Genomic DNA, 57671 nt, shown 5'->3' with positions numbered 1-57671 from the left:
TATGTTTACATATTGTACTCTGCTTCCTTAGACCGTTTTTACGTGGGACAGACGCAAAACCTCGAGGAGAGGATCCTGCGACACAATTCCGGCCGGAACAAGTCCACCAAAGCAGGTATACCTTGGGAAATGGTACATTTTGAAAAAGTTGCCGATCGTGTAGCAGCAGTAGCCAAAGAAAAACAGGTAAAAAACCTGGGAAGTAAACTGTACCTTCAGACAATCGGTAAAGATATCAACCCTCAGCAGCCAAGTAGCGTATCCGGATTAGAGTCAGGTGTTCAAACAGAGCGAATCCAGATGCCAGTCAGGGCAACCCAACCAGGGTAACGTACATCATACAGATTTCCTTGAATGCTTATCGAGGACAAAGGTCAGGCTTGTCTATACATCAATCATTATTTTACGCTACATTGCTGATGCATTCCGCAACACCAGACCAACCGTATGCGGAACCGCCTAAAGAATAGGAGAAGGGGATGATATCTGACTTTTCATGAAGGCAATGGGAAAGCAGGACCCTGGAGAATTATCCGCCAATTTCAAGGCTGGTTTACTTTTTTTATTGCGAAAATAGTACCTTGCCTTGTGCATAATAAATTCCTGCTTGGAGTTTTTTCAGCGCGCAATTTTTGTAATCAACGAAAAAGGTAATTAGCAAATTGAAAATGGCATTCAAATCAGCTTTATTCGCATTGTTTGCGGGTATCTGCTTTCAATCCCTGGCACAGGTGATAGAAATCAAACCCTACCTACAAGATGTGGAGCCAAATTCGGCAATTGTCATGTGGCAAACATCCGAGGGAGAAGAGAGTATCGTGGAATGGGGTACCAGTCCCAATCTAAGCGAAAAAGTTTCCGGTACTTCTGAAGCAATCAATTTTGACGATGTACGGGTACATACCGTTAAAATTACCGGCTTGGAACGGTTTACCGAATACTATTACCGGGTGCGTACCGGAAATGCCCGGTCAGATATTTTTCAATTTAAAACACCTCCCTTTTCTAGCGACGGTAAAGATTTTAAGTTGGTTGCGATGAGCGATATGCAGTATGACCACAATCAACCTGATAAATTTAGGGAAGTGTTGAACGAGGGGGTGATTGGCTATCTTGAAAAAGAGTTTGGAGGGTCCCTACCCGATAACCTGGCAATGGTGCTGATACCGGGAGATCTGGTAGAAAATGGCGCTAAATTTTTTCAATGGAAAGAGCATTTTTTTAAGCCCGCAGAGAAACTATTCGCCCAAGTACCGGTATATCCCGTACCCGGAAACCATGAGCGCAATTCCGTATACTACTTCAAGTATTTTAGTTTGCCTGAGAACGGCACGCCTGCCTATGCAGAACATTGGTGGTACAAAGATTACGGCAACACCCGGGTAATTGGTTTGGACTCAAACGATGGTTACAGGGATCTGCGGGAACAATTGGATTGGCTAAAAGAACTATTGGCTGACACAGAAAAGGATGATAAAATCGATTTCGTTTTTGCGCAATTGCATCATCCGTTTAAGTCAGAACTTTGGATTCCGGGCGAAGAAGACTTTACCGGGCGAATCGTTGAAGCATTGGAACAATTTTCAACCAGAACCGGGAAGCCCAGTATTCACTTTTTTGGCCATACCCACGGATATTCCCGGGGACAGTCCAGGGACCACAAACACCTCTGGATCAACGTGGCCTCAGCAGGAGGTGCCATCGATAACTGGGGTGAATTTGAAGGTAAAGATTACGACGAGTTTACCGTTACGCAAGATGAGTACGGATTTGTCATGGTGTCTGTAGACGGCGATAGAAGCGATCCAAAATTTACCATCAAACGAATCAGCCGCGGCAATACCATGGAGCACCGGGAGAATGAATTGAGAGATAGCATTACCGTATGGAGAAAAGAACGAAAGCCGAATACCCCAGAAGCCATTTCGCCGACTGGATCAGGGGTTTCCATCAACGGTGCCGTTTTGAAAGCCGGGCCCTTCACCAGCGATTATTCGGGTACGTTTCACGCAGCTTCACATTGGCAGCTGTCAACATCAACGGGTTTTGAAAAATTGGAATTTGAGAGCTGGCATCAATTTCAAAATTGGTATTACAAAGAAAACCGACAAAAGGACGATGACTTAACGGATGAAAAAACGGAGCGACTTGCGCCCAATACCAGGTATTATTGGCGGGTTCGTTACCGTGATCAAAACCTGAATTGGAGTGATTGGTCGGAAGTTAGGACGTTTCAGACCGAAGACAACTGATAATTGACTCCTTGGTTTTAAATAATCCGGAGTATACTGACCCCTAAAAGACTACCCTATTTATTTTGACTGTTTCAGCGATTTTTTGGTCACTTGGACTATATTAAAACCCAATGGGTTCTGAATAATTCATTATGAATTTAGAGGGTTCCTGAGCAGTTGGTAAAAAATTCTTTCAAAAAACCCAAAAACCTATTAGATTGAGATACCGTTGGGTGGTGGCAAATGAGAAGAAAAGGAAACAGCGGTTATGAAACCCAATAAGCACATTTTTCCTTTTTTGGTCTAACTTTCAGTCTGTTATCATGGATAGGTATAAAAACAAATACCGCAATGCATCAGCCCGTGCCCAATGGTGGGATTACGGTTGGAATGGGGCGTATTTTATCACCATATGTACCCGAGGGCGGGAACATTTTTTTGGTGAAATCGATAATGGGATAATGAAATTATCCCCCATGGGTGTGATTGCCGATATTTTGTGGCACGAAATCCCAAACCATGCATCATTTGTTGGACTGGGTGATTTTGTGGTTATGCCCAATCATATTCATGGAATATTGATATTGGATAAACCGGAGGTTGAAAACGATGGACGTGTTGATGGACCGAACGTTGTAGGGACGGGGCATGCCCCGTCCCTACAATCGTCGCAAATACCATGGAAACAAATGAACAACAAAATACCAAATTCCCCTACATTTGGACAAACCCGGTTTCAAAATATCGGAAAAAATTCGGTTTCGTCAATAATTGGATCCTACAAATCTGCCGTTACCAAACACGCCAACCGTTTGGGATTAGAAAATGGATGGCAATCCCGTTTTCACGATCACATTATTAGAAATGACGCAGCATATCAACGGATTTCTGATTATATCATCAACAATCCTGGAAATTGGAAGGGTGACAAATTTAATAGCAAATGAACATTACAATTGAAAAAATCAATTTGGGTAAACTGAATAATGTCAGCAAAATCACTCTTGACAAAGAAGGACAGTTATATACTCCCACCAAAGGTGCAGCTGTATTCCTTAGTGTTTTAACCAAAGATTTCAGCTTAATCGCAGAATACCATTTTCAATCAATGGACGCGCGTCCTCCTTTTCATTTTAGTAAGGATGGAAAATTATGGCTGTTTGAAAATCTTGAGGACGAAATGGGATTTGTCCGGATGGACATTACCTGGTAATTAACCAATGTCGTCACAGGTTCAATTCCCGCTACGAACCCATTTCTCCACCTCTTCCCGGTAGGACTCCCCGATAGAAAATTCCTGATCCCCCAAAAAAAGACTGTTTTTGCGAATAGCGGTAATTTCTGCCAGCGCCACGGAATAAGATTTATGGATGCGGATAAATTTCCCGGGCGGTAAAATCCTTTCAAGCTCCTTGAAACTCATCCGTACCACCAGCGGCTGCTCCTGGCTTTTGAGGTGAAATTTGATGTAATCCCCATAACCTTTCAACCAGCGGATATCATCAAACCTGATTTTGAGTTGACTGTAATCCACGTTGGCAAAAAAATGGTCGGGGGTATTTGCAGTGGAGGGGGACTTGCTGGTTTTCAACTCATGAAGTTCTCTGGCCCGGTTGCAGGCTTTGATAAACCGCTCCAGCGGCACAGGCTTGACCAGGTAGTCGACCACATCCAGGTCATAACTGTCTACGGCATATTGGTTGTAGGCGGTGATGAAGATAACAATGGGTTTCACCTTCAGGCTGGAAATAAACTGAAATCCTGTCAGATCAGGCATTTGGATATCGGCAAATACCAGATCAACAGTATGTAAGCGGAGTGCTTCCATGGCTTCAAAAGCATCGCTGCAGACCGCTACCAACTTTAAAAAGGGTACCTTGCTGATATAGTCTTTTAGCAATTCCAGGGCCAGTGGCTCGTCATCTATGGCGATACAGGTTATCATCTCTTCTCATGGTTTGTTGCGATAGTACAGGAAAACAGCTCCCCGTACCCTTAGGAGGATAGAGTTTGGTAATATTGACTAATTGCATTTGTACTTTCCATACGATTTGTGTCGCAGCTAGCCTAAGGTAAGCATTTTGAATAAGAATTGAATAAGAAAATTATTGCTGTCCTGAATTTGTATCGCCTGAAAAGGCATAAAAAGAAACCGACCTGTAAAGACCGGTTTCTCCGGGGTAATCCATTCCCCTTAATTGGGTTTTCCTGAATTAACCTACTGTGACATGTTGGAAGTAGGTCTTTTTCCCATCTTTTACGGTGATGGTATATTCGTCTTTTATGGCTTTTTCAAAGTTAAAAACTTTATCAAAACTTCCATCTACCTTTTCAGAAGCACTGAATATTTCGTCTTCGCTGCTGTTGGTGATTTTTATGTCCACTTTTTTCAGCTCTTCGTCCGATAACGTTAAAATTACTTTGTCTCCAATTACTTTAAAGACAGAAGTCGCGATTTTTTCCTCTTTTTCGGTGATGGCAATTTTGTCACCTTTGACATCAAGCGTATACGTCACGCTGGCCTGAGGATTATCTATAGAAAAGTAATAGGTGCCTGACGCCAGTTGTTCCAGGTTAAACTTTTTAGCATAATTGTTGTCGTATACGGTTGTATAAAACAAGGTATTGGCAGTTTTATCTGTAATTTTTATGATCGAGGACTTAGCCTGGGAATCCAGGGTAAAAAACAGATTTTTACCCTCATGGCTACTGATCAGGGTATTGCTTGGGACAGGGGTCATGCTGGTTAAGGATACAATTACTAATGCGACTATTGCGGAAATTTTCATTATGTTTTTCATGTTTTTTCGTTTTATGCCTGCCAGCTGGCAGACTGTTGTTGAATGATTTACAGGACAAACATAAGGAGGATAAAGGGCCTGATTCCGGGAAGGAGATCAACCTGAAAAAGTTTGCGATGAACCCGGAAATTCTTGCGGTGAAAATTCTTGCGAATCTACAGCCGATAGGATAAAGTGCTTTTATTCACAAGGGAAAACCTCAACGCATTAACCCCATTTATCCGGATATTAGATGAATCACATGTAACAATCCAGGAAAAATAGAATTTTCTAAAGACAGTTACTGTGTTATTTTAGTCGATGGGATACCTGTCCAAATAAATTTAAGCGGCTAATTAACAAAACGAAGATTTTATTGATATACGAAAAGAGCGTTGGGCCGACAAAAAACCAAGCCTGTCCCGATTTTTTTCGGGAGGGTGCGCGGCTGGACGGCGGGAGGAAGGATTTTTTTGTCTTGAATTTCCTGCCCTCCGGGAGGCGGGTTTGTTTCTTTTTGTTTCAAAGCCTGTCCCGAATAGCGAAGCGAATCGGGAACAAAAAGAAAGAGGAAAAAAGAACCAATTCATATGATTAGGGTTCAATTTATAAAACCAGGATAATCTAATAATTAAAAACAAGTGAAAAATATTTTTTCGAAACCCGATTTGATTTAGGTATTTGATATACTCCTATCGTATTTAAAAGGCAGGAACCGGAAAAACCTTGCGGTGAAAGTTATTTCGAATCTGCAGAGAATATGAATAAATACTCTTTTACCCGGAGCAAATCCCAAAGTTTTAATTTTTACCTGGGCAGGTAGTAAAAATGCCCATCTTCGGCCCCTACCAACAATTCCCAAACGCCGTCTTTATCCCAATCCACAAAAGTAGGACTGGTAGTGTGGCCGGCCAACATTTGTTCCGTCAATGGTTCGTTGTATTCAAAAACTACCTTATCCGGGCTTTGGCTGATATTTTCGAAAAGGGACACATTCAGACTATTCACCAACAGGTCCAGGTCGCCATCATTGTCCCAGTCCACAAAAGTGATTTTTCTTCTGCCACTGCTTCCCGCCTCTGCGGTATTAAGCCGTAGCGGGCCATCCCCTGTATCCTCAACTATATTTTTGTTGTTAAAGGCTGATCCGTTTTTACCATAAAAGATTTTTTTTCCCGGCTTTAGGATGTTGGTTCCTTCTTTGCTGCTACCCTGATACCAGGCCAGATAGCCCTCATGGTCCAGCATGACCAGGTCCATGACCCCATCTTTGTCCCAATCGATGGCATAGGGAGTGGTTCTCCATTGGGTAACCAGTTCATCTGCGGCCGGCTTCCACCAATTCCAGGCCGGATAGGGCGGATCCTGATCTCCCCAGTCTATCCTGACGGGCTGGGGTGCCCGGAGTTCCGTTCCGGTATTTTGGATCCATTCCACTTTGCCCCAGATGGAATTAAAGATAATATCCTGATGACCGTCACCATCCCAGTCCGCCACAGAGAGGGTGGTGTAGCCCCATTTGGCTTCGGCAGGCCCCTGAATGGAGCCATTGTCTCCAGCCTGTATGCGTATGGCCTCCCCTTTTACCTCCAGTAATTCCGGCTCGGCCCATCGGGGTTCAGGCCCACCATTTAGATTTTCGATAAAGGCAATGTGGCCGGCGGAATTTCCGGCTATGATATCTTCATCTCCATCCTGGTCCCAATCCACACTTACGGGAGTTACGAGGGCACCAAATTTCAAATGATCGGCTTGCTGACGGAAATACCTGGGAGAAGTGAATTCCGGGATCCCTTTGTGGATTTCCCCGGTATTTTGCAGCCAGGCCACCCTGCCGTCTTCATCCCCTACAATCAGGTCTACATGGCCATCCTTGTCCCAATCAACGGCCACAGGGATGATCATCTCCAGGTCCATTTTGATGGTACCGTCCTGGTTTTCCAAAAATACGCCTTTGCTATATACGGGTTGCTCCCGGCTGCCCACGTTTTCGAAATAGGTCATGCGGTCCAGAAATTCTCCACAAATCAAATCCAGGTCCCCGTCCCCATCAAAATCCGCCAGGTTGGGAGAAGGAGCGCCGTACACATCGATTTCCTCTCCCCCGGCCTGTAGCCGCCCGCGGTTATGGTATTCACCGTCCCGGTTTTCCAAAAGGTACACATAACCATGCAAGGGGCCATTCACCCAAATGCCGGTACTATCATAAGCGTTGTCCCAGCCATAGTCCGACCAGTCGTCCATACCGACCAGTATATCCAGGTCTCCGTCTCCATCGTAATCGGCCATTTTCCATTGATTGAAGCGGGGGCTCTTCCCTAAATCCTTGGTGAGTTCTTCAATAGGAAACAGCGCCTCAGGCATGGAATCAAGGGCTGTGCGGAAATCCTGAAGTTCGGCACCGGGAATGGTTACCTTTGGTGCCCCCAGTCCGGTATGGGAAATCTGAACCTTGGAAATGGCATCTCCTAACCGTACCGGAGGAGCAAATGCCGGAAAGGCTTCCCCACTGGTATTTTCGAAAAAATAAAGCCCGTTAAAGGGTTTGTCCGGGCAGGAAACCAGCAGGTCCATGTCACCATCCCCGTCATAGTCCATAGGCAGGGGCCAGGCCCAAAGTCCTACGCCCAGGAAAGCGGTGGCATCCGGTCGGTTATAGTTGACTCTTGTAAATTCAGCGCTTTTTTCAATTGTGGTGGATTGTGGATGCTGGCAAGCTGCCCCCAGCAGCAGAATCAAAATAATAAGGAAAGGACGCATATGCAGGAAGGTTAACATGTTTCAATATTTTAGAGCTGGACCAAATAGGGATTATTCCTATTGTTTTACCCATTGGGAAGCAAAACGGGCCATTTTACCCCCTACCCATGTAAGGCATGCCACTGGCCATCACTGTAATCCACGGAATATTGGTATCCAGGGGTAAGCCAGCCATATAGACAACAGCCCGGCCTACCTCAGCCACATCCATGGTAGGCTCGACCTTGTGCGTCCCATCTGCCTGCAGAATGCCTTTTTCAATCTTTTGGGTCATGGCGCTTTTGGCATTGCCAATATCGATTTGCCCGCAGACGATATCGTGAGGCCTTCCATCCAGGTTGGTGGATCGGGTGAGGCCGGTGATGGCATGTTTGCTTGCGGTATAGGCCACTGATAAGGGCCTGGGGGCATGGGCAGAAAGTGATCCGTTATTGATGATGCGCCCCCCTTTTGGCCGCTGTTTTTGCATCAACCTGAAGGCTTCCTGGGTGCAAAGAAAGGCACCTGTAAGGTTGGTGTCGATTACCATTTTCCAATCGGCAAAGGCCAGTTCTTCCAGAGGTACTGAAGGGGCATTTACACCAGCATTGTTAAACAACAGGTCCAGCCGGCCAAAGCTTTGCTCCGTCTTTAAAAAAAGTTGCCTTACATCGGCTGGGTCGGTAATATCTGCAGGGCAGACCAGGTGACCATTTCCAGTGCTAAGCCTGGCTGTTTCTTTAAGCGGCTCTTCTTTTCTACCCGTGAGGATCAGACTCCAGCCTTCCCTGGCCAGCGCTTGTGCCACTGCCCTGCCAATCCCTGAACCGGCACCTGTTATGATAGCGGTTCTAACTTCCTCATTCATAAATTTTGTAGTTGAATATTTTCTTCCCGGATATAGTTCCGGATAATTTCTTCCACATCTCTGTCGGCGGTAAACCCGAGTTGATCCGCTTTTTGGGTATCAAAATGGGGTGGCCAGGTCAGAACGATACTTTGCAAAAAGCGATCTGGTTCGTAAGTAAGGCGTTGGATTACTTCTGGTCCCGCCACTTTTTCCAGGCAATCGATCATGTGTTGCACCGAAACGGTCAGGCCCGGCAGGTTGATGCAGCGGTCCTCACCAATCACTTCGGCTTCCAAGGCGGCGGCATGGATAAAGTTTTTCACCACCTGTTTGGGAGAAAGGATCCAGAATTCCGATGCAGGATCTACCGGATAGCTGGCCTGCTGCCCATTCAGTGGTTCGCGGATGATACCGCTTAAAAATGAGGAAGTGGCGGCATTGGGTTTTCCCGGGCGAACGGTGATGGTGGGCAGCCTCAGGCAGCGGGCGTCCACAAAACCCCTGCGGCTATAGTCATTCATCAGCAGGTCTACGATGGCCTTTTGGGTACCATAAGAGCTTCTGGGCTTGGGGGCAGTATTTTCCGTAATGACCTGCCGGACATCTCCGCCAAAAATACCACATGAACTGGCAAAAACAATTCGGGGCTGATGCCCCAGTGCACGGCATTTTTCCAACAGGTGCAATGAACCTTTGAGGTTGACTTCCATTCCCAGGTCAAAATTTTTCTCTGCTTCACCACTTACTACTGCGGCGAGGTGAAAAATCAAATCGGGTTTTTTTTCCAACAGCATGTCTGTTTGCGTCTGGTCCCCAAAATCCCCCTCCACACAGGTAAAGCCAGGGTCGTTTTTCAGGAATTCAGAGAATTGTCGGTCGAAAAGGCTGATGGAAGCTGAGGGGTTATTTTGCCGGAATTCCATGGCCAGCCGGCTCCCGATAAATCCTCCTGCTCCGATAATCAATACATGCATAGGTAATTGGGTTATTTTTAAGTTAAAGGTACTATCCAGGACAGCAACCAAACCTGCAGCATTCCTGCCAGGGATATAATGGCCAGTAAAAGTGTCCATGTTTTTAATGCTTCCTGCTCAGTAAGGCCACTCATTCTGGCCACCACCCAGAAGGCACTGTCATTCATCCAAGATACAAAAAGGGAACCAAATCCCATAGCCATCAACAGGTAAACCGGATGATAGGGCAGGTCAAAATTGTTTCCCATCAGGGCTGTAATGATGGCTGCGCTGGAAATCATGGCTACGGTACCCGAACCCTGAGCTGTTTTCAGCACAGCTGCAATGAGCCAGGCCAGGGGAACAAGGTGGATGTCCAGGCCGTCTGTGGCATATTTAATGGCATCACCAATCCCGCTTTGGCCGATCATGGCGCCATAAGCCCCACCTGCGCTGGTAATCAGAATGATCAGTCCACCAATTTCCAGGGGTTTGCCGATTTTTGACCAGAGTGCATTGGCTCCCAGATTTTGCGATCTGGCCCATAAATACAAAGCAAGGCCCGTACCAGCTGCCATGGCCGTATTTTTATTCCCCATCAGGGCCAGCCAATCGGGCAATCGACCGGAAATGGCCTCAAACAAGGAAGCAGTGCCAATCAGAATAATGGGTAACACAATCGGCGCAAGGGACAGAGAAAGCGATAATTTTTTGGCAACCACCGGTGAGGCGTTTAAATTGATCCGCACCGGAATATTGAGTTTACGGTTCATCCTTTTGCCCACCAGGATCACCAAAACTGCCGGGAAAATACCTAAAAACAGCCCGGAAAGGATTACAATACCCAGGTCCAGCCCCATGGTTTCGGCCATAATCAAAGGACCCGGCGTGGGGGGGACTATGCTGTGGGTGATGGCTGCTCCGCCTCCTATAGCGGTCACGTACAAGACATAATCTTTCCCTGTTTTCAATGCCAGTGTGATGCCCAGGGGAATCAATAAAAAAAACACCGTATCTAAAAAAACCGGAATAGAAAGGATAAATCCGGCAAGCATCAAGGCCAGGGAAGCCTGCTTTTCACCCATGGTTTTCAGGAGCCGGTTGACGATGTTTTCAGCCGCCCCGCTTTCCATCATGGCTGCGCCGATAATGGCGGCCAGCGCAATGACCCAGGCAATATTGCCCGCCATATCGCCTAAGGCTTCCATAGGGGATTCAAAAGCGGCCATCAGCCCCTCTTCTGCTATCAGTGCAGGGCTTAGCAAGCCAACAAACACTGCGGCCAATACCAATGCAATAAATGGGTGAAACCTCCATTTGGAAATCAACAAGGTTACCAATCCAATACTGCTTAAAAGGATAACAAATGGCCAATAATCGGTATGGAAAATTGAATACATGGTTTAATTAAAGAAAAAAATCTTAGATATTAAGCATTTTTTGGTGGGGAACCCGGATTTTCCTGATTTTGAGACAGGAATATGAAATCGAGCCTGTCTTAAGCAGAGAGGCATGAGGTAATCGGCATGTAGGGGGATGAATCATTGAGGATGTTAAAAATTAGAAAATTAGCCTTTTCAGTCGCTGAACGGACCCCGTCATCGGTACACCTACCGTCATCGCGAGCGCAGCGGGCTTCGGCAGGCTCAGCCTAAAAAGCGATCTGATTCGGAGCGGCGGCATTAATCCATCGGGATATGGGAATAGAATCGAAAGTTAGTCAACATACCCCCTCAGACTGCCGCGGGTGCATGGCTATTTTTGATTCCTTTTTATTCCCGTCTGCACCCTACCGATGACGTGTTTTTTAAACATCTGTAAATCAGCATATTAAAAACAAACATCGTCATCCCGATTTCTGCGTTTTTTAAAATGTTAAGTCTCGCAGTGACGATAGGCCCCGTCTTTGCGAGCGCAGCGGGCTTCGGCAGGCTCAGCCTAAAAAGCGATCTGAACCGGAGCGGTGGCATAAGGAAATCGAAAAAAGGACGGTAAGATCGGTTAAGCGTATCGGTATTCGTTCAGACTACCGCGGGTGCCTGGGATGTTCTCTGTAGGTTGAACTATCCAAAATCGCACCCTCACAGAGAGGGTACCCGTCGTCATCGGTGCGGGACAAGTTATGGCCATTTAATAGCAAATTATAATCAATTGAAATGAATCCTTTGCTTGTTTCCTTTGTTTTTATCGGATATATTGTGTTTATAAATTATTATTAGTTGGATATACTGATGGGTATTTTTTGAAAAAAAGTAAAACATGGAGCAGTTGAAGGAAGAAGATAAAATTAAAAAAGCTTTTAAGGAAAGAGATTGGGCAGAAATAAAAAGCGCAGATTCCTGGGTAGTTTTTAAGGTAATCAGCGAATTCGTAGAAGGATTTGAGAAGTTGGCCAAAATTGGTCCCTGTGTTACGCTTTTCGGGTCGGCCAGAACCAATCCTGACAATCATTTTTATCAGGTAGCTGAGTCCATTGCCGGCAAACTGGTAAGGCATGGCTATGGGGTGATTACCGGTGGAGGACCGGGTATCATGGAGGCCGGAAATAAAGGGGCACATACTGAAAAAGGCAAGTCGGTAGGCCTGAATATTCTATTGCCTTTCGAGCAATTCAATAATGTCTACATCGACCCCGACAAGTTGATTACTTTTGATTATTTCTTTGTACGAAAGGTAATGTTCACCAAATACTCCCAGGGATTTATCGTGTTGCCGGGAGGGTTCGGAACTTTGGATGAATTGTTTGAGGCCCTAACGCTTATTCAAACAAAAAAAATTGGCAGGTTCCCGATCGTTTTGGTGGGTAAGGATTATTGGGCCGGCATGTTGGATTGGATCAAAGAGGTGGTGCTTGCCGAACACGCCAATATCAATAAAGAAGACCTGAACCTTTTTGCCCTGGTAAATACTGCGGATGAAGCGGTGGCCGTTATTGACAATTTTTACAGCAAATATCTTTTATCTCCAAATTATTAGTCACTTGGACAGCAAACACATCACCTATTTATATATCCTGATAGTAGTACAATTTGTCCTGATAGGATATTTATGGCTAAAACCCAGCGGCGGAAAAGTGGACCTTGATACTGCACACAGCCAGTCAGCTGAAGTAAGGAAAAGTCAACCGGCACATGTTCCAAGGGTAAGGATTTTTGATCTTCCTGATGCGCCGGAATTTGCCGGAGAAAAAGTGCCCATGGACGATCCGGAGGTCTATGAACGTTATGAAAGAGAGGTTTATGTCAATGCTTACTGGGAGTCCAATACGCTGTTGATGATGAAAAGGGCGGGAAAATTTTTCCCGTTTATTGAGCAAACCCTGAAAGAAAATGGTATCCCGGAAGATTTTAAATATGTCGCTCTGATAGAATCCGGATTGATGAACGTAACTTCCCCGGCGGGGGCAAAAGGCTTTTGGCAGTTTATGAAAGGCACCGCTGGAGACTTTGGCCTGGAAGTAAGCCGGGATGTGGACGAAAGGTACCACTTTGAAAAATCAACGCTTGCAGCCTGCAAATACCTCAGGGCCTCATTTGGCAAGTTTGGCAATTGGACCAGTGTGGCGGCCAGTTACAACATGGGCATAGCAGGCATTACCCGCAGAAAAAACCAGCAGTTGAGTCCGGATTATTATGATTTGTACCTGAATGAAGAGACCAGCAGGTATTTGTTCAGGGCACTTGCTCTGAAGGAGATTTTTGAAAACCCCGGTAAATATGGCTTTGAATTGCAGCAGGATGACCTGTATGCCCTGCCCTCCCTGAGAGAAGTCGAAATTTCTGAAAGCATCAGTAATTTGGCAGAATGGGCACAAGATCATAACAGCAATTATAAAGAAGTGAAAATTTATAATCCATGGCTGATCAACAGGCAACTCAACGTCAGAAAAGGCAGGAATTATATCATTAAACTACCTGTTTAAGAAAATAATTTTCTCTGGAATTAATTATAATGAGTATCTTAACGGGCAATCCCTACCTATATGAAAAAGTCCATTATTACCATACTCATCATTGCAGGAGTACTCTTTGCCCTGTTTCAGTTGCTTCCCTTGTTGGTCAACAACTACCTGAACAACAATGCGGAAAGGATCGTCAGCAACATGATTACCCGGACAAACGATTTTGCGGGCCACGAGGTACGTTTTGGAGATATACAACTAAATTATGATTACAGGGGCACATTTTTAAAAATGGAATCCGTGGAAATCATGCCAGGGGAAAGCCTGGAGGATGCCGAAAAAATAAAATTTCACCTGAGTTTTGATGAAGCCAGCCTTACCGGATTTCAATGGGTGGATTTTTTGTTTTTCAACAGCATCAAACTGGACTCGGCCTACCTGGAGAATGTGGTTTTGGAAACGGTAACCCCCGATTTGGAGGAGCTGGGCAAGGAGGGGTCGAGTGAGGGCAAAGAAGGCAAGGATTACCAGAATATCGGATTGAATCACCTGCGGGTAAATCAGGTTTCATTTGACAACAAGGATGCTGCTACCGATTCCGTGAGGTTGTCCATCAAGGATTTATTTGTTTTTGCAGATGGACTAAACCTAAGCAAGGAAGACAGAGAAAGTCCTGAGGCACTTTTTTCAGTAGACAATATTGAAGGTTATATGGATGAAGCTCAGGTACATATCAATGAGTACAGGAACACGATCCGGGCCAAAGATTTTTCTTTTAATACGACAGAGCGAAAGATGGTTATCGAACAGGTGGCCTTTAACAATAAATTGGAAAAATACGCCTATGTCAACCAATTTGAAAAAGAAACCAATTGGATGGAGCTTTCCAATGGGCGACTGCAGGTGGATGGGATGGATTTTCAGGAGTATTTCAGACAAGGCAGGATCATAGCTGACAGCCTTCATTTGGGACAAATCCAACTGGAGGTTTTCAGGGATAAAAGGAAACAGGAAGACACTTCGAAGCGCCCCAAAATGATTCATGAGATCTTGAATGAATTGCCAAAACAACTTCACCTGAAAACCATTTTCATAGAAGAGGCCTACATCGCATACGAGGAACGACCCGATACCCAGGCTCCCTCGGCAGGCAAAATATTTTTCGACCAGGTCAATGGGGAAATTTCAGGTTTCACCAATATTGAAGATGAACTTGCGCAAAATGATACTTTAACAATTCTGGCAAAAGGTAGATTAATGGGGAAAGGCCTGATCGACATGAAGGCCGATTACCTGATCAATGATGAAAACGGCAAGTTTTTTATGACAGGGAGCATTGGCGGGATGGTATTGGCCCCGCTCAATGATTTGATCATGCCTGCCACCCGGGTGGCTTTGAAAAGTGGACGGCTTGATCAATTGTTTTTTAACATTGAGGCCAATGACCTGGAAGGAACAGGAGAAGTGATTGTCAAATACAAAGACCTGGAAATCGAAATTCTGGATAAAAACTATGAAAGAGACCAGAATATATTCCGTAAACTTGGGGCATTTTTGGCCAATAAGGTAGTAATCCCTTCTCAAAACCCCAACAAATCCGGAAAACTCAACAAAGGGGAAGTGTATTTTGAAAGAGCACAGCATAAATTTATTTTTCATTATTGGTGGAATTTGGTACTGAGCGGATTAAAATCCACCATTACAGGTGAAACCGAAGAGGAGATGAGAGAAAAATAAAGCCCCTCTCAAAAGTGAACCTTATGTCTTGTTTTGAGTTTATTTGGTTTGGATTAGGGCCTTTCCCTGCCTAATGCTTAATTTTGTTCACAATTCAACCATAGCGCAAACCTTTACCTATGTCTGCAGAAAACCATTCCTCACAGGACCATATAGAAATATTTGGTGCCCGGGAACACAACCTCAAAAATCTGGACCTGAGCATTCCAAGAAATAAACTGGTAGTCATTACCGGATTAAGCGGGAGTGGGAAAAGTTCTCTGGCTTTCGACACCATCTATGCGGAAGGCCAGCGGCGATATATGGAAAGTTTTTCGGCCTACGCCCGTTCTTTTTTGGGGGGAATGGAGCGACCTGATGTAGATAAAATCAACGGACTTTCGCCGGTCATTTCCATAGAACAAAAGACCACATCCAAAAACCCCAGATCTACCGTCGGCACAGTAACGGAAATTTATGATTTCATGCGGTTGCTTTATGCCCGGTCAGCAGAAGCATTTTCATACCACTCGGGGGATAAAATGGTCAGACAAACAGAGGACCAGATCATAGAGCAGATATTTCAGGGATTTTCCGGCAAGAAATTATCCATTCTGGCCCCTGTGGTGAAAGGAAGAAAGGGACATTACCGTGAGCTCTTTGAGCAGGTAAGGAAGATGGGGTATTCCAAAGTGCGGATTGATGGAGAACTTCAGGAAGTGCAACCCAAAATGCAGGTCGACCGGTATAAAATTCATGATATTGAGATCGTAATCGATCGGGTAATCGCCGAGGAGGAAGACCGGTACAGAATTACCCAATCCCTGAAAACCGCCTTGCAACATGGCAAAGGGATCATGATGTTGTTGGATGAAAATGGCAAAATTGACTATTTTTCCAAGTTCCTGATGGATCCCAAGACCGGGCTCAGTTACGACGAGCCTGCACCAAACGCTTTTTCTTTTAACAGCCCTTATGGTGCTTGTCCCACTTGTAATGGCTTGGGTATAATAGAAGAGATTACCAGGGAAAATGTGATTCCTGACCCCTCACTGAGTATCAGCAGGGGAGGAATTGCTCCCCTTGGCGAATACCGGGATATATGGATATTCAAAAAAATAGAAGCCATACTCAAACGCCATAAAGGCAGCCTGGCCACTCCCATAGAAAAACTGGACGATAAAGTCATCCACACTTTATTGTACGGAGACAAAACAGAGGTTGCCGTAGATTCTGTGAAATATCCCGGCACCAAGTGGACCACCACTTTTGAAGGCATATTGAACTTTCTGCAAAAACAGCAAGAGGGGGGCTCGGATAAAATCCAGAAATGGATCGCTGACTTCACCAGTACCCGCACCTGTCCTGATTGTGAAGGATACCGGCTAAAGAAAGAAGCCCTCCATTTTAAAATTGCGGGGAAACACATTGGAGAACTTGCCCAGATGGACATCAGTTCCCTGGGGGATTGGTTTGCTGATCTGGAGGAACGGATGACGGAGAGGCAAAAAATCATAGGTGCGGAAGTACTTAAGGAAATCCGGAAACGCATTGGTTTTTTATTGGATATAGGACTGGACTATCTCTCTCTGGACAGGCCATTACGAACCCTTTCAGGAGGCGAGGCCCAGCGCATCCGCCTGGCCACTCAGATTGGCACTCAGCTGGTGGGTGTACTCTATATTCTGGACGAACCAAGTATTGGCCTGCACCAAAGGGACAATGTGAAATTGACACATGCGCTGAAAGATCTCAGGGATCTGGGCAATTCGGTGATCGTGGTGGAGCATGACCGGGACATGATGCTGGAAGCCGACCATGTGGTGGATATTGGCCCGGGAGCCGGCAGACATGGAGGCCATATTGTAGCCAGTGGTACACCAGATCAACTGCTGCACTCCGGCAGCCTGACGGCCAAATACCTCAATGGGGAACTGAGCATACCAGTGCCTCTCAAGAGAAGGAAGGGGACAGGAAAAAAATTACAGCTTAAGGGAGCCAGCGGGCACAACCTCAAAAAAGTTGACCTGGACATTCCCCTGGGAACCATGGTTTGTGTGACAGGCGTATCCGGATCAGGGAAGAGCTCTTTGATTCATGAAACCCTTTACCCCTTGCTCAACCGGCAGTTTTACAATTCCCGAAAGGAACCCCTGCCCTACAAAGAGATTAAGGGCCTGGAAAATCTGGACAAGGTGATTGAAGTGGATCAGTCGCCCATAGGCAGGACTCCCCGGTCCAATCCGGCAACCTATACGGGAGTGTTTACGGATATCCGGGCGCTTTTCACGGAATTACCGGAAGCCAAGATCAGGGGATATAAACCGGGCAGGTTTTCTTTTAATGTGAAAGGGGGCCGTTGTGAAGATTGTGAAGGCGGAGGAATGAAACTGATAGAAATGGATTTCCTCCCGGATGTACATATACCCTGCGAGACCTGCAAAGGCAAGCGTTACAACAGGGAAACCCTGGAAGTACGGTTCAAGGGCAAATCCATCGCTGATGTCCTGGACATGACCGTTGAGCAGGCGGTTGAATTTTTTGAAAATCAGCCCAAGATATTGAGGAAAATTAAAACCCTTCATGAAGTAGGCCTGGATTACATCACACTGGGCCAACATGCCACTACCCTTTCCGGTGGAGAAGCCCAGCGGGTTAAGCTGGCCACCGAATTATCCAAAAAAGATACTGGTAAGACTTTCTATATTCTGGATGAACCTACCACAGGGCTTCACTTTCAGGATATCGGCCATTTGCTGGAGGTGTTAAATAAATTGGTAGATAAGGGCAATACCGTTTTGATCATTGAACACAACATGGATGTGATCAAAGTGGCTGATCATATAGTAGATCTGGGACCCGAAGGTGGGGCGAAAGGTGGAGAGATATTGTTTAGCGGTAAGCCGGAAAACATGGTGGGCCATGGCAGCAGTTATACCGCCAGGTTTTTGAAAGCCGAGTTAACAGGAAAAGTGGATGTAGAGGCCTGAAGCCGGTTTTTTAAAATTTATGTTAACATAATATTAATTTTCCAAAGATAATTTTAAAATTTGATAATTCGTTTCTTTCTGTAGGCAGGGATTTTTAAGTCAATTTTGCGACAACATTTAGTCTGACTTATTAATCTACTACTTATCATGAAAAAAATTCTCAAAGGTTTGACCGGTCTCGCACTGTCAGTAGGCTTGCTTACGGCTTGTGGAGAAGAGGAGCAACCTAACAACTTTGTAACCATTTCAGGAATTCCACCCACTGCTGTGGTTGAAGCAGGCCAAAGAGTAGGTCCCGTAACTGCCAATATTAACGCAAACGATGGTCTGGCAAGTTTGGTGATCATAAAAAATGGTGCTACAGTAGAAACCATTAATTTTAATGGGGAAACTTCTGCCAGCCATGAATTTTCCTACACTTCCACCGAGGAAGATGCCAATAGCAATGTGGTTTTCGAATTTGTTGTCACAGACAGCAATGGGGATTCTCAGACGGTCACCCACGTACTTACCGTAGGTGAAGAAGCTACTACCTTAAGGATAACAGAAAACATTGAGGAAGATGTTACCTGGGAAACCGGAAAAGTGTATGTCCTTACAGACCGGATTACCGTAACTGGAGGAGCTACCCTGACCATACAACCTGGTGTGATCGTAAAAGGAGAAGCCGGTTCAGGTCCCAATGCTACAGCACTTGTTATTGCCAGGGGGTCTAAAATCAATGCGGTAGGAAACGCAGATCAACCCATTATTTTTACTTCTGTAGCAGATGAAATCGAACCCGGCATGATCGCCAGTCCAAACCTGGATCCGAATATTACAGGCCTTTGGGGAGGTTTACTGATCCTGGGCAATGCCCCAAGTTCACTGGCAGGTGATGTAAGCGAGGTGCAAATAGAAGGCATACCGCCATCCGATACCAACGGCCTGTATGGCGGAGACGATCCTGATGATGATTCAGGTATGTTAAAATTCATCTCCATCCGTCATGGAGGTGCCAATATCGGCGAAGGAAATGAAATCAACGGCCTGACACTGGGTGGGGTGGGTTCAACTACAGTAATCGAAAACATTGAAGTTGTGGCCAATGAAGATGATGGCATCGAATGGTTTGGTGGCACTGTAAGTGTAAAGAATGCTATTGTATGGAGTTCTGCTGACGATGCCATAGATACGGATCAATCCTGGGCAGGAGAGTTAGACAATTTTATCATCGTAGCCGGTAGCGAAACAGACCATGCATTTGAAATAGACGGACCAGAAGGTTCCTTTAATGCCGCACATACTATAAAAAACGGAACGGTAATCGGTCATGAAGCTGCCGAATTGGGAGATTTCAGAGACGGGGCCAGGGCAAGCCTGCAAAATATTTACTTCTTTGGATTTGGTGATCCGGCCGCCACTGAAGGCAGAGGTGACTTTTCCCTGGATGGAGACGGGTCAGTTTCTAATTTCGAAAGTGGAGTCCTTAACTTTAATAATCTCCAGGTTACCCTTCCCGAAGGAGTTGCCTTAACAGATGTATTCCGTCATGGAACGCATGTACATGCAACAGCAGTTGCTGAAGGAGAAAATACCGTGGGAGCAGATAAATCTGCTTTTGCCAATTGGTCCTGGACGGCTGTCGCTGGCAATCTGGATGACTTGTAATTACCACTAGTAACATCATTTTTTGAAAGGGATGCCCAGTGTATCCCTTTCTTTACTTTTTTTATTACATCGCTGTATTTATTAAAAAACAAAAAAAATGAAAAATTTGATCATTGGCTGGCTTTGCATGGGGCTGATTTGCCTGTCTGCAAATGTATCGGCCCAGAATGGCACCATCAGGGGCACCATATTTGACGGAGGAACAGGAGAACCATTATTTGGTGTAGCTGTTTCAGTTGTTGGCAGCCAGACTGGAGCGGTAACCGACTTTGACGGGGATTTTGAAATCCCCATTGCACCCGGAACGTATGAATTAAAAGCCTCTTTTATTTCCTTCAATGCCCTTAACCTGAAGGATGTATTGGTCAAAGCCGGTGAGGTTACCGTTTTGGACAATCTGAAAATGGAGGAATTTACCTCTGACCTGGAAACGGTGACCATATCAGCAGAAGCGATCAGGACTACAGAGGCCGCTTTAATGACCGTAAAGCGGAATGCGGCTCAACTGATGGATGGCATATCTGCTTCCTCTTTCCGACAGATGGGTGATGGGAACGCAGCCTCTGCCATCAAGCGGGTTACTGGTGTTTCCATTGAGGGGGGCAAATACGTCTACATCCGCGGATTGGGAGACAGGTATACCAAGACCGTTCTTAATGGTGTGGACATTCCCGGCCTGGATCCGGATCGAAACACCATACAGATGGATATCTTTCCTACCAATATCATTGACAATATCATTGTGTCCAAATCGTTTACCAGCAACCTTTCGGCAGACTTCACCGGAGGGGTGGTAGATATTGAAACCAAGGATTTTCCAGAGGAGAAAACCATGAGGTTTTCGCTAGGCGGAGGATACAATCCCTCCATGCATTTTAACAGGAATTTCCTGACAACCCAGGGCAGCAATACGGACTTCCTGGGTTTTGACAATGGTTTTCGGGAAATCCCAACCAAAGGAATAACTGATATACCCCAATTTGCTGAAGTTATTGGCAATCCTTCCGGAGAAAGAGGCCAACTGTACCAAAGCATTCTGAGAGATTTTAATCCCGAATTTGGAGGGGTGAAAAACCAAAACCTGGCAAATATTAGTCTGGGATTTTCCCTGGGAAACCAGGTGTCACTGGGTAAAAACAAGCTGGGTTATAACCTGGCCCTTACCTACAAAAATACCTCTGAATACTATAAAGATGCAGCATACAACCTATTTGCCAAACCCAGGGAAACCGGGGAGACTGCCCTTGAGCCTCTGGAACAATCTCTGGGAAATTTTGGGGTAAGCAATGTGTTGGTAGGTGGTCTTGCAGGACTGGCTTACAAAACGGATTTTTCAAAGTACAAATTGAATTTGATCCGACTTCAAAATGGTGAATCCAAAGTAGGCGTTTTTGATTTTATCAACACCAATTTGGGGGCTGTTTTTGAAGCAGACCAGTACAATATTGAATACAGCCAGCGGTCTTTGACCAACCTGATGCTCAGTGGAGCACATTTTCTCCGTGAAGGAAATTGGGAAGTGAATTGGAAGCTGTCCCCCACCCTATCTACCATTGACGATCCGGATGTCCGGGTGCTTAGGTTTCGTAAGCCAAACAATACCATTTCCTCAGAAGTAGGCCTGCCACAACGTATCTGGCGTTCCCTGGAAGAACAAAACCTTGTGGGAAAACTGGATCTGACTAAAAACCATAGCTTATTCGGGAAAACCGCCAAATTCAAGTTTGGATCTTCCTATACTTATAAACAAAGGGATTTTCTTATTCAGAATTTTCAATTCTCCACAGGGAATACCAATTTTTCCGGCGATCCCAATGAAGTGATGAACCAGGAGAATCTTTTCTCTGAAAACAACATTAACGGTGTTCGTTACAATCCGTTGTTTATCCCAAACAACCCGAATAGCTTTGGCGCAAATCTAAATAACATAGGGGTATATGCCCATAGCGAATTTTCGCCCCTCGACAACCTGAAAGCCATAGTTGGCCTGAGGGCTGAGAAATATGAGCAATACTATACCGGTTCCAATCAGACCCAAACCATTGTTTTTGACAATGAGAAAGTTTTGGATGACCTGGACTTGTTCCCGACCATCAACCTCATCACTAGCCTGAAAGAAAACCAAAATTTAAGATTCTCCTTTTCCAGGACCATAGCCAGGCCATCCTTTAAGGAAATGTCTTTTGCGGAAATTCTGGACCCCATTACGGGGAGAACATTTATTGGAGGCCTGTTTCAGGAAACGACCAATGGAGGTTCCGAGGTGCTTTGGGACGGTCAGTTGGAAGCTACCCGGATCAATAATTTTGATTTAAGATGGGAGCAATTCCTTCCTGCAGGTCAATTGCTATCGCTAAGTGCATTTTACAAGACCTTTGACAAGCCCATAGAAATGGTGCAGTTTTTATCAGACCCTGGTGCATTTCAGCCCAGAAACGTGGGCAATGGAACCGTTGCAGGGCTGGAATTGGAAACGAGAAAGTCCCTCTCCTTTTTGGACCCCAAACTGGAAAACTTCTTTTTCACCTTTAATGGCACGATTACCTCATCCAGCATAGAAATGTCCGCTTCTGAATTGCGGTCCCGTAGATTGACGGCCCGGGAAGGCGAGGTTATTTCTTCCAGGAGGGATATGGCAGGCCAGGCTCCTTATATCATCAATTCAGGGTTAGCCTACAATAATTTCGTAACAGGACTGGAGGCAGGTGTCTATTACAATGTACAGGGAGCTACCCTCAATTATATCGGCTTTGGAAACCGGACAGATACCTATACCGTTCCATTTCATGCCTTGAATATCAGTATAAATAAGACTTTTGGTGCAGATGAAAGGGTGCAGGCCGGTATTAACATTCAAAACCTGCTCAACCAGTCCAGGCAGGAAGTCTTCAGGTCCTACAATGCAGAAGACCAGATTTTTTCCAGTCTTAACCCCGGTACATTGATCAATTTAAATTTCTCCTATGCCTTTTAAGTAAATTTTAAGCATTTGATACAATATCCCTTCTACCAGGAGGGATATTTTTTTTGTTTCTATGTTAATAAATTGTTAAATTTAATTAACGATGAATTAATATAGACTCCATGCGTGGTTTTGGTATTCTGTTGCTCCTGCTTTTTATTCCGGTGCTCTGCTTTCCGGCCCTGCCAGAAAACCCTTCAGGCACCCCAAACGCCGGGAAGGTGTGGCTTGAATCGTGGAAGGCAGAAAGTGAGCGGTTTTCAGATCTGTATGAGCTTTTGGAGAAAGATTTCAGAAAATTCGGGAACAGTGAAAAAATGGTTAAAAATATTTTTTACAGAGCGCACCAAAAATTGTTTCACCGATACCAACAATATACCCTGGAGCGGGATGCTTTGGACCAGGGACTATACGATTGTGTCAGCGGTTCACTGATTTTGGCCGCCCTTTTGGATCATTTTGGTTTTGCCTACGAGGTTAAGGAAACTTCCTATCATGTGTTTTTACAAGTAAGGTTGGAAGACAGGCTGGTGCTATTGGAAGTGACAGATCCCCGGGAAGGCTTTATTGCTGATCCAGATCAAAAGGAACGATACCTCCGAGATTTTACCCTGAACCCGGATAATATCCGGACAGGAGAGAAAAAATTGACCTCCTTTATGGCTCCGGATATTTTCCGGACCATAGACCTGGAAAACCTGCTGGGCCTTCAGTATTTTAACCAGGCCATCCGCTACTTCAATGAAGGCAATCCCCTGGCAGCCTATCAGTTTTCCATCACTGCCCTGAAGTACCATGATACCGAAAGAATCCGGGACTTCAGCCATTTTTTAAAGCAGGAATTGATGCTGGCCACCAATTAATCCTGCAGCACGTCACAGCGATCATACTGCGGGTCGATATCTATAAACACCTCTTCCTTGGCCAATACAAACCAATTGGATAAAATCTCTTCTTCCTTTTTCCGGCGGGCTGCTGCCTTTAATTTCTCATAATCATCAGAGAGATTGGCACGGTGTGCCGGAAAACGCTCTTTATAGTACAATATGCGTACTCCTGATTCTGATCTCCCGGTTCTGGGATCCTCATCCTCAAATCTTACTGGTTGGGAGATTTCTCCAACTTCCATGCTGTCTAGCGTGAAATAAAGTACAGGGTCTTCCAGGGTTCTTAAGGTCAGCCGGTTGGATCCGGATCCGGGATCGGTAAAAAACCCGCCGTTATCAGAGGTTTCCCTGTGATCGGAATTTTCCTTGGCCGCCTTGGCAAAGCTTATTTTTTCATCTACGATTTGTTGACGAAGGCTGTCCAGATACCTTTCTGCTTTTTTGATATCATCTTCTGACGGGGAAGGTATAATGAGTATATGCCTGGTATTAAAGGTGTTGCCACGGGTTTCCAATAGCTGGATCATGTGAAATCCAAACATGGTTTCCACCGGATCACTGATCTCCCCTTGTTTCAAGCTATAGGCGGTAGCTTCATATTCCGGAGCCAGTTCGCCCCTCCTGAAGAAACCCAAGTCTCCTCCTTGAACTTTAGAGCCGGGGTCCATGGAATATTGCCGCGCCATGGTAGCAAAATCCGATTCACCGGACAGGATCCTTTCCTTGATAGACAGCAGTTGTTCTATCACTTTGTCTTTTTGCTCCTGACTCACTTCCGGTTTTTTGACTATCTGCCCAACAGATACTTCCGCAGAGAAAAAAGGAAGCGAATCATTGGGTATGGAGCCGAAAAATTTTCTCACATCATTGGGAGAAACCTCCAGTCCTTCGGTAATTACTCCCTGCATTTTTTGCACGACCATTTGTTCTTTGACGGCATCCTGAATTTCACTTTTTAACTGATCCCCTGTTTTGCCATAGGCCTCGATCAGGGTCTCTTCATCCCCTCCGAATTGCTGCAACACCATATTGAACCGCTGGTCTGTTTGAATGATCACTTCTGCTTCCGAAACAACTACCGAATCTATTTCAGATTTGGCCATCATCAATTTATTGATCAACAGGGATTCGAAAATCTGGCAGCGATTGGGTGTTTCCATCCCCTGCTGGGTCTGGGAAACAGCCTCCAAATAGGCTTTTTGCAGGTCCGATTCCAAAATGATATAATTGTCCACTTTGGCGATGATTTTATCCAGTACCTGCCCGCTGGGTTTTTCTTCAGGTGTTTCCGGTTCCGCAGTGGTTGCCGGGCTGTCCGAATCCTGGGCTATGGCGAAGTGCTGACACAAAAGGCCAAAAATCAAAAAGAGGCTAATCTTTCTTCCCCATTCAATCATATATGGTAAATTCATTGTTTTCAAGTGCATCGTTGTAAATATCTCTTTTTAATTTTTCTGCAATTTCCACTCTCCTTTTGTTAACGATAATCTTGGAGATTTCGTCTCTGACAAACTCCAGAGGTGGTACCTGATCCCGTAAACGGTATTCCAATATTTTGAAATAGTAGGAATACGTTTCATCATCCACGCTGATCAATTTTTCATTCCTGAGCAACTGAACCTGGTTGTTGTTTTGGGTAAGTGGGGTATTGATGATAATGTCATCAAATTTTATCCAAGTAGAATCCTCGATAAAGTAGTTGTTCGCATAACGAATAGCAAAGTCTTTTAGTTCTTCCTTTTGCCCTTCCTGATTGCTGTTCAGCAGGCGCTCCAATTGTCTTTTCTGTGGGAGTGATTTTTCGAGTTTGATGAAATTGGTTCGCACAATGATTTCTTTCAAGGCGAAATTTTCTTTGTTGGCCTCGTAATACCCTTGTATTTCGGGCTGGGTTACTTCCCTGTCCAGGGTTTTTTCCACAAAATTTTTCTCGTATTCATAGGCAATCAGCGCATATCGGTAATCCAATAGTTTCCGGTTGATTTCTGCTTCATTCAGCGTCAGATTTTGAGATGCCTCCTTGATCATCAATTGTTTTTTGACCCAACTTTGGATGTACCTGCCTACCAATTCAGCAGAATCAAGCGTGGTAGTCATATCTTTGCTGATATGGTCTATGTCAGCAAGGTATAGATTGGCTGTCCCCACGGATGCGACAATGGGGTTGTCCGGATCCTCTTCCTCAGTTTTGATGCTGAACAAATCACAAGAAGCCATAAAAATCAAACTGCAAAGGGCTATTAAGGCTTTATTTTTCAAGGGACCGGTATATTTTATCTTTTTCATCCTCATTGATTTGGATGGTATATTTTTCTTTTAAGCGTGTAAGTAGCTCGTTTTCCAGGTATTGCTGGTAATCCTGAATCAATTTACCCCTGGTTTCTTCAAATTTCTTGGGAGCAGAAGGAATGGTCTCCCCCAATAGAATCAGGATACTTTCTCCGTTCCGCTTGATCTGGTGAAAAGATTGTTTCACATCCAGTGAAGCCAACAGTTCGTTTTTTTGGATTTCAAATTCCTTTTGCTCAAAGGTAAACAACAATGGGTCATCCTGAAGGAATTTTTCTTTCAATGTTGTTTCCAATCCGGGATCATAGCTCCTGGCCGAAAGCCAATGACTGACCTCCGAAAGGTTTTTGTCCGCCTTAGCTTTGAGTATCAAGGCGGGAATACGTTCTTCCCACAGATAGTTATGCTTGTTTTCCCGGAAATATTCCTGTTGACCAGTGGTATCCTCCACTGCTTCTTGCCAAACCTCCCGGTTCATCAATTCAAAAAGCAACATGCCATTTTTGTACTCGTTGATCAATTGCCGGTATTCGGGATTGTGGGCATAGAGGTACTCCTCTTCCCAGCCTGCCAACAAATCCTGTAAATAATTGGTGTAAATTTCCTCAAAAGTCGATTTCAAAGGAACAGTGGTATCTGAGAAGTTTGATTGCAGATAAGAGATAAAATGCTGGAGTCCGGCCGTTTTCCAGCCAGAACGGATCAAAAAATCGCTGCTCCATTCCGGCTCGGATAGTTTGTTGAAAAGATCATTTACAGGGTCTTTCTGAAAGGCAACAAACACCTGCTCAAGTTCAGTCAGAAGGGTTTCATTTTCCGCAACATGCAAAAGGTCTTTTTGCAGGTCAAGGACCCTGGTCCGGATCATCTCTGATTTACTGTCCCGTAGAATCCTTGACCGGATCATAGGCTTTACTTCCTCAAACGGGGGAACGGGTCGGTTGCCTTCCAGACGGATGAGGTGGTACCCGTATTCTGTTTTAACGGGACGGCTGAAATCTCCTTCCTTTTCCAAAGAAAAGGCTGCTTTTTCAAACTCAGGAACAATAGCACCCACGCCAAACCAGGGGATCAGCCCTTGTTCAGACTTACTGCCCTGATCTTCTGAATAGGTTGCCACCAGATCGGGCCATTGTTCCGGATCAGCCTGTAAGGTGTGGTACAATTCGGTAATTTTTTTCTCTGCCAGGTTTTCACTTTCCGCTTGATCAGCTTCCGTACGGATCAACAGGTGGGAAACCCTGATTTGCCCTGGATTTCTATTCCGCTCTTCCAGCCGGATCACGTGATAGCCGAAATCGGACAAAACAGGATCTGAAATTTCACCGACAGAAAGGTTAAAGGCCGCTTCCTCAAATGGCAAAACCATCTGCAGGGCAGTAAAATAACCCAAATTGCCTTTGTTGCTCTGTGCTGAAGGGTCCTCTGAATATTCCATGGCCAATTGGCTGAAATCTGCGCCATTCTCCGCATCGGCTTTTAGTTTTTGAGCCATCCTGAAAACAGCAAGAGAATCCTCCTTACTGGCATTGGGCGGGAATTGCAGCAAGATGTGACTGGCTTTCACCACTTCCTGCATGCGCTCATATACCTTTCGCATTTCACCCTCCTCCAGCCTGTTTTCCTGGAGGTAGGGCTTGATGATATCGTCCTTGAAAGAGGTAAATTCATCACGGAATTCCGGTGATTTGTCCAGCCCCAGATCCATGGCATATTTGACTTTGAGCTTATAATTGACAAACAGCTCAAAATTTTCATCAAAATCCGCTCTGGAAAGTGGTGCTTCAGACCTTTGGCGGTTTTTATTCAATATGTATAAAAACTCTTCCTCATCCGAGCTTGCATCACCTATTTTAAGGAGGTAGTCGCTCTGGGATGGATTTTCCATGCCTTGATCAGCAACCTGAACTGCGCTTGCAGATAAAATTCCTATAAAAAGGAAATATATATGCTTCAAATTCATAGGACAATTAATAGAAATTAGGCTGCAATGTTACGAATTTTACCCCACAATACAGGAAGAAGCTGTGGATAAGTAAAGGGATTTAACATTTATTTGGATTTCAGCCTTTTGATCAGGCGACAGGTATTGAAGGAAGGATCTGTTTCAAATTCGATTTTATCCATGATTTTTCTGACCAGAAGCAAGCCCAGACCACCTTTCCGCTTTTCCTTGATCACCGCATTGATTTCAGGTGACTTGTACTCAATAATGTTGAAGGCTTTTCCCGAATCCCTGATTTCAAAAATGATCGTATCCTGATTGATATGCACTTCCAGTTCTATATGATTGAGAGGATTACAATCATGAGAATGAATGATCAGGTTAGCACAGACTTCTTCCACTGCCAATATCAATTGATTCTGGGTGATTTCATTCAAACCACTGGCTGATAATATTCCGGATAAAAAGACCCTCAGTTCCGCCAATCGGCTTTTCTCACAGTATAGCTTCAATTCATGCTTCATAAAGCGCTTGTTCGGCTTCCTCTCTGGTATTTTTGATACTAATCAATTGGTCAAGTCCAAGTATATGGAACACATTCAATATTTTTTCATTCAGTCCGAAAATTACAAACGTCACCTGTTTTTCATTGAAATCTTCCAGATAGGACATGAAAACCCCCAGGCCGGCGGAAGAAATATACTCCAGCTCACTGCCATCCAACAGAATTTTGTGTGCATTATCTGCAATTGCCTCTTGAATCACCTCGTCCAATTCCACAGAATTACTCGCATCCACCTCTCCATTCAATGCAATTACCAGATGATCTCGCTCAGACGCTTTATTAATCGACAACATACCCAGTTATACGCTTTATTTTTTTTTAAGTTCATGCTTTAAATTTGATCACCAACAATGAATAGTCATCATCTGGAAGGGTTTCCTTACCCACAAAGGAATAAACCTCTTCGATAATTTTTATACGGATCTCATGTGCCGGCAATTCATAAATGGAGCTCAGGAGTATCCGTAGATTTTCATAACCAAACTCTTCACCATTTTTATTTTTGGCTTCCACAATCCCATCTGTGTACATGACCATTACATCTCCGGGATGGTAGACCAAAGTCCCCTCTTCCAGGTATTGATCAAAGGTATCGTTTCTGACGATACCCAATCCCATTCCCTTGATATCCAAAAACCTACAGGTATTTTTCTCTTTGTCAAAATACAGTGTGGGACAATGTCCGGCCCGGGCAAAGTGGATTGTTTTTTCTTTGGTATTGACCGTGTAATACGTGGTAGTGATAAAATTGTTTTTTTCAAGACAACGGCTCAGGGCACTGTTGGCTTTGGATAAAAAAACCTTGGGACTGAAGTTCAACTGCACCAGGCTATGGAATACCCCCTTCATCTGCGACATGTTGAATGCCGCTGAGGTGCCTTTGCCTGAAACATCCCCAATGATCAAGGCAAAATTATCCTGGTCAAACCTGAAAGTTTCGTAATAGTCCCCACCTACTTCATCCGCCGCCGCAGAGAAACCGTCGATTTCAAAGCATCTATTATGGTGCAAGGCGGAAGGCAACAAACTTCTTTGTACGCGCTGGGCGATTTCAAGCTCCTCACGATACCTTTCGTTTTTGATGGCCTCATTGAGCAGGCGGTAATTCTCAATGGATATGGAGGTCTGGCCAACAAATGTGGAAATGATATTGATCATTTCCTTATTGAACCCATCCTTTACCTCTTTGAGCAAAAACATATCACCCAAAATCTTTTTATTGGCCCTGACAGGCATGATCAGAACGGATTGGTAAATTTCATGGGATATTTTCCCATATAAATACTCGATTCTGGCATCTGTCTGACTTTTTAGATATGCGGAAAAAGGCTCTGTTTTTTTCAGCAGGTCCATGATTTCCTGTCTTTCTCCATTGCTGATAAATTTCTGGTAAAGTACCGTCCCAGTCCTGCGGTCTTCCTCATCTGCATGTAATTCCAGCCAGGCCGCATCCACATAGGCAGCACTCATGCAGCTGTCCATTAATATGTCCAAAACCTGATCCTCATTTTCACCAGGCTGTATGGACTGACTCAATTTTTGGAAACTAATAGCCTCAGTCAACTTTTGTTCGAAAACCGAGGAGGTGGGTAGGTTAAATAAAGTGACCAAAAAGCTGAATACCGCATAAATCAGCACAAAAGCAAAAAGTCCAAGTAAAAATAGGTTTTCGCTCAGGTTGACAAAATGGACGTTCTTCTGGGTATAGGAAACCAACTGAACCAAAAGGTAAACCGTAGAGAATACAATAATGGCAAGAAACAAAATAGACTTCCATTTCTCCCTGAAGGTCAGGTAGGGTATCCATTTAAGGTTTACCGATAAAATGACGCCGTAAATAATGAGAAAAATCAAACCAAACATAAAGCCATAGTTGAAGCTTTCCTGATTGATCAGCACGAAAAACATACTGATCAACAAAATCACTTCATAGGCCTGCCATTGCTGTACGACCGCTTTGTTTTTTTGGTAAAGAATCAGGTGTTTCCAAAGTAATGCCGTAGAAATAAGAAAGATCGCTGTCAGGGCAAAATTTACATGATAGAAGAAATTCCTTAATAGGGGGTCATCCGAAAGCCGTGTATCCTGAAGAATGTAGTAAAAGTAAATGATGAGAAATGAGGTACCTGTAGCAATCAAACCGGTAGAGGCTGCCCTCCATATCAGGTTGAGAAAATTGCTGTTTTCCTTTTTATTGATGGAATTATTGAAGAAGAGATAAAGTAAAATAAAAAAAATAATCTCCAGAATCCAGGTGATTTCCCTTTTGATCACTCCCTCCATCTGGTTGATTTCACCAAAAATCCTTACCAGGTCCACAAATAACAAAGCAAACCATGACATGATGGTCAGCAGGATATAAATTTTGCTCCGTGCTATGTTGGGTGGTTTTACCATAGAAAATCCTACAATAATAAAAATAGAATGGCAGAATTCATTGAACCATTCAAAAAAGAATGGAATACATAAGATTTTAATCACAAAAAACCCATGCCCGAAAGGGATATTTAGTCGATTTTAATCCTTTTAAACAAATAACGGATCAAATTTTTTAATTTCGGTTTTTGAAATTTTATATCACTACTATGAAGACAGTATTAAGGGGTTTTTTGATTTTCATTTGGGGGATAAGCCTGGTGGTCGAAGGATATGGGCAGGCGGATGTTTACCTTAGGGTCAATCAGTTGGGCTATTTGGCCAATGATGAAAAAGAAGCCCTGATTTTCAGCCATTCACCTGTTCGGGAGCCAGTGCAGCTCATTCGATCAGCTGATGATGAGGTCATCATGGCATTTAAACCAGAAAGAAGAAAAACAGCTAACTGGGGTAATTTTGATTTTTATTATACCCTCAATTTTACATCTTTCACCAGTCCGGGGGAATATTACCTGCAAACCAAAAAATCCCTCCGACAATCTGCTTCATTTAAAATTGGTCCTGAGGCTTATGCTCATCATCAGGAAACCTTACTGACTTTTATGCGGCAGCAACGCTGCGGATACAATCCCGTACTGGACATGGTCTGTCATGAAAAAGATGGGCGCAGTTTTTACGGTCCCATGCCTGACAGTACCTATGTGGACCTCAGTGGTGGCTGGCATGATGCCGGAGATCAACTCAAATACCTGATTACCGGGAGTTATGCTACTGCCCATATGTTAATGGCATTTGACTTGTACCCCGAAAAGTTTGCCGATGCCTACAATGCATTGGGGCAGGCCGGCAGCAATGGTATTCCGGATGTGCTGGATGAAGCAAAGTGGGGCCTGGATTGGATCCATAAAATGCATGCTGGTCCTGATCTGCTTTTTCACCAGGTAGCAGACGACCGGGACCACAGGGGATTTAAAATACCCAATCAGGATAATTCAGATTATGGCTGGGGAGAAAACAGCTACCGGGCAACTTACCTGGCCACAGGAAAACCACAGGGACTGGGCAAATACAAGAGTCAGGCAACAGGTCTGGCCAACCTGGCAGGAAGGAGTGCTGCGGCCATGGCCCTTGCCGCCAGGATATGGGAGAAGCACCTGAATGATCCCTTATATGCTGCAAAATGCAGGAAAGCAGCCATTTCACTTTACAGGCTGGGTAGGGAGCACGAAGGATACCAGCAAGGAAATTCCTATGGAGCTCCCTACCGGTACAATGAAGAGACCTGGGCAGACGACATGGAATGGGGCGCAGCGGAGCTTTTCGCCTTAACCGGTGAAAACGCCTACCTGGAACAAGCCAAAGCGTATGCTTTAATGAGCAGCAACGAAGATGCATGGACCGTGAGAGATACGGCAGCCCATTATCAACTTTATCCGTTTATCAATATGGGTCATTTTGCCCTTCACCGCCATGTAGAGGCAGATTTTAAACAAATCCTTGAAGGATACTACCAGGCAGGAATCGATTATACGCTGAAAAGGGCCACCCAAAACCCCTTCCATATCGGAGTGCCCTTTATCTGGTGCTCCAATAACCTGCTCACCAGTCTGATCACGCAGGCAATCCTTTATGAAAAAATGAGTGGTGACAGCCAATACCATCATTTTTTGACTACCCAGCGGGACTGGTTGTTTGGCAGAAACCCATGGGGGACTTCCATGTTTACCGGAATGCCTGATAAGGGAGAGACTCCCGATGATGTACATACCAGCGTTTATGTGATGCTGGGGCTCGAAGTACCGGGAGGGCTGGTAGATGGCCCCATTTACAGAAGCATCCACGACAGCCTGCTTGGCCTCACTTTAAATGATCCGGATGAATTTGCCCATTTGCAAAATAATCATGTCGTGTACCAGGATGATGTAGGGGATTACAGCACCAATGAACCCACCATGGACGGTACAGCCGGTGCCATCTTGATGATGGCCCATTTCGGAAGGGAAGCCAGTCAGAAAGCGACAGCAATAAAGCAGGATTGAAAGGGCTTTTTAACGCCATACCCTTTTTTCATTGGTTCCGGTTGATTGACTCCCTGATAAAAGAAAGCTGATGGTGGATATCCCTCCAGGAAAAGGGAAGTATGGCCTGAGAATGGGCAAGCGCATCCCTAAGCTTCCCGATATTCCTTACGGTGTCGTCATATTGTTGCCTGTTTGCCGCAGGAAGAAACCTTTTGTAGCGCTGCTTCTTGGAGAAAATGCTGCCCAGATCTGCCAATTGAAGACATTGGATAAGGTCTATTTCTTCATTTCGGGAAGTTTTAAGTTCAAAAAGTTCTCTCGCAGCCTGAATCCGCTTTTGAGACAGGCTTTGTTCCCAATCGGGCACTTCCAGCTTTACCAAATCCCTGAGGTAGGTCTCCCAAACACTGATAAAACCAATCATGGCCAATCGCATTGGGATTTTATCCAGGTCACTTTGGGTAACAATATGGCTGATCTGCTTGCCCTCTCTCAGAAAAAACCTTCTTTGAAAAGCCAATTTGTCAAAAGCTGTTAGTAATGGGGTTTCTGCAGGCATGATATCAGCCTCATCCATAGGCGAAGGTTCATCGGATCCTTTGTCATATTTGAGCAATCCAAAAGGTGTACCAATGGCCGCAGTTTGAAAATTCCTTTTTTTCATTTCATCCTGATAATCATTCCTGGAAAAAACCATTAATTTTTCTCCAATGCTGGCAACAGGAATGAAGGTATCAAACAGCCGGAATAGAATTTCGTGCTTGTTTTGAGTCATATCGATCCTTGGGGGAAAGTAATAAATGATTTTCTAATAAACCGGATGTGGTTCCTTAATGTAATAGGAATCGGTGAAAATAAAAATCAGGAACCCTATCAAACTTGATGGACCGATGCTTTGAAAAGTTGTGCCAAAGCTCAAAACAGGATTTTATGGTTTCCGGCCTGTAACAATTATATTTGTCGCTCAAATGTAAACTTTTAAAAATGCTTCAGGAAAATCAGCCGAAAGTCAACTCAAATGTCCTTGATTTGGCCAAAATTTTATGGGATTACCACCAACTCAACCATACCCTTCAGCCCTCAGATGCCATTTTTGTTTTGGGAAGTCATGATACCAGAGTGGCCGAAAGGGGGGCAGTATTGTGGCTGGAAGGCATGGCGAAGTACCTTATTTTATCCGGAGGTTTGGGCAACTTTACTCAGGGCATTTGGGATGAACCTGAGGCCGATAAGTTTGCCAGAATAGCCATGGAAATGGGTGTCCCCGAAAAGGCAATATTGGTAGAAAACCAATCCACCAACACGGGTGAGAATATCCGGTTTACCCAGCATCTCCTTGAAAAGAAAGGATTGGATTTCCGGGAGTTTATAGTAGTACAAAAACCCTATATGGAAAGGCGATCCTATGCTACTTTCAAAAAGCATTGGCCGGAAAAGACCCTTTGGGTCACCAGTCCCCGCATTTCATTTGAAGCCTACCCCAACGAGGAGATATCCATGCCCATTGTGATCCAGTCCATGGTGGGTGATTTGCAAAGGATAAAAGAATACCCCAAAAAAGGCTTTCAGATCCATCAGGATATTCCGGATGAGGTATGGGCTGCTTTTGAACATTTGGTTGCCTTGGGCTTTGACCAGCACCTGATTGGATAAAGCTATTTTCCCAAGGCCTTCTTATACACCGATAAAGCCCTTTCTCTGGCCATTTTATGATCTACCATGGGTTTTGGATAATCATCAGTGCCATATTCAGGCACCCATTTTTTGACATATTTTTGTTCTTTGTCAAATTTTTCCAACTGAGATTCGGGATTGAAAATACGGAAATAGGGCTGAGCATCCGTACCGGTACCGGCCGCCCATTGCCAACCACCATTGTTGGAAGACAATTCAAAATCCAGTAGCTTTCTGGCAAAATAAGCTTCTCCCCAGCGCCAGTCTATCAAAAGATGCTTGGTCAAAAAACTGGCGGTAACCATCCTCACCCTGTTGTGCATATAGCCCGAATGGTTGAGTTCCCTCATCCCTGCATCCACCATGGGATAACCGGTTTTGCCCCGGCACCATAGGTCAAATTCCTTTTCATTATTCCGCCAGGGTATCTGGTCGTATTGGGATTTGAACGCCTTGTCCACCACCTGCGGATTATGGTACAGGATCATCATGTAGAATTCCCTCCAAATCAGTTCATTCAAGTAAACTTCATTTAGCCTTGCGGCTTCCACAACCAGCTTTCGGATACTGATGGTGCCAAATCGCAAATGGATACCCAGGCGGCTGGTTCCATCCAGAGAGGGGAAATTTCTGGTTTTATCGTATTTTTTAATCAGGGGTTTGTTGATATCCAGAGGCGGAATTTTAATATCGCTTTTTTCAAAACCAATATCTTCGAGAGCAGGAAGAGGCAGCGGTTTTGTCTGGTAAAAACTGTTCTTCCGCCCATCCAGGCTTACAGGTTCTATTTTTGCGGCCTTGAATTTTTTCAGCCAAACCCTGCTGTAAGGCGTGAACACCTTATAAAAATCTCCCTTTTCTGTGGTAATTTCCTCCTTTTCATGGATGACCTGATCTTTGAAATCGTAAAAAGGGATATTTTTCTCCTTCAGAAATGATTCCACCTCCCGGTCCCTTTTCCGGGCGTAAGGCTCATAGTCCCTGTTGGTATACACGTTTTTGATCTCGTATTCCCCGATAAGGGATTGGAAAACCTCCAGGGGACTGCCCTTCCTGACCAGCAGCGAACTGCTGTAGCTTTTGAGTGCCTCATGCAGTTTTTGGACCTGATCGTGAATAAACTGCACCCGGGCATCAGTCTTTTCCTCGAGTTTATCAAGAATTTCACTGTCAAAAATAAAAAGGGGCAAAACATTTTCCTCGTTTTCATAGGCATAGTACAGGCCCATGTTGTCCTCCAGTCTGAGGTCTCTTCTAAACCAAAAAAGGGTTATTTTTTCCATAGGGTATTAAGTGGCCTGGACTGGTTATTGTTTATTTTTCGACTGGTTTTTCCTGTTCCAATATCCGGATTCCAGATGGCTCTTCGATAGGGTCAGGCTTAAATAGCTCCGGGGCTACTTCGTCCAGGTTGATGTTAAAATCTCTGCGTAAATATTCGTCCGAATCATTCATTGGAAGTGATCGTTTCCGGCTGAAATTTTGAAAAAGTTCCTTCAAAGAGCTGAAAAGCAAGTTTTGGGATACCGAAACGCCGTAGGTATTAGGGACCCGGTTATTGATACCGAAGGCGGTCAGGGTATTGAAATTGTTGCGGTTATACACCCGGACCCGGTACCTGCCGTCCTCGGTAAGCAGGTATTCGGCCTGCCAGTCTCCTGCAATGGTATTTAAGTCTGCATTTCCCTGCAAGTCCGTAAAACCTCCATCTCTGGTTACCCTAAGCCTGCCGTCAAAAAAAGTGTAAGCAATGCTGAGCTGAAAGGTTTCCAGGGCAGTTTCATCCAGTCCCAGCAAATCGAAATCTATTTCCAGGTTTTCATCTACCTGTGCAATCAGGTTGTTGAGTTGGGAAGAAATCAACTGGCTGAGATTGGAAAAGCCAATACCGGCCCCGCTAAACTGCCCCTCGGGCGAAAACCTCCGCAGCATGATCAGGGAGAATACCTGCCTGTTTTTTTCCTGTTCATCGTTGGCTATCCTATTGCTGAAAGCTGAAATGGTGGTTTGTATTTCACTGTCTTCGGGAAATTCTGAAAAATCAAAATCAAAAGAAATATCGGGAGATAACAGAGGCCCATCCAGGTCCATGATTACTTTGACAGGAAAGCGGCGCTTCAATTGGTTGTTTTCAAACTGTCCATTGGTGGAATTGGCTTGCAGAGAAGCCAGGGAAACATTTTCCTGGTATACGGCAGAAATGTCCATTACCCCTTCATAGGGATCGCCATACCAATTGATAATTCCTCCGGGTTCGATCAGGAATTTTTTGTTAATTACATTGTACAGCGAAAAATTGTACAGGGCATCCACTATTTCAAAGTTGCCAACCATGTTGAAATTGCCCTGCGTGTCAATATTAAGGTTCAACACCCCCCTTCCCCTACCCTGAATGTTTTCTCCAGTTTTTGGATCAATCTGTATCTCCACATAGGCATCAGGTGTTATGTCCAGGTTTAGGTTCATCCTCAGGTTATTGATGGACAGCTTCTCCACCCCTTCTTCAAATTCTATGGTTTGGACCGTGTCCCGTACATTGATGATGTTGATGAAATCTTCCTGGGCCTGACCGTTGCTGTCTCCTATGGGGATGTAAACCCTGGTATTGGGCTGGGAAGTGGCATTTGCCGTAAGGTCCAGGTTGTTGGCCGCACCAAAAACGTTGATATCCCCGGTGGCAAAGGCCGTTCCGAAAAACAAATCGTTATCGGCTGCGCTGGTGTTCATCACCTGAAAATTATTGATATTGGCGGATAGGTCTAAAACCAGGTTGTCGAAATTGTCATGGGTGATTCCCCCCCTCAACCTTGCGGTATTGTTATTGATATCCTTGAGTTCAAGCCCCCGGAAACTGATGTTATCGGGTTCGAAGATTACATTTCCATCTACCTTATAGGTGGTATTCAGGTAGTTAAAGCGGAAGGTAGCGTTTTCCAGTTTTCCCAAACCCTCCACAATGGGACGGGTGATACTTCCCCTAATGCCCAGATTGCCGTTTAGGTTACCATCAATATTGCTTAAGTAGTTGGAAATAAAGGGTTCCAACACAGAGAGGTTGGCATTTTCAAAATTGGCATTGAGGGCCATGTCTTTATTTTCGGAGGCCAGATTTCCACTGATTTCGATTACTTTTTTCCCTTCCCGGAAATTTTCCAGGGAGAGATTGATGGCCTGGTCTGCAAAAAAAGCACTGGCGGTAATATCTCCGACCAGAAAATTGTTGATGCGGATGCCATCCACATTCAGCTTGCCATCCATGCCCTCTTTGTTCCAGCCTTCAGTCAGCCCAATCCTCCCATTGGCTATTCCTTCAAATTCCCTGTTGCCAAAAGAGTTCAAAAAATCCAGGTTCAATTCATGGATATTGATTTCCATCTGATCCCCGGGATCCAGATTGATTTTCCCATCTGCTGAAATATACTGGTTTTCATGAAAAATTTTCAAATTGTCAAACACCGTTTCACCTGCAGACACACTGATGCTGTTACCGGCCTCAAATTGCCAGTAATCCTCCAGCAATTTGATTTCCGAAGGGGAGAATTCAATGGTGGTAGTGGCTTTGGAGAGATTGATGCCCGCTCCAATATCCAGGTAGCTTTCTGTAAGCAATTGATCCAGATAGAAAGAGACGTTCAGGCGGGACTGATCCCAAATCGTCTCCATGGATAAATTGTCGAAATTTAACCCGGAGGCCAGTTGAATTTCCCTGGACAGCACATAAAAAGAGGCCAGTACTTCAGCGCTGTTTTTGTATTTGGCGGTATTGAGGTCAATGTTATTGTCGATGAAATAATTGCCATTGTAAAAAATGGTATCTATACCTGTAAAGAAGTTAAATACGGTATTTTGATCCGTTTGGTAAAAAGCGCCTTCTACGGATGTATTGCTTGAAATAAACAACCGGGGGTCTATAAGGTTCAGTATGGGGTTGGGATCCCTGAGGTCCAGGCTGATGTCAATCTCGTAGGGATCGCCATCCCCGGGGGAATTGGCTATTGGTCCGCTGTAGTCATTGGTAAGAATGGCATAATATTCCTCCCAAAGCTTCTCCAAATCCTGCCCGAGTTGCTGAACCTTAAAATTACCACTGATCCCGGCCACCAGTAGATCAGAATTGAGGGAAATCACCCTGGAATCCTCCGTAAATAAGGATTGAAAGAGAAAGTAGTCCAGAAAAAGGTCCCTTCCATCATAGCTGATCAGGATGTCCCTGAAGCGGGAGACGCCCTCTATATTGTCCCAATGTATGCCCTTGGTGTCCAATTCGAAATTTCCACTGAGGAAAATGTCTTTTTCCGTAAGATTGATATTGTTCAGAAAAGCCGTATCCAGCTTCATGACAAGATTGGCGGAATCCTTGTTGTTTCTCAGGTCCAGAGTACCATCCACTTCCATCACCAGGTTGGGGTCTTTTATGGTAAGCTGCCCCTGAAACAAGTCTTTGCCATAGGTGGCTTTGGTGTCTATATTTGTATATTCGTACTGGTTAATACCTATTTTGCTGATATGGGCATCCAGAGCAATAAGTGCCTCATCCACCGTAAGCCCCGTACCTTTGATATCTCCCTTAAAACTTGCTTTTTGGAAGTTTTCAGATTCCTCAGTCAAAACTCCCAGGTCAAAGTTTTTGGCCTCAATTTGTCCCTCATAGGTAGGTACGTCATCTTTTTTAAGATAATTCAGGTTTCCATTTAGGGACCCAATGGCTGTTCTGAACTCCCCCTTTGCCCTAAAGTCACTCAGATAACCGTCAAAATCTGAGTCAAAGCGGATGATCCCGAATTTGTCTATTTCCCTTCTCGCTTCTGCGGAAATATAAGGGTAAAGGTCCTCAGGCTGAAGGGTGGAGTTCATCAGCGAAAGGTTGAAATATGTTTCTGCCACCTGAGGCAGGCCTTCAATATTGAATTTCCCGAACAAAGCACTTCTTTCCCCAAACCTGAGTAGCAGCTCTTCGGAAAAAATGGAGTTTACTTTTCCAATGATCTGTCCGCTGAGGTACAATCTGTCGTCTATGGGAGGGATGTTCTCCGAAAAATAACCCAGGTCCCGTATATCCAAAATCGCCTCATCCAGCTGGGCAAGCAAGTCCACCTTCCGGTTAAAATCCCTGAGATCGGCTACATTTTCATAATCAAACCGCAGGTAATCTTTTATCTCTGTTTCATTGGACTTGAGGAAAAGGTATTTGAATTCCATTCCTGTACTGGAGTAGGTAAATTCTGTCTGAAGTTGTTGAAAGACCATCTCCGAATTGCTCTCCACTCCTCTCATATATTCCAGGTCAAAAGCCACCGTATCCCTTCGGACGTAAAAATCAGTAGCATTGGCCACCATGTCCCTGAATTGTAAATTTGCATAGTCAAATTTCAGGTCGATATCCGGTAAGTTATAATCGATTATGTCCAGGGAAGTCTGCTCGAAAGAGATATTTGAAATGTTAAAGGTTGATGGTCGAAGGGATTTTTCTTTGGGTTTAGGAAAAAAACCAGCCCTGAGCCTTTCCAAAAAGATGGAGATGTTCAATCCCTGCCCGTCTGTATGGGTCAGCAACCTCACGTTTCCATTTCTCAGGTTGATCACGTCCAATCCGGGTTGATCCTTATCCAGCAAGCCCTGTATCGAAAAGTCTATATAAACCTCATCCAGATCTATCATCAGGCTATCCTGAAGATCGTAAACGGTCACATCCCGGAGACTGATGGCATCCCACCACCTAAGGTTAACGCGACCTATATCCGTTACATAACCGGTATTGCTTGAAATTCTATTGGTGATAAAGCCCGCCAGGTAAGTCTGAACTCCCGGGATCTGCAGTAAGAGGGTAAGGGCCAGCAGAAACATCAGCAGGTAACGCAGGATCACAAACAGCCTTTTCAAGGCATTCAGTAAAATTTCCTTAACTTTCGGTTTATTTTCCAACAGGCACCAGATGAGTTGTAATATATTAGCTATAGAATCCTCTTGTGATGAAACGTCAGCAGCAGTGATTTCTGATGGCAAAATACTTAATAATATTGTCGCCACGCAATCCGTACATGAGAAATATGGCGGGGTGGTACCTGAATTGGCCTCCAGAGCCCACCAGCAGCACCTGATCCCGGTGGTCGCAGAGGCATTGAAATCATCGGGATTGGACAAAAGCTCCCTTTCTGCGGTGGCTTTCACCCGTGGACCGGGTTTGATGGGAGCCCTTTTGGTGGGAGGCTCCTTTGCCAAAGCCTTCGCCTATGCTTTGGACCTGCCTTTGATAGAGGTAAACCACATGGAGGCCCATGTCCTGGCCCACTTTATTGATACGCCCAGTCCGGCTTTTCCCTTTATCTGCCTAACGGTAAGTGGAGGACATACGCAGTTGGTTCTGGTAAAGAGTCACCTGGACATGGAATTGTTGGGAGAAACTTCGGATGATGCCGTGGGAGAGGCATTCGATAAAATAGCCAAGATCCTTGGGCTTCCCTATCCGGGAGGGCCTCATCTGGACAAATTGGCTGCCAATGGAAATCCGGAGGCCTTTACATTCCCGATTTCGGATATGAAGGGGCTGGCTTTTTCCTTTTCGGGAATTAAAACCGCCGTACTGTATTTTCTAAAGGATAATATCAAAGATGATCCTGAATTTATTGCCCATCACCTGGAAGACATCTGTGCATCGGTACAATATGCCCTGATCAGGATGTTGATGCAAAAATTGGTCAGGGCTAGCCGGGAACTCGGGATCAGGGAAGTAGCCATTGCTGGAGGGGTTTCGGCCAACTCCGGCTTGAGAACTGCGTTAAAAGAGGCAGCAAAAAATCAAAGCTGGAACGTTTACCTGCCCAGGTTGGAATATTGCACGGACAATGCAGCCATGGTGGCCATGGCTGCACATTACAAATACCAGGCAGGTCAATTTTGTGGATTGGATATCAGCCCTTTGGCAAAAATGAAAATTGGAAATCATGGCAAAAAATAATAAGTTCGACAAGATCATCAATATCAGGAACAAAAAGGCAAGTTTTGAATTTGAGTTTCTGGACAAATTCAAATCCGGGATAGTACTTCGGGGTACGGAGATAAAATCCATACGTGAAGGTAAGGTTTCCCTTACGGAGGCCTATTGTTATTTTAAGGGAGATGAGTTGTTTATCAAACAAATGCATATCGCACCCTATACCCTTGCTGCCCATTATAACCATGACCCCGTGCGGGAGCGAAAGCTGCTGCTGCAAAAGCATGAATTGAAAAAACTTCAAAATAAGTTTTCCGAAAAAGGCCTTTCCATTGTTCCTGTGCGTATATTTATCAATGACCGGGGGCTGGCTAAAATGGAAGTAGCCCTTGCTAAAGGCAAAAAAGTACATGATAAAAGGCAATCAATAAAGGAAAAAGATGCAAAACGGGACCTCCAACGAATGGCTTTCTGATCGGGCCTTTGGTATTTGCAGGCTATCCTTACTGAGCATTTACCGGGAACCTGTAGTTGGCTCAGGATTAACTTCCCAATTGCTTTTCGGGGAGCTGTATCAGGTGCTTCGCAAAACAAAAGACGGGCAATGGCTTTTTGTAGAAGGAGAGGCTCAGGCAGGTTCTGGCTGGATACTGGCTTCTCAGCACCATGACTTGACTGCCGGGTCCTATTCTTTTTTTATGCAGTCTCCCCTGCACATAACAACTGCTACCCTCAGTAGGGTTATCTGGGAAAAATCCATCGTCTATTTACTTCCCGGAAGCCAGCTTCACGCTGGAAACCAGGAGATATTTGACTGGGAAGCCTCCTTTTCTTTCGAAGGCAGCAGCAGGCCTTTTTCCAAAAAAGCTTGCAGAGAGGAGTTGGTAGAGACAGCCAAAGGTTTTTTGAATGCCCCCTATCTTTCCGGAGGAAGGAGTATTTTTGGCCTGTACGAAGGGAGTTGGCTGCATTTGATTTTTAAAATTTGTGGTTATATCGTTCCCAATTACCTTTCCCAGTTATTGACTGCCGGACGGGAGGTGGGGTTATCAGGGATACAGGCAGGGGATGTAGTAATATTCAGCAATGAACAAGGAATTCCATCCCGAGCCGGTTTATACACAGGCAGTGGGCAGTTGCTGGAAATCCATGGTAAAGTCAGATTCAGTCCTTTTGAACCTGAAAAATGGATAACAGGCAAAAACAAATCCAAACAGGTTCAGGTTCTTCATGTTAAAAATCTAATGGGATCATGAAGGAGTGGATGGAAAAAAAAGTGCTTGTGCTGAATTTGGATCATTCCCCTGTCGGCATCGTCAATGTGCAGAAGGCATTGGTACTTACCCTGCTGGAGAAAGCAGCTCCATTGGCCAATTTTGATTACCTGACGATACGGACGGTAGATAGAAATTTCGCTTATCCGGCAGTGATCCGCCTGCATGAGTACAAAAACATTCCTTATAAAGGAGTCATGTTAAACAGAAACAACCTGTACAAAAGGGACCAGCATGCCTGCCAGTATTGTGGTGCCGAGAAGAGCCTGACCCTGGATCATGTGGTACCCCGGTCCAAGGGAGGAAAGACAAGCTGGAAAAATCTGGTTACCGCCTGTCACCGCTGCAATACCCTGAAGGGGGACAAAACTCCGGAGCAGGCAGGCATGAAACTAAAAATACTGCCCTTCAGGCCGACGCTTGCTTACTTTTTAGCCGAATATGCAGAAAGACATGCCGAAGAATGGCTGCCATTTTTAGCAGCCAAAACAGTGGGATGAGCGGTCTGCTAATCCGGTAAAGAACTTGATTTTTTGTGGGTTAGGCATTTCTATTCCTAAAATATTTCGTAAATTTGCAGTCCGTTCGGGTGAACGGTTCTTCCTTAGGGAAGGTATTCTTCATAAAAACCTCAGCCAGACGACCCTAAGGCTGTTGAAAATCAGGGTTGTATCATTTAATATGTCAAATCAAAAAGATTTTAACTGGGAAAAATTTGAAACCAAGGGTTTTGGAGAAGGCTATACCAAGGCTGAAAGAGCCGAAATGGAAAAGCTGTATGACAAAACGCTTACGGAGATCACCGAAAAGGAGGTCATTACCGGTACGGTAGTGGGTATCAACGACAAGGACGTGATCATCAACATTGGTTTCAAATCCGATGGATTGGTTCCCTTGAACGAGTTCCGTGATGTTGAGGACCTGAAAATTGGCGACGAGGTGGAGCTTTTCATAGAAGAGCAGGAAAACTCATTGGGCCAATTGGTGCTTTCCCGTAAAAAGGCCAAAATGGTCAAAGCCTGGCAGACCATTGAGGAGGCCCTGGAGCAAGACAATGTCATTGAAGGATTGGTGAAGAGAAGGACCAAAGGTGGTCTGATTGTGGATATTTACGGGGTAGAAGCTTTCCTTCCGGGTTCGCAGATCGATGTGAAACCTATCCGGGATTTCGATATCTATGTAGGTAAGAAAATGGAAGTGAAAGTGGTGAAAATCAACCACGCCAACGATAACGTGGTCGTTTCTCACAAAGTATTGATCGAAAAAGATCTGGAAAAACAAAAAGCCGAAATCCTGAACAACCTGGAAAAAGGACAGGTATTGGAAGGTGTAATCAAGAACATGACCAATTTCGGTGTATTTATCGATTTGGGTGGTGTAGACGGACTTTTGCACATTACCGATATTTCCTGGGGCAGGATCAACCATCCCGAAGAAGTGCTTAACCTGGACGATAAGGTGCAGATTGTGGTATTGGATTTCGATGATGACAAGAAACGGATTTCTCTGGGCATGAAGCAGCTGACTGCTCATCCATGGGATTCACTTTCTGCCAGCCTTGAAGTGGGATCCAAAGTCAAAGGAAAAATTGTCAATGTGGCCGATTATGGCGCATTCCTTGAATTGGCTCCAGGTGTAGAGGGACTGATTCACGTATCAGAGATGTCCTGGTCTCAGCACCTGAGAAATCCCGCCGACTTTGTGAAAGTGGGCGACGAAATCGATGCAGTGGTATTGACCCTGGACAAAGACGAAAGGAAAATGTCTTTGGGCATCAAGCAACTGACCGAAGATCCATGGACCAAGTCCGAAATGGGTACCAAGTATGCCATAGGCACCAAGCACAAGGGAATCGTCAGAAACCTGACCAACTTTGGCTTGTTCCTGGAACTGGAAGAAGGTATCGATGGTCTGGTACACGTATCCGACCTGTCCTGGACCAAAAAGATCAAGCATCCTTCCGAGTTTGTAAAAGTAGGCGACGAACTGGATGTTATCGTCCTGGAACTGGATCTGGATAGCAGGAGACTGGCATTGGGCCACAAGCAATTGGAGGAAAACCCCTGGGATACCTTCGAAAGTGTGTTTCCGATCGGATCTACGCACAAATGTTCTATCATTTCCAAAAATGACAAAGGAGCAGTATTGGAGCTTCCCTATGGTCTGGAGGGATTTGTTACCGCCAAAAACCTGGAGAAGGAAGACGGAACACAGGCTGAGGCAGGAGAAAGCCTTGATTTCAGGGTAATCGAATTTTCCAAAGAGGACAAGCGCATTGTGCTTTCGCACACAGCTACCTTCAAAGAGGAAGCCATGCCTAAAGCTGCTGCCAAGAAAACCGCAGCTCCTGGTACCAAGAAGAAAGCTTCCGGATCGGATAGCAGTGCCGGAGGAGAGAAGTCTACCTTGGGTGATTTAGATGCCTTGACGGCTCTGAAGGAAAAAATGGACCAGTCCAAAAAATAAAAGAAAATAGATTTTATAATGAAAAGCGCTTTCCGGTTTCGGTTAGCGCTTTTTTTTTACCATCTAAGGAATAAAAAAAATGTTAGGATGGGTTTTTTGCTGGAGTCAGCTACTTATTAAATGGTTTGCATAAAGCAGGTGGATCAGGGTTAAATAGGCTACCGTGCAAAAGGATAAGGTCAACCAGGTTTTGGTTTTGTTTGGTTATGAACTCGGTCCGGTGCCAATAAACCGCAATAAACTGATCCATGAGAAAGGCTAAAGTATTTATGCACAACGATTGGGCAGGTATCCTGCAAGAAGATGAGGAAGGATATCATTTTCAATACAGGGATGTTTATCTGAAAAAAGAAACTAACACGCAGGGATTTTGAAGCAGCTATGGGGAGGTTTGAAATCGATCAGAAAGCATTCGATAACATTTTCCAACGTTTAAAAAAAGCGATTCCTAAATGGCATGAGTTTGTGGAAATAAGCTTTCTTCCGGATGAAATGAAGGAAGCCTATCAAGTAATGATTGATAAAAAAGCCAAACAAATAGGAGTATTTCAGCCCATGCCTAAATCTGATTCGGAATACGGTATTTTTTGACGGAAACCAGGTTGTGACATCAGCTTCAAAAAATACTGAAAATCAGGACAATCCTGTTTTAATCTATTCCAACCTAGAATTCAATACTAAAACCAATACCCAATGAAAACCAACTATTTGATCGTATACCGCGCCTGTTTTTGCTTTCTTTTGATCATAACTATGAGTTGTAATTCAAACAAATCCGGCAAGGATGGACAACAGGTGGTTTTCCCTACCGATTTAACGGTAATTGAGCCAAGCGATTCCGTTCAATTTGATACCAGTTGGTTTGACAGTAAATACAAGGTGGCAGTATATATGAATAAAGTTGGCCGTTCCATAACAACCCTGGACTGGCAACCTTCGATATCAAACAACAAGGAGGTGGCCTTCCTTTTCTATATCTCAGAAAAAGACCCTTCCAAATTGATCCGGCAATTGAAAGAGAACAATTTTTCGCACCCTGTAATTCACGACCCGAATAAGGAATTTTATAAAGCGAACGGTATCGGGGAGGTATCCTTTATTTCGTTTTTGCTAAAAGATGATCGCAAAGTAGAAATGGGAAATCCCTCGTTCCCCAACTTTCAAGAGAGACTTGAGGCTTTGACCAAAGAATAATGGGGTAAACCAAACGGTTAATCCATTAGCAAACCGGACTCGTTTTGTTGGTAAACCGACTGTCGGAGAAATAAATGGTGTGAAAGAGAAATTTTTTGCTCGAATAGTTTACAGAAATTTATATATTTCAAATAAACATTTCATAGCTACACAGGCTCCAGGCCCGTTTGTGACAAGCCAATTGAATCATTTTAATTTACTGGAATTTAGTATTGGAACCAGTTAATCCTTCTTTTGAATTATACCAATATGGGTCCAATTCGTAGATAACTCATTTTCCTCATAACAGCAATGCAGTTGCCACAAATGCGGATTTGTTGGACTGTGAACGGGAAATTCTTGGTAATTTTTCACCTCACTTTGAATAAAGTGGGGTGAAAATCTGTTTTAGCAGCAACTACAATCGTCCTATTTGCTCAATAGAGCACATCTTGTGAAACTTGAGTAAAAAGTCCCACCCATTAATTTTGTGACTAAAACCAGGGGCGTAGCCCTGTAATCTTAGTAGAAGCAACCTGTGCCGACGAAAATGAGGGGCGTTAGCCCTGAAATCTATTCCGTCCTTCCGTCAAGACAACAATTTGGAGTCAAAGCCCTCACAGAATTGTTCAGGCAGTAACCCACATTTATCATTGAACGGTTGTCATTTCCTAGTTAGCATAAATCTATATCCAGCCGAAATCCAGGGACGTATCCCTGAGACCTAAGTCAGTCGTACCATTCAAAAAGATATTTGGGATCATATTCAACACCGAATTTGTCAAGCAACTTCAAATACTCATCCCTAAACGATTGCTTCTTATGGTGTTCGGGTTGGTTCAAGACATATTTTACGACCCTATCAATGTGGGACCTGGAATAGGAAAACGCCCCAAATCCGTCCTGCCATGCGAATTTACCAGGAACAAGCTTTTTTTGGTTCAGCCATGTTGTTGAACCTGACTTGACCTGTTCCATTAGTTTGGAGGGGGAAATAGTAGGGTGTATACTCGCAAAAAGGTGTGTATGATCTGGGTTACAATAGATAGCATACGTTTTACATTTATGGTTGGAAACGATTCCACACATGACCTTCTCCAATTCGTCACGGTAAGACTCCCTGATAAAGTTTCCCCTGCCCTGGACAGAGAAAACGAATTGGACGTATAGTTGTGTGTATGTATTTGCCATTGTATGATAACAGGGCTGAGCCACTTTGGATCCTTAAAGCTAATTTAGTTCTACAAAGATTAAGTACCAAAGCTTTTGCAACTTGTTTTACATTTCCGCAGTAAAAAGATTTCAGGGCCATGCCCCTCTGATTCCCGACTTTAATTCTTTACTACTAAGATATCAGGGCTACGCCCCTGTGGGTCGTGATACTAACTACGATCTACAACTGTTTGAGACAAAAGCTATTTGGTTTTTGGTTGGGATCCCGCAGGACAAAGAATTCAGGGCTTCGCCCCTTTGTTTGCCAATTCTGATCTACTAAGAGGGTAGGCTACTGCCTCTAGGATTCAAAAAATCTAGTCACCATCTATGATAAATTTAATCTACGAAACGAGGTACCAACGATTTGAACTGATCAAGCAAGTGGAAAGGGTTCCTAAGAAGTTCTTGGAGCATCTTGATGGAACTGATGGGCTGTACGAGGTAAGGGTGGAATTCCAATCGAATATTTACAGGATTTTCTGCTGTTTTGATGAGGGAAGGTTGGTCGTTCTTTTCAATGGTTTCTAGAAGAAAACTCAAAAGACGCCAAAAAAAGAATTAGAAAAAGCCAAAAGAATAATGAAAGCATATTTTGAATCAAAAAAACCAAAACCATGAAAGATTATAGGGATGTAAAAACATTTGATGAACTGATTGAATTTGAGCATGGAAAAATCGGGAGTGCAAGCCGTATTAAATATGAAGAAAGTGCCCAAATGTTTATTGTAAGCGAAATGTTGAAGGCAGCAAGGAAGGCCGCCAATCTGACACAGGAACAGTTGGCAGAAAAGGCAGGGACGAAGAAAAGCTATATTTCTAAACTTGAAAATGGAAAAGGGAATATACAATTATCGACCTTGATACGAATTTTTGAACAGGGGCTAAATAAGAAGATTGGATTAACTTTCTTGTAAATGGATGAAAAGGAATAGTACCTTGCCTTTCGCTAGTACTCCAATCCTGGAAATAGCGACTTTGCTTCGCCCTTTTTTAAGTCAACAAGCCATTCCTTACCCTTATAAAGCACCTTGCTTTTCCCCCCGCTCAGCGCCAGAATAGCTGCCTTTTGAAGGTTGCCATCTTCCCATTCCATACTTACCTCAAAATTCCCTCGTGCTTTCAGGCCGGATACCTGACCCCTGTCCCATGCCTCGGGCAGTGCCGGTAATAGGCGGATGATTCCTTCCTCATGCGACTGCAGGAGCATTTCTGCAATACCTGCTGTGGCCCCAAAATTGCCCTCAATCTGGAAAATCTTTCCGAGCAAATCAAACATATTGGGAGCCAGTTGGGTGGCCATCATTTGGTGGATATGATCCAGGGCCTCGTCTCCCTGCTGTAAACGCGCATAAAAATTGATAATCCATGCCCTGCTCCAGCCGGTTTGTCCGCCGCCACCGAAGGCCAGTCGCCTTTCGATGGTTTTTTCCGCAGCCTGGAACAAATCGGGTGTTGCTGCGGTGATTTGATTGGACGGGTACAAGGCGTAAAGGTGAGACATGTGCCTATGGCCCGGCTCCGCTTCCTCATAGTCCTCGTACCATTCCTGAAGGGTGCCGTCCTTTCCAATTTTAATCGGAGGTAATTTAGCGCTTGCTTTTTCTATTTCCGCTGTCAATTGCTGCGCTCCCAGGATTTCCTCTGCTTCCAGGCAGGCGTTAAAGATGTCATTAATAATTTGGATGTCCATGCTGGCTGCCGTGGTATTTCTCGTTGGCTTTCCGGTGGTTGGATCGATATAAGCGTTCTCCGGTGAGTAAGAAGGAGACGTGACCAGTTCCCCATTTTCATTTTCTTTCAGAAAGTCCAGAATAAACCGGGCTGCACCGGCAATGACAGGGTAGGCCGTTTCTTTTAAATAATCCTGATCCTGGGTAAATTCATAGTGCCGCCATAGGGATAGCGACATCCAGGCACCTGCCAGGGGGTTGGAATAACCGTTGGTAACCTGAGATTCCTTAGTTGACCCGGAGGGGGTGGTTCGTCCAAACGGATTGCTCACATGATGGGCCATCCAGCCAGAGGAGCCGATGAAGTTTTCTGCAGTAGTACCTCCGTTTTCCGCTAATTTTACAATAAAATTACACAGGGGAACAAAGGCCTCGGATAAATTGGTCAGGTCGGCAGGCCAGTAATTCATTTGTAAATTGATGTTCAGGTGAAAATCCGATTCCCAGGGAGCCCACATTTCCTTGTTCCAGATGCCCTGTAAGTTGGCAGGAAGAACCGCCCTGTTGACCGAACTTCCCATCAGGAGGTACCTTCCGTATTGAAAAAACAATTCCGTGATGTGGTTGTCATTCGTGCCTTCCCGCACCTTTTCCAGCCGCTTATCGGTGGGAAGGCTGTCCCGATGCGGGCTGCCTAAGGAAAGCCTAACCCGGTTAAACATGTCACTGTGCTCAGAAATATGCGCCTGTTTAGCTGTTTCGTAAGTTGCTTCAGCAGCCTCTCTCATTAATTTCAACGCGGTGTCTTTAGCGTCAATGTTTCGGTCAAAGTTCAATTCAGCTAAATTATAATCCGTTGCTGCACTTAGGATCAGGGTAAAGCCGGTGCTGTTTTCGATGCTAAGGGTTTTTTCATTTCCGCGTATTGTTCCATTATCCAAAACGGCTGTGATTTGGGAAGAAAACTTCATGTGATCCCCGGGTTTTCCGGAACCGCCCACATTGTCATCGTACCCGTCGGCATCATCAAATACCTGTCCGTCCACGAATAGAATATCTTCTTCTCCAACGCGTTGGAAGATGTCCTTCTCCCGTTCAAAACGAATCGTGCTGCTTACCGGTGCTCCATCCAGGCTTTCAAAGCGGTAAAAAATGACATTGTATTCATTGGAGGAAAAAGCCTCTCTGCGGTACCTTTTCCCTGCTATGGAATAAGTAGCCGTGACCAGGCCCGTCTCCATGTCAAGGGACCTTCGGTAGTGATCCACCGATTTTTGATGGTCGAATGATATATGCAATTCACCTAACGGCTCATAGGAACGTATGGAGGTGGGGGAGACGGACAGGTATTCCATGGCGTAGTCCAGGGCCTCTTGATAGTTTCCTTCCAGATTTAACCGCTGAAATTCAGCGTAATGCTGGCGCACGTTTTCGGGGTAGGGGTCTTCAGGCATCCCTGCCCATAAGCTTTCCTCATTGAGCTGAATATGTTCTTCCTGCAGCCCTCCATAAATCATGGCTCCCAATCGCCCATTGCCAATGGGAAGTGCTTCCAGCCAGTCGCCGGCAGGGGAAGTATACCAAAGTTCCATCCCTGGTGAGGGATTTATTTCATTACCTGCTATTTGGCAGGTACTGGCAAGGGGAGTGATGCTGATGAATAGCAGCAGGAGCAGCTGTCGCATATTGGGTTGGTTTTGATAATATCGCATAATACCAAAATATTCTGAATAATTTCAAGAAATCACCGAACAGGATCCTTGCATAGGAAACCGTCCGACCCCGCCTGGGATCGGATAAGGGATATTTTTAAACGGAGACAAGTACTGACAATTTGACACGAAAATGAATTTGGAACAAGACTTGAAATAGGCAGAAAGAATATTAGACTTAGTTAACACAAAAATAAATAATACCATGCAGGAGAAAGGTACCATTTCGATTCATACCGAAAATATTTTCCCTATTATCAAGAAGTTTCTCTATTCGGATAATGAAATTTTTCTCAGGGAATTGGTGTCCAATGCGGTGGATGCCACCCAGAAAATCAAAAGATTGGCCGCTTTGGGTGAGTACAAAGGAGAACTGGGTGATCTGACTATCGATGTCAGCTTTGACAAGGAGAAAAAGACCATTACCGTCTCCGATAAGGGTATCGGCATGACCGCCGAAGAAATCAAAAAATACATCAACCAGATTGCCTTTTCCGGGGCATCCGAATTCGTGGAGAAGTTCAAAGATGCCAAGGATGCCAATGAGATCATTGGCAAGTTCGGTTTGGGTTTTTACTCGGCCTTTATGGTGGCCGACACGGTGGAAATCCATTCCCTATCCCGAGAGGAAGGCGCTGAGCCGGCCAAATGGGTCTGTGATGGCAGTACGGAATTTGAAATTAGCCCCGGGGACAAAACCGAACGCGGAACGGATGTGATCCTACACATCAACAGCGAGTCCGAGGAGTTTCTGGACAAATGGAAGCTGCAGGAAATCCTGGACAAGTACGCCAAGTTCCTTCCTGTACCTATCAGGTTTGAAACCAAAACCGAAAGTGTAGAAGACGGGGTAGATGACAAGGGAGAGAAGAAATGGAAATCGGTAGAAGTTGACAATATAGTCAATACCACCGATCCCATCTGGACACAGGCACCAAGTGAGTTAAAAGACGAGGACTACCTGAAATTTTACAAGGAACTGTATCCCATGAGTGAGGATCCGCTTTTCTGGATTCACCTGAACGTGGACTATCCATTCAACCTTACCGGAGTTCTGTACTTTCCCAAAGTAAAGAAAGACTTTGAACTGCAGCGCAATAAGATCAAACTGTTCAGCCGCCAGGTTTTCATTACCGATGAGGTAAAAGATATCGTACCGGAATTTCTGATGCTATTGCACGGGGTAATCGATTCTCCGGACATTCCGCTAAACGTTTCCCGAAGCTTTCTGCAGGCCGACAGCAACGTCAAGAAAATCAACAACTACATCACCAAGAAAGTAGCGGACAAGCTGGGTGAATTGTTCAAGAAAGACCGAAAAGTTTATGAAAGCAAGTGGGGAGACATTGGTCTTTTTGTGAAATACGGGATGATTTCCGAAGACAAGTTTTACGAGAAAGGAAAGGATTTTGCCCTGTTTACCAATACGAAAGGAGAATATTACACCCTGGAAGAATACAAGGAAAAGGTAAAGCCCTTCCAAACCGGTAAAGACGATAAGTTGGTATACTTGTATGCAACCGATCCGGATAAGCAGGACAGCTTTATCCAGTCGGCCAATAAAAAGGATTACGATGTGTTGTTGATGGATTCGCCCATTGACAGTCATTTTATCCAGCATTTGGAAGGTAAACTGGAAAATGCCAGCCTGAAGCGCGTAGATGCCGATGTAGTGGACAAATTGATCGAGAAGGAAGGCGGATATGAAAACCTTCTTACTGAGGAGCAATCCAACAAGGTGAAGGAGATTTTTGAAAAAGCCATCGACAACAAAACCTATTCGGTGGAAGTGCAAGGTTCCAGTCCGGAGGAATTGCCCGTCACGGTGACCATGGACGAATTCATGAGAAGGATGAAGGACATGGCGCAAAATGGCGGCATGGGATTTTATGGAGCCATGCCGGACAACTACAAAGTTGGCGTAAACGGAAACCATCCTGTGGTTGATCGGATTTTAAAATCAGAAGATGCTGCAGAACAGGAAAGATTGGCCAAGCAGGCCTTCGATTTGGCCCTGCTTTCTCAGGGATTGCTGAAAGGAAAAGAGCTCACCGCCTTTGTGAAAAGAAGCGTGGAGTTGATTTGAGCGTAAAATGTATTCGTAGAAAGGGAAAGCGGGTTCAGTGCCTCGCTTTCCCTTTTTTGTTTACACGTCGATCGTAGAAAGATTGGAGTTGCTGAATGGCAGCTTAAAGCTGAATTGGTGCCATTTCAACGGGCTGAGAAAGTCTCACGGTAATACCGTGTCCGTAAATTCCGACGTACCCAAAATCCCTCCGCCGCGGCGGAGGGAATTAGTTCAAGTTGGGCTTCTAGGTTCATGTATATCAATGACGATTTGTTTCAGGAATTTAGGGTTAGCCAGGGGAATTATCGTGCCTGGAAATTTGAGCGATATCCAATCCCTATATCCACCGGGATGAAATTATAAAACTGGGATTTGCCGCAAAAGATAACCTGTGTATATTTACCAGCGGTCTCTTTTTATGAAAATAAGCGGCCCAATGCACCCCCTATTTCCAAACGACTCCACACAGTGAAACGAATAATACTATTCACCTGCCTTGTTATCTTTTTTCTCCTGAAAACCGATTCCTGGGCACAATCCGATACAAAGGCGCTGAAGGTCATGGCCTGGAACATTTTGCATGGAGGAAATGACCTTCCCGATGGACCTGATCGGGTAATAGACATCATCCGGGAAATTGACCCAGATGTGGTGCTCATGGTGGAAACCTACGGCTCCGGACCCCGTATAGCGGAGACCTTAGGCTATCATTTTCACCTGATAGCACCTGAAGGTACCGATCCAGATGACGAAAGCATCAACCTTTCCATTTATTCCAAATACCCCTTTGGTGAGCGAATCGATACCGGGTATCCGTTTTACCTGGGTGGACGGGAAGTGCTGATCGATGAGCAGAAAATAAACGTTTTTTCCAACTGGTTTTACTATTTACCCTGGGATGATGCACCGGAGCAGATGGGGAAATCAGTCGATGAACTACTGGTTTGGGAAGCCGCCGGCAAGCGAACCGAAATGATTCAAAACGTGCTGCCCTACCTTAAAAAATATGCTGCTGCCACAGATTCCATTCCCATGATTTTAGGCGGTGACATGAATTCCCCTTCCCACCTGGACTGGAACGAAGAAAGTCAGGCTCGCCACAACGGACTGATCGTGCCCTGGTATGCTACCAAAGTGTTGGCCGACTTGGGATTAAAGGATTCGTTTCGGGAAGTACATCCAAACCCAAACTGGCATCCGGGCATTACCTGGGATGTAAAGGGAAAGGAGGATTCCCACCGCATTGATTATATTTTTTACCAAGGGCGGTTAAATCCGTTGGAATCCACTTCTTATATGGCCTATTTTGGCGAAAACCTACGTATCAACGGCAAGGACATACCCTACCCTTCGGACCATGGGTTTGTCGTAACCACATTTGCGCTGGAATAGCTCTTTTTTAAAACCCGAAAACCAAACCGTAACTACCTGATCCTGTGTAAAGAAAACTAACTGGTTTACCTGCATTGGAATTTACCAATCATCCGGTTTTATCCCATACCTGAAAAATTTGAATTTATAAGATCTCCTCTTTTTTCATAAATCGGCCAATTCACTGCTCATTTTTAATGAAAGTGATTATCTTTAATCAATACAACCATTTTTGCACGACGCATGCTTTCAAAAAAAACCAAATATGCTTTTCATGCCCTTACTTATCTGGGAAAAAACAAAGATAAAGGAGCCATATTGATTTCCGAAATTTCTGAAAAACACAATATTTCCCATAAATTTTTAGAAAATATCCTTCTGGAATTGAAGAAAGCTGGTTTTTTAGGGAGTAAAAAAGGCAAAGGAGGTGGCTATTACCTCATCAAGGAGCCCAAAGAAATCCCCCTTTCCCGCATTATCCGGTTGCTGGACGGCCCGATAGCCCTGCTTCCCTGCGTGAGTCTCAATTATTACGAGCCTTGTGAAGAATGCGAAAATCAGGCGCAATGTGGCTTGAACAAGGTGATGATAGAAGTGCGGGATGAAACACTCAAAATACTGGAAATGAAGACCCTGCAGGATATTTTGTCCAACGAATAAATTTTTTTCCATTTACTCTATATAATTTGTAGGTTTTATGTACTTTTGTATTTGCAGCCCTGTATACTTATTAAAGGGTTGGTCATAGCTTAGGGGATACGGTCCTCTGTAAATCAAAAAACCGAAAAATTTGATGGAAGCAAATAAAATTAAGGAGTTGACCCATAAAATGGAAAGCCTGTCCATAAAGGAGGGCATGGGTTTGCTGACTGATCTTTTTCCCGGAAAGGTGGGTTTCTCCACTTCACTGGGACAGGAGGATCAGGTAATCACGGAAATCATTGCCAGAAATAACCTGCCAGTTGAAATCTTCACCTTGGATACCGGTCGTTTATTCTACGAGACCTATGATCTGCTGGCCAGGACCATTGTCAAATATGGCGTGGACATCAAACCTTATTATCCGGAGACACAGGCTGTTCAGGACCTGGTCACAAAAAATGGCATCAATGGGTTTTACCATTCCATAGAAAACAGGAAGTCATGCTGCTACGTAAGAAAAGTGGAGCCACTCAAGCGTGCCTTGAAGGGGAATAGTGTCTGGATTACCGGATTGCGGGCGGAACAAAGCCCAAACCGGGAAAACATGCAGCTGCTTGAATGGGATGAAGGTAACCAAATCCTGAAATACAATCCCTTGCTGCACTGGACCATGGATGAAATGCGCTCCTATATAAATAATAATAAAATCCCCTATAATCCGCTGCACGACAAGGGATTCGTCAGCATTGGTTGTGCTCCCTGTACCCGGGCGATTGAACCCGGTGAAGATCCCCGGGCCGGAAGATGGTGGTGGGAAACTTCCCAGAAAGAATGTGGCCTTCATGAACAAGAACCACAGGTAGCCAACAAATCCTAATCAACAGAAAACAGGTTAAAAAAACCGAAAAATCAGTACCATGCAAAGTTTCAGATCAGAGATAGAAAACCCGGTTGTAGAAAAAGATATCGTCGAATTGGCGAACAAAATTGACCTTTTTCGAAACGGTAAAATAGATGAAGAAAAATTCAGGAGCCTGCGTCTGGCCAGAGGGGTCTACGGACAGCGGCAGGAAGGCGTTCAGATGATCCGGATCAAACTACCTTTTGGCCGGGTGACATCCTCCCAGTTAAGTCGGATTTGTGATGTTTCTGAAAAGTATTCTACCGGAAGGTTACACATTACGACCAGACAGGACATTCAGATCCACTATGTAAGTCTGGACAGGACGCCCGAACTTTGGTCCGAACTGGAAAAAGATGAGGTCACCATCCGCGAGGCTTGCGGGAACACCGTAAGGAATGTAACCGCCTCAGAGACTGCGGGAATTGATCCCCATGAGCCATTTGACGTTACACCTTATGCAGATGCTACTTTCCGATACATGCTCAGAAATCCCATTTCCCAGGAAATGGGTAGAAAGTTTAAGATCAGCTTTTCTTCCAGTGAGGAAGATACAGCACTTTCCTACCTGCATGACCTGGGTTTTATTGCCAAGGTAAAAGGAGAAGGAGCTGCAGCAGAAAGGGGCTTTAAAGTACTTTTGGGTGGTGGCCTGGGTTCTCAACCCCGACATGGAGATGTGGTGCATGAATTTCTACCCACCGATCAGTTGATTCCTTTTATTGAAGGGGTAGTTCGTGTATTTGACCGCCATGGTGAAAGGGCCAAGCGAATGAAAGCCCGGATGAAGTTTCTTATCACCAAATTGGGAGTGGAAGAATTCTTGCAATTGGTTAAAGAAGAACAAGCTGCCCTGCAGCACCAATCCTACCCGATAGATGTAACGGATTTTGAAGCATCAAAATCATTGCCTGATCCGGCGCTGCCTGATTTCTCTGTTCCCACGGATGAAAATTACAGGCGATGGAAACTGACTAATGTGTTGCCCCAAAAGCAGCCTGGTTATTTTGCTGTAGGGGTAAAAATTCATCTGGGTGATTTCTATACCAAAGAAGCACGGCAACTGGCAAAATTGATCAAAGATTTTGCGAATGATGAATTGCGGTTTACGCTCAGGCAAAACTTTTTGATTCGCGACGTAAAAGAAGAATTGATCCCCTACTTCTATCAGGAACTTAAAAAACTCGGCCTGGCCGATTACGGATACAATTCCATAGGGGATATCACAGCTTGCCCTGGAACTGATACCTGTAACCTGGGTATTGCCAGCAGTACCGGAGCAGCAGACGTGATGGGCAAGCTTATCATCGATGAGTACCCGGAATTTTTACTGGATAAGGACCTTACCATTAAGATCTCGGGATGTATGAATGCCTGCGGGCAGCACAACATGGCCTCTATAGGATTTCAGGGCATGTCCATGAAGGTGGGCAAGGCAGTATTGCCAGCACTACAGGTACTGCTCGGCGGAGCTACTATGGGTGATGGGCAGGGCAGGTTTGCCGATAAAGTCATCAAAGTCCCAAGCAAAAGAGGACCTCAGGCCCTGAGGTTGTTATTGGATGATTATAAATCCCAGGCAGAAAAAGGGGAGAATTATGCCTTCTATTACGAAAGGAAAGGGCAGATGTATTTTTACGAAATGCTCAAGCCACTGGCCGGAACCGATAACATTACGGATTCGGATTTCATAGATTGGGGCAATGATGAACCTTA

Annotated in this window: 44 protein-coding genes (2 of these 44 running past the window's edge); 27 read left to right on the top strand and 17 right to left on the bottom strand. The window is 44.6% G+C overall.

Features of this window, described 5'->3' with window-relative positions; all coding sequences use genetic code 11:
• From G9Q97_RS00965 to G9Q97_RS00950, 4 genes are all read left to right on the top strand, one after another.
• Positions 1-330, top strand: the 3' portion of a protein-coding gene (locus tag G9Q97_RS00965; protein ID WP_166142244.1) for a GIY-YIG nuclease family protein. It extends 9 nt beyond the left edge of the window; only the last 330 of its 339 coding nucleotides appear in the window; its start codon lies beyond the left edge, outside the window; the stop codon is at positions 328-330.
• Between the two features lie 338 nt (positions 331-668).
• Positions 669-2252, top strand: coding sequence for a fibronectin type III domain-containing protein (locus G9Q97_RS00960; RefSeq protein ID WP_166142242.1), 1584 nt, complete (start codon positions 669-671; stop codon positions 2250-2252).
• Between the two features lie 305 nt (positions 2253-2557).
• The gene (locus tag G9Q97_RS00955) at positions 2558-3181 is read left to right on the top strand and encodes a transposase (protein WP_166142240.1); all 624 of its coding nucleotides are present in this window, start codon (positions 2558-2560) and stop codon (positions 3179-3181) included.
• Complete coding sequence (locus G9Q97_RS00950) at positions 3178-3447, top strand: hypothetical protein (protein ID WP_166142238.1); 270 nt, start codon at positions 3178-3180, stop codon at positions 3445-3447. Before G9Q97_RS00955 ends, G9Q97_RS00950 begins: the two co-directional genes overlap by 4 nt.
• 21 nt (positions 3448-3468) lie before the next feature.
• Here G9Q97_RS00950 and G9Q97_RS00945 read toward each other — a convergent pair whose 3' ends face one another.
• From G9Q97_RS00945 to G9Q97_RS00920, 6 genes are all read right to left on the bottom strand, one after another.
• Complete coding sequence (locus G9Q97_RS00945; RefSeq protein WP_166142236.1) at positions 3469-4179, bottom strand: LytR/AlgR family response regulator transcription factor; 711 nt, start codon at positions 4177-4179, stop codon at positions 3469-3471.
• 268 nt (positions 4180-4447) lie between these two features.
• Positions 4448-5035: a hypothetical protein gene (locus G9Q97_RS00940; RefSeq protein ID WP_166142234.1), complete on the bottom strand. Its 588-nt coding sequence runs from the start codon at positions 5033-5035 to the stop codon at positions 4448-4450.
• Between the two features lie 786 nt (positions 5036-5821).
• Complete coding sequence (locus G9Q97_RS00935; protein WP_222851888.1) at positions 5822-7792, bottom strand: FG-GAP repeat domain-containing protein; 1971 nt, start codon at positions 7790-7792, stop codon at positions 5822-5824.
• Positions 7793-7868: 76 nt separating this feature from the next.
• Positions 7869-8621, bottom strand: coding sequence for an SDR family oxidoreductase (locus tag G9Q97_RS00930; protein ID WP_166142230.1), 753 nt, complete (start codon positions 8619-8621; stop codon positions 7869-7871).
• Positions 8618-9577, bottom strand: coding sequence for a D-erythronate dehydrogenase (gene denD / locus G9Q97_RS00925; RefSeq protein WP_166142228.1), 960 nt, complete (start codon positions 9575-9577; stop codon positions 8618-8620). The genes G9Q97_RS00930 and denD overlap by 4 nt, the downstream gene beginning before the upstream one ends.
• 17 nt (positions 9578-9594) lie before the next feature.
• Entirely contained in the window at positions 9595-10956 is a 1362-nt protein-coding gene (locus G9Q97_RS00920; RefSeq protein WP_166142226.1) for a GntP family permease, read from the bottom strand.
• A gap of 859 nt (positions 10957-11815) precedes the next feature.
• Between G9Q97_RS00920 and G9Q97_RS00915 the strand changes: the two genes are divergently transcribed.
• From G9Q97_RS00915 to G9Q97_RS00885, 7 genes are all read left to right on the top strand, one after another.
• Positions 11816-12532, top strand: a complete 717-nt coding sequence (locus G9Q97_RS00915) for an LOG family protein (RefSeq protein WP_166142224.1) — start codon at positions 11816-11818, stop codon at positions 12530-12532.
• A gap of 4 nt (positions 12533-12536) precedes the next feature.
• On the top strand, positions 12537-13478 hold the full coding sequence (locus tag G9Q97_RS00910) for a lytic transglycosylase domain-containing protein (protein ID WP_246255310.1): 942 nt from the start codon (positions 12537-12539) through the stop codon (positions 13476-13478).
• A 60-nt stretch (positions 13479-13538) separates the two neighbouring features.
• Positions 13539-15194, top strand: a complete 1656-nt coding sequence (locus tag G9Q97_RS00905; protein WP_166142220.1) for a DUF748 domain-containing protein — start codon at positions 13539-13541, stop codon at positions 15192-15194.
• A 119-nt stretch (positions 15195-15313) separates the two neighbouring features.
• Positions 15314-18163 (top strand): excinuclease ABC subunit UvrA, encoded by a 2850-nt coding sequence (uvrA, locus tag G9Q97_RS00900; RefSeq protein WP_166142218.1) that lies wholly within the window; start codon positions 15314-15316, stop codon positions 18161-18163.
• Positions 18164-18310: 147 nt separating this feature from the next.
• A complete protein-coding gene (locus G9Q97_RS00895; RefSeq protein WP_166142216.1) occupies positions 18311-19813 on the top strand; it encodes a hypothetical protein in 1503 nt (500 codons plus the stop codon).
• A gap of 97 nt (positions 19814-19910) precedes the next feature.
• Complete coding sequence (locus G9Q97_RS00890) at positions 19911-22787, top strand: TonB-dependent receptor (protein WP_166142214.1); 2877 nt, start codon at positions 19911-19913, stop codon at positions 22785-22787.
• Between the two features lie 110 nt (positions 22788-22897).
• On the top strand, positions 22898-23638 hold the full coding sequence (locus G9Q97_RS00885; protein ID WP_166142212.1) for a hypothetical protein: 741 nt from the start codon (positions 22898-22900) through the stop codon (positions 23636-23638).
• On the opposite strand, the gene G9Q97_RS00880 is transcribed toward G9Q97_RS00885, so the two are convergent.
• The 6 genes from G9Q97_RS00880 to G9Q97_RS00855 all read right to left on the bottom strand — a co-directional run bounded on the left by G9Q97_RS00880 (position 23635) and on the right by G9Q97_RS00855 (position 30858).
• On the bottom strand, positions 23635-25074 hold the full coding sequence (locus G9Q97_RS00880; RefSeq protein WP_166142210.1) for a peptidylprolyl isomerase: 1440 nt from the start codon (positions 25072-25074) through the stop codon (positions 23635-23637). The genes G9Q97_RS00885 and G9Q97_RS00880 overlap by 4 nt on opposite strands.
• On the bottom strand, positions 25052-25948 hold the full coding sequence (locus tag G9Q97_RS00875; RefSeq protein ID WP_166142208.1) for a peptidyl-prolyl cis-trans isomerase: 897 nt from the start codon (positions 25946-25948) through the stop codon (positions 25052-25054). Before G9Q97_RS00875 ends, G9Q97_RS00880 begins: the two co-directional genes overlap by 23 nt.
• Complete coding sequence (locus tag G9Q97_RS00870) at positions 25911-27914, bottom strand: peptidylprolyl isomerase (protein ID WP_166142206.1); 2004 nt, start codon at positions 27912-27914, stop codon at positions 25911-25913. The genes G9Q97_RS00875 and G9Q97_RS00870 overlap by 38 nt, the downstream gene beginning before the upstream one ends.
• A gap of 89 nt (positions 27915-28003) precedes the next feature.
• Complete coding sequence (locus G9Q97_RS00865; protein WP_166142204.1) at positions 28004-28420, bottom strand: ATP-binding protein; 417 nt, start codon at positions 28418-28420, stop codon at positions 28004-28006.
• The gene (locus G9Q97_RS00860) at positions 28410-28754 is read right to left on the bottom strand and encodes an STAS domain-containing protein (protein ID WP_166142202.1); all 345 of its coding nucleotides are present in this window, start codon (positions 28752-28754) and stop codon (positions 28410-28412) included. Before G9Q97_RS00860 ends, G9Q97_RS00865 begins: the two co-directional genes overlap by 11 nt.
• A gap of 31 nt (positions 28755-28785) precedes the next feature.
• Positions 28786-30858, bottom strand: coding sequence for a GAF domain-containing SpoIIE family protein phosphatase (locus G9Q97_RS00855; protein ID WP_166142200.1), 2073 nt, complete (start codon positions 30856-30858; stop codon positions 28786-28788).
• A 188-nt stretch (positions 30859-31046) separates the two neighbouring features.
• On the opposite strand from G9Q97_RS00855, the gene G9Q97_RS00850 reads away from it, so the two are divergent.
• Entirely contained in the window at positions 31047-32876 is a 1830-nt protein-coding gene (locus G9Q97_RS00850; RefSeq protein ID WP_166142198.1) for a glycoside hydrolase family 9 protein, read from the top strand.
• Between the two features lie 28 nt (positions 32877-32904).
• On the opposite strand, the gene G9Q97_RS00845 is transcribed toward G9Q97_RS00850, so the two are convergent.
• Complete coding sequence (locus tag G9Q97_RS00845; protein WP_166142196.1) at positions 32905-33633, bottom strand: hypothetical protein; 729 nt, start codon at positions 33631-33633, stop codon at positions 32905-32907.
• A 209-nt stretch (positions 33634-33842) separates the two neighbouring features.
• On the opposite strand from G9Q97_RS00845, the gene G9Q97_RS00840 reads away from it, so the two are divergent.
• Entirely contained in the window at positions 33843-34511 is a 669-nt protein-coding gene (locus tag G9Q97_RS00840; RefSeq protein ID WP_166142194.1) for a YdcF family protein, read from the top strand.
• A 2-nt stretch (positions 34512-34513) separates the two neighbouring features.
• Here G9Q97_RS00840 and G9Q97_RS00835 read toward each other — a convergent pair whose 3' ends face one another.
• Together G9Q97_RS00835 and G9Q97_RS00830 are read right to left on the bottom strand one after the other, a co-directional pair.
• Positions 34514-35815: a cryptochrome/photolyase family protein gene (locus tag G9Q97_RS00835; RefSeq protein ID WP_166142192.1), complete on the bottom strand. Its 1302-nt coding sequence runs from the start codon at positions 35813-35815 to the stop codon at positions 34514-34516.
• 31 nt (positions 35816-35846) lie between these two features.
• Positions 35847-40454: a translocation/assembly module TamB domain-containing protein gene (locus G9Q97_RS00830; RefSeq protein WP_166142190.1), complete on the bottom strand. Its 4608-nt coding sequence runs from the start codon at positions 40452-40454 to the stop codon at positions 35847-35849.
• Positions 40455-40464: 10 nt separating this feature from the next.
• On the opposite strand from G9Q97_RS00830, the gene tsaD reads away from it, so the two are divergent.
• The 7 genes from tsaD to G9Q97_RS00795 all read left to right on the top strand — a co-directional run bounded on the left by tsaD (position 40465) and on the right by G9Q97_RS00795 (position 46397).
• The gene (gene tsaD / locus G9Q97_RS00825) at positions 40465-41487 is read left to right on the top strand and encodes a tRNA (adenosine(37)-N6)-threonylcarbamoyltransferase complex transferase subunit TsaD (RefSeq protein WP_166142188.1); all 1023 of its coding nucleotides are present in this window, start codon (positions 40465-40467) and stop codon (positions 41485-41487) included.
• Positions 41474-41938 (top strand): SsrA-binding protein, encoded by a 465-nt coding sequence (smpB, locus tag G9Q97_RS00820; RefSeq protein ID WP_166142186.1) that lies wholly within the window; start codon positions 41474-41476, stop codon positions 41936-41938. Before tsaD ends, smpB begins: the two co-directional genes overlap by 14 nt.
• The gene (locus G9Q97_RS00815; protein ID WP_166142184.1) at positions 41904-42719 is read left to right on the top strand and encodes a C40 family peptidase; all 816 of its coding nucleotides are present in this window, start codon (positions 41904-41906) and stop codon (positions 42717-42719) included. Before smpB ends, G9Q97_RS00815 begins: the two co-directional genes overlap by 35 nt.
• Positions 42720-42727: 8 nt before the next feature.
• Positions 42728-43237 (top strand): HNH endonuclease, encoded by a 510-nt coding sequence (locus tag G9Q97_RS00810; RefSeq protein WP_166143422.1) that lies wholly within the window; start codon positions 42728-42730, stop codon positions 43235-43237.
• 181 nt (positions 43238-43418) lie between these two features.
• Positions 43419-45203: a 30S ribosomal protein S1 gene (gene rpsA, locus G9Q97_RS00805; protein ID WP_166142182.1), complete on the top strand. Its 1785-nt coding sequence runs from the start codon at positions 43419-43421 to the stop codon at positions 45201-45203.
• A gap of 248 nt (positions 45204-45451) precedes the next feature.
• Positions 45452-45577, top strand: coding sequence for a hypothetical protein (locus G9Q97_RS25140; protein ID WP_262889446.1), 126 nt, complete (start codon positions 45452-45454; stop codon positions 45575-45577).
• Between the two features lie 379 nt (positions 45578-45956).
• Positions 45957-46397, top strand: a complete 441-nt coding sequence (locus tag G9Q97_RS00795; protein ID WP_222851887.1) for a hypothetical protein — start codon at positions 45957-45959, stop codon at positions 46395-46397.
• Positions 46398-47105: 708 nt separating this feature from the next.
• Here the strand turns inward: G9Q97_RS00795 and tnpA are convergent.
• A complete protein-coding gene (gene tnpA, locus G9Q97_RS00790) occupies positions 47106-47567 on the bottom strand; it encodes an IS200/IS605 family transposase (RefSeq protein ID WP_162416523.1) in 462 nt (153 codons plus the stop codon).
• 351 nt (positions 47568-47918) lie between these two features.
• Between tnpA and G9Q97_RS25340 the strand changes: the two genes are divergently transcribed.
• Positions 47919-48119: a type II toxin-antitoxin system RelE/ParE family toxin gene (locus G9Q97_RS25340; protein ID WP_246255308.1), complete on the top strand. Its 201-nt coding sequence runs from the start codon at positions 47919-47921 to the stop codon at positions 48117-48119.
• A gap of 86 nt (positions 48120-48205) precedes the next feature.
• Entirely contained in the window at positions 48206-48505 is a 300-nt protein-coding gene (locus G9Q97_RS00780; protein WP_166142178.1) for a helix-turn-helix domain-containing protein, read from the top strand.
• A gap of 32 nt (positions 48506-48537) precedes the next feature.
• Here the strand turns inward: G9Q97_RS00780 and G9Q97_RS00775 are convergent, their stop codons facing one another.
• Positions 48538-50946: a glycoside hydrolase family 95 protein gene (locus tag G9Q97_RS00775; RefSeq protein WP_246255307.1), complete on the bottom strand. Its 2409-nt coding sequence runs from the start codon at positions 50944-50946 to the stop codon at positions 48538-48540.
• A 232-nt stretch (positions 50947-51178) separates the two neighbouring features.
• On the opposite strand from G9Q97_RS00775, the gene htpG reads away from it, so the two are divergent.
• The 5 genes from htpG to G9Q97_RS00750 form a co-directional block, all read left to right on the top strand.
• A complete protein-coding gene (htpG, locus tag G9Q97_RS00770) occupies positions 51179-53059 on the top strand; it encodes a molecular chaperone HtpG (protein ID WP_166142174.1) in 1881 nt (626 codons plus the stop codon).
• Positions 53060-53509: 450 nt separating this feature from the next.
• The gene (locus G9Q97_RS00765; RefSeq protein ID WP_166142172.1) at positions 53510-54433 is read left to right on the top strand and encodes an endonuclease/exonuclease/phosphatase family protein; all 924 of its coding nucleotides are present in this window, start codon (positions 53510-53512) and stop codon (positions 54431-54433) included.
• 222 nt (positions 54434-54655) lie between these two features.
• On the top strand, positions 54656-55072 hold the full coding sequence (locus G9Q97_RS00760) for an RrF2 family transcriptional regulator (RefSeq protein ID WP_166142170.1): 417 nt from the start codon (positions 54656-54658) through the stop codon (positions 55070-55072).
• 133 nt (positions 55073-55205) lie between these two features.
• Positions 55206-55931, top strand: a complete 726-nt coding sequence (locus tag G9Q97_RS00755) for a phosphoadenylyl-sulfate reductase (RefSeq protein WP_166142168.1) — start codon at positions 55206-55208, stop codon at positions 55929-55931.
• Positions 55932-55971: 40 nt separating this feature from the next.
• A protein-coding gene (locus G9Q97_RS00750; RefSeq protein WP_166142166.1) for a HEPN domain-containing protein crosses the window boundary here: on the top strand, positions 55972-57671 show its 5' portion. 403 nt of this gene lie beyond the right edge of the window; the window shows 1700 of its 2103 coding nt (coding positions 1-1700); its start codon is at positions 55972-55974; its stop codon lies off the right edge, out of view.

The organism is Cyclobacterium plantarum (genome assembly GCF_011290685.1).
GTDB classification, from domain to species: Bacteria; Bacteroidota; Bacteroidia; order Cytophagales; family Cyclobacteriaceae; genus Cyclobacterium; species Cyclobacterium plantarum.
Note: the sequence above shows the minus strand (reverse complement) of the source record. Positions and strands in the feature narration are given on the sequence as shown.

What these genes read in the sequence shown, in the direction of transcription:
- G9Q97_RS00840 (WP_166142194.1), top strand. Translation starts at nt 33,843, where the DNA reads ATGCTTCAGGAAAATCAGCCGAAAGTCAACTCAAATGTCCTTGATTTG.
- G9Q97_RS00940 (WP_166142234.1), bottom strand. Translation starts at nt 5,035, where the DNA reads ATGAAAAACATAATGAAAATTTCCGCAATAGTCGCATTAGTAATTGTA.
- G9Q97_RS00810 (WP_166143422.1), top strand. Translation starts at nt 42,728, where the DNA reads ATGGAAAAAAAAGTGCTTGTGCTGAATTTGGATCATTCCCCTGTCGGC.
- G9Q97_RS25340 (WP_246255308.1), top strand. Translation starts at nt 47,919, where the DNA reads ATGATAAATTTAATCTACGAAACGAGGTACCAACGATTTGAACTGATC.
- G9Q97_RS00870 (WP_166142206.1), bottom strand. Translation starts at nt 27,914, where the DNA reads ATGAATTTGAAGCATATATATTTCCTTTTTATAGGAATTTTATCTGCA.
- G9Q97_RS00845 (WP_166142196.1), bottom strand. Translation starts at nt 33,633, where the DNA reads ATGACTCAAAACAAGCACGAAATTCTATTCCGGCTGTTTGATACCTTC.
- G9Q97_RS00880 (WP_166142210.1), bottom strand. Translation starts at nt 25,074, where the DNA reads ATGAATTTACCATATATGATTGAATGGGGAAGAAAGATTAGCCTCTTT.
- G9Q97_RS00835 (WP_166142192.1), bottom strand. Translation starts at nt 35,815, where the DNA reads ATGGAAAAAATAACCCTTTTTTGGTTTAGAAGAGACCTCAGACTGGAG.
- G9Q97_RS00775 (WP_246255307.1), bottom strand. Translation starts at nt 50,946, where the DNA reads ATGCGACAGCTGCTCCTGCTGCTATTCATCAGCATCACTCCCCTTGCC.
- G9Q97_RS00895 (WP_166142216.1), top strand. Translation starts at nt 18,311, where the DNA reads ATGAAAAAAATTCTCAAAGGTTTGACCGGTCTCGCACTGTCAGTAGGC.
- G9Q97_RS00890 (WP_166142214.1), top strand. Translation starts at nt 19,911, where the DNA reads ATGAAAAATTTGATCATTGGCTGGCTTTGCATGGGGCTGATTTGCCTG.
- tnpA (WP_162416523.1), bottom strand. Translation starts at nt 47,567, where the DNA reads ATGGCAAATACATACACACAACTATACGTCCAATTCGTTTTCTCTGTC.
- G9Q97_RS00935 (WP_222851888.1), bottom strand. Translation starts at nt 7,792, where the DNA reads ATGTTAACCTTCCTGCATATGCGTCCTTTCCTTATTATTTTGATTCTG.
- uvrA (WP_166142218.1), top strand. Translation starts at nt 15,314, where the DNA reads ATGTCTGCAGAAAACCATTCCTCACAGGACCATATAGAAATATTTGGT.
- G9Q97_RS00945 (WP_166142236.1), bottom strand. Translation starts at nt 4,179, where the DNA reads ATGATAACCTGTATCGCCATAGATGACGAGCCACTGGCCCTGGAATTG.
- G9Q97_RS00865 (WP_166142204.1), bottom strand. Translation starts at nt 28,420, where the DNA reads ATGAAGCATGAATTGAAGCTATACTGTGAGAAAAGCCGATTGGCGGAA.
- G9Q97_RS00955 (WP_166142240.1), top strand. Translation starts at nt 2,558, where the DNA reads ATGGATAGGTATAAAAACAAATACCGCAATGCATCAGCCCGTGCCCAA.
- G9Q97_RS00885 (WP_166142212.1), top strand. Translation starts at nt 22,898, where the DNA reads ATGCGTGGTTTTGGTATTCTGTTGCTCCTGCTTTTTATTCCGGTGCTC.
- G9Q97_RS25140 (WP_262889446.1), top strand. Translation starts at nt 45,452, where the DNA reads ATGAGAAAGGCTAAAGTATTTATGCACAACGATTGGGCAGGTATCCTG.
- G9Q97_RS00755 (WP_166142168.1), top strand. Translation starts at nt 55,206, where the DNA reads ATGGAAGCAAATAAAATTAAGGAGTTGACCCATAAAATGGAAAGCCTG.
- G9Q97_RS00915 (WP_166142224.1), top strand. Translation starts at nt 11,816, where the DNA reads ATGGAGCAGTTGAAGGAAGAAGATAAAATTAAAAAAGCTTTTAAGGAA.
- G9Q97_RS00780 (WP_166142178.1), top strand. Translation starts at nt 48,206, where the DNA reads ATGAAAGATTATAGGGATGTAAAAACATTTGATGAACTGATTGAATTT.
- G9Q97_RS00875 (WP_166142208.1), bottom strand. Translation starts at nt 25,948, where the DNA reads ATGAAAAAGATAAAATATACCGGTCCCTTGAAAAATAAAGCCTTAATA.
- G9Q97_RS00950 (WP_166142238.1), top strand. Translation starts at nt 3,178, where the DNA reads ATGAACATTACAATTGAAAAAATCAATTTGGGTAAACTGAATAATGTC.
- G9Q97_RS00850 (WP_166142198.1), top strand. Translation starts at nt 31,047, where the DNA reads ATGAAGACAGTATTAAGGGGTTTTTTGATTTTCATTTGGGGGATAAGC.
- smpB (WP_166142186.1), top strand. Translation starts at nt 41,474, where the DNA reads ATGGCAAAAAATAATAAGTTCGACAAGATCATCAATATCAGGAACAAA.
- htpG (WP_166142174.1), top strand. Translation starts at nt 51,179, where the DNA reads ATGCAGGAGAAAGGTACCATTTCGATTCATACCGAAAATATTTTCCCT.
- G9Q97_RS00920 (WP_166142226.1), bottom strand. Translation starts at nt 10,956, where the DNA reads ATGTATTCAATTTTCCATACCGATTATTGGCCATTTGTTATCCTTTTA.
- G9Q97_RS00860 (WP_166142202.1), bottom strand. Translation starts at nt 28,754, where the DNA reads ATGTTGTCGATTAATAAAGCGTCTGAGCGAGATCATCTGGTAATTGCA.
- tsaD (WP_166142188.1), top strand. Translation starts at nt 40,465, where the DNA reads ATGAGTTGTAATATATTAGCTATAGAATCCTCTTGTGATGAAACGTCA.
- G9Q97_RS00815 (WP_166142184.1), top strand. Translation starts at nt 41,904, where the DNA reads ATGCAAAACGGGACCTCCAACGAATGGCTTTCTGATCGGGCCTTTGGT.
- G9Q97_RS00930 (WP_166142230.1), bottom strand. Translation starts at nt 8,621, where the DNA reads ATGAATGAGGAAGTTAGAACCGCTATCATAACAGGTGCCGGTTCAGGG.
- G9Q97_RS00855 (WP_166142200.1), bottom strand. Translation starts at nt 30,858, where the DNA reads ATGGTAAAACCACCCAACATAGCACGGAGCAAAATTTATATCCTGCTG.
- G9Q97_RS00795 (WP_222851887.1), top strand. Translation starts at nt 45,957, where the DNA reads ATGAGTTGTAATTCAAACAAATCCGGCAAGGATGGACAACAGGTGGTT.
- G9Q97_RS00760 (WP_166142170.1), top strand. Translation starts at nt 54,656, where the DNA reads ATGCTTTCAAAAAAAACCAAATATGCTTTTCATGCCCTTACTTATCTG.
- G9Q97_RS00960 (WP_166142242.1), top strand. Translation starts at nt 669, where the DNA reads ATGGCATTCAAATCAGCTTTATTCGCATTGTTTGCGGGTATCTGCTTT.
- rpsA (WP_166142182.1), top strand. Translation starts at nt 43,419, where the DNA reads ATGTCAAATCAAAAAGATTTTAACTGGGAAAAATTTGAAACCAAGGGT.
- denD (WP_166142228.1), bottom strand. Translation starts at nt 9,577, where the DNA reads ATGCATGTATTGATTATCGGAGCAGGAGGATTTATCGGGAGCCGGCTG.
- G9Q97_RS00905 (WP_166142220.1), top strand. Translation starts at nt 13,539, where the DNA reads ATGAAAAAGTCCATTATTACCATACTCATCATTGCAGGAGTACTCTTT.